55 protein-coding genes, 2 tRNA genes and 1 riboswitch are annotated in these 55147 nt (G+C 62.1%); of the genes, 30 read left to right on the top strand and 27 right to left on the bottom strand.

Translation table 11 applies throughout. The features are described from left to right. Positions 1-113: 113 nt before the first annotated feature. The 7 genes from HJB83_RS29220 to HJB83_RS29190 all read left to right on the top strand — a co-directional run bounded on the left by HJB83_RS29220 (position 114) and on the right by HJB83_RS29190 (position 9134). Positions 114-479 carry a VOC family protein gene (locus tag HJB83_RS29220; protein ID WP_207582842.1) on the top strand — a complete coding sequence of 122 codons (366 nt, stop codon included), beginning with the start codon at positions 114-116 and terminating at the stop codon, positions 477-479. A gap of 330 nt (positions 480-809) precedes the next feature. Next, the gene (locus tag HJB83_RS29215) at positions 810-4619 is read left to right on the top strand and encodes a peptidoglycan-binding protein (protein ID WP_221133089.1); all 3810 of its coding nucleotides are present in this window, start codon (positions 810-812) and stop codon (positions 4617-4619) included. A gap of 335 nt (positions 4620-4954) precedes the next feature. Then, positions 4955-5878, top strand: a complete 924-nt coding sequence (locus HJB83_RS29210) for a sulfite exporter TauE/SafE family protein (protein WP_221116127.1) — start codon at positions 4955-4957, stop codon at positions 5876-5878. Continuing rightward, positions 5878-6678: a TIGR02186 family protein gene (locus HJB83_RS29205; RefSeq protein WP_221133090.1), complete on the top strand. Its 801-nt coding sequence runs from the start codon at positions 5878-5880 to the stop codon at positions 6676-6678. Before HJB83_RS29210 ends, HJB83_RS29205 begins: the two co-directional genes overlap by 1 nt. Positions 6679-6872: 194 nt before the next feature. Further along, on the top strand, positions 6873-7430 hold the full coding sequence (locus HJB83_RS29200; protein ID WP_221133091.1) for a dihydrofolate reductase family protein: 558 nt from the start codon (positions 6873-6875) through the stop codon (positions 7428-7430). A gap of 107 nt (positions 7431-7537) precedes the next feature. Next, positions 7538-8524, top strand: a complete 987-nt coding sequence (locus tag HJB83_RS29195) for an alpha/beta fold hydrolase (protein WP_221133092.1) — start codon at positions 7538-7540, stop codon at positions 8522-8524. Between the two features lie 28 nt (positions 8525-8552). Further along, positions 8553-9134: a transglycosylase SLT domain-containing protein gene (locus HJB83_RS29190; protein ID WP_164006436.1), complete on the top strand. Its 582-nt coding sequence runs from the start codon at positions 8553-8555 to the stop codon at positions 9132-9134. Positions 9135-9178: 44 nt separating this feature from the next. On the opposite strand, the gene pdeM is transcribed toward HJB83_RS29190, so the two are convergent. The 3 genes from pdeM to HJB83_RS29175 are packed head-to-tail and all read right to left on the bottom strand — an operon-like array spanning position 9179 to position 13135. After that, on the bottom strand, positions 9179-9907 hold the full coding sequence (gene pdeM / locus HJB83_RS29185; protein ID WP_221133093.1) for a ligase-associated DNA damage response endonuclease PdeM: 729 nt from the start codon (positions 9905-9907) through the stop codon (positions 9179-9181). Between the two features lie 22 nt (positions 9908-9929). Continuing rightward, positions 9930-12455: a ligase-associated DNA damage response DEXH box helicase gene (locus tag HJB83_RS29180; RefSeq protein WP_221133094.1), complete on the bottom strand. Its 2526-nt coding sequence runs from the start codon at positions 12453-12455 to the stop codon at positions 9930-9932. Between the two features lie 47 nt (positions 12456-12502). Next, on the bottom strand, positions 12503-13135 hold the full coding sequence (locus HJB83_RS29175; RefSeq protein WP_207582833.1) for a YitT family protein: 633 nt from the start codon (positions 13133-13135) through the stop codon (positions 12503-12505). 120 nt (positions 13136-13255) lie between these two features. Between HJB83_RS29175 and HJB83_RS29170 the strand changes: the two genes are divergently transcribed. After that, on the top strand, positions 13256-13756 hold the full coding sequence (locus HJB83_RS29170) for an Rrf2 family transcriptional regulator (RefSeq protein WP_207582832.1): 501 nt from the start codon (positions 13256-13258) through the stop codon (positions 13754-13756). A 21-nt stretch (positions 13757-13777) separates the two neighbouring features. After that, positions 13778-14239, top strand: coding sequence for a carboxymuconolactone decarboxylase family protein (locus tag HJB83_RS29165; RefSeq protein ID WP_207582831.1), 462 nt, complete (start codon positions 13778-13780; stop codon positions 14237-14239). Between the two features lie 67 nt (positions 14240-14306). Here the strand turns inward: HJB83_RS29165 and HJB83_RS29160 are convergent, their stop codons facing one another. Beyond that, complete coding sequence (locus HJB83_RS29160; RefSeq protein WP_207584407.1) at positions 14307-14474, bottom strand: hypothetical protein; 168 nt, start codon at positions 14472-14474, stop codon at positions 14307-14309. Positions 14475-14572: 98 nt separating this feature from the next. After that, on the bottom strand, positions 14573-15211 hold the full coding sequence (locus tag HJB83_RS29155; RefSeq protein WP_207582830.1) for a YitT family protein: 639 nt from the start codon (positions 15209-15211) through the stop codon (positions 14573-14575). Between HJB83_RS29155 and HJB83_RS29150 the strand changes: the two genes are divergently transcribed. Then, positions 15210-15359 carry a hypothetical protein gene (locus tag HJB83_RS29150; protein WP_221133095.1) on the top strand — a complete coding sequence of 50 codons (150 nt, stop codon included), beginning with the start codon at positions 15210-15212 and terminating at the stop codon, positions 15357-15359. The two genes, HJB83_RS29155 and HJB83_RS29150, sit on opposite strands and share 2 nt — an antisense overlap. A gap of 61 nt (positions 15360-15420) precedes the next feature. Here HJB83_RS29150 and HJB83_RS29145 read toward each other — a convergent pair whose 3' ends face one another. After that, positions 15421-16353 carry a class I SAM-dependent methyltransferase gene (locus tag HJB83_RS29145; protein WP_207582828.1) on the bottom strand — a complete coding sequence of 311 codons (933 nt, stop codon included), beginning with the start codon at positions 16351-16353 and terminating at the stop codon, positions 15421-15423. A 299-nt stretch (positions 16354-16652) separates the two neighbouring features. On the opposite strand from HJB83_RS29145, the gene HJB83_RS29140 reads away from it, so the two are divergent. From HJB83_RS29140 to HJB83_RS29130, 3 genes are read left to right on the top strand one after another with little or no spacing between them, the layout of a single operon-like run. Then, positions 16653-16919, top strand: coding sequence for a DUF6460 domain-containing protein (locus HJB83_RS29140; protein ID WP_221116130.1), 267 nt, complete (start codon positions 16653-16655; stop codon positions 16917-16919). Between the two features lies 1 nt (position 16920). After that, positions 16921-17418: a CAP domain-containing protein gene (locus HJB83_RS29135; RefSeq protein WP_207582827.1), complete on the top strand. Its 498-nt coding sequence runs from the start codon at positions 16921-16923 to the stop codon at positions 17416-17418. Positions 17419-17446: 28 nt separating this feature from the next. Then, positions 17447-18793, top strand: a complete 1347-nt coding sequence (locus HJB83_RS29130; RefSeq protein WP_207582826.1) for an MATE family efflux transporter — start codon at positions 17447-17449, stop codon at positions 18791-18793. Here HJB83_RS29130 and HJB83_RS29125 read toward each other — a convergent pair. After that, on the bottom strand, positions 18769-19857 hold the full coding sequence (locus tag HJB83_RS29125) for a quinone-dependent dihydroorotate dehydrogenase (RefSeq protein WP_207582825.1): 1089 nt from the start codon (positions 19855-19857) through the stop codon (positions 18769-18771). The genes HJB83_RS29130 and HJB83_RS29125 overlap by 25 nt on opposite strands. Then, entirely contained in the window at positions 19854-20207 is a 354-nt protein-coding gene (locus HJB83_RS29120) for a DUF952 domain-containing protein (RefSeq protein ID WP_207582824.1), read from the bottom strand. Before HJB83_RS29120 ends, HJB83_RS29125 begins: the two co-directional genes overlap by 4 nt. Positions 20208-20325: 118 nt before the next feature. On the opposite strand from HJB83_RS29120, the gene HJB83_RS29115 reads away from it, so the two are divergent. From HJB83_RS29115 to HJB83_RS29095, 5 genes are all read left to right on the top strand, one after another. Beyond that, positions 20326-20724, top strand: a complete 399-nt coding sequence (locus HJB83_RS29115; RefSeq protein WP_207582823.1) for a hypothetical protein — start codon at positions 20326-20328, stop codon at positions 20722-20724. 91 nt (positions 20725-20815) lie between these two features. After that, positions 20816-21463, top strand: a complete 648-nt coding sequence (locus HJB83_RS29110) for a response regulator transcription factor (protein WP_207582822.1) — start codon at positions 20816-20818, stop codon at positions 21461-21463. A 115-nt stretch (positions 21464-21578) separates the two neighbouring features. Next, a complete protein-coding gene (locus HJB83_RS29105) occupies positions 21579-22268 on the top strand; it encodes a helix-turn-helix transcriptional regulator (RefSeq protein WP_207582821.1) in 690 nt (229 codons plus the stop codon). Between the two features lie 11 nt (positions 22269-22279). Next, complete coding sequence (locus tag HJB83_RS29100) at positions 22280-22987, top strand: thermonuclease family protein (protein ID WP_207582820.1); 708 nt, start codon at positions 22280-22282, stop codon at positions 22985-22987. Positions 22988-23068: 81 nt separating this feature from the next. Further along, positions 23069-23482: a tellurite resistance TerB family protein gene (locus HJB83_RS29095; RefSeq protein WP_207582819.1), complete on the top strand. Its 414-nt coding sequence runs from the start codon at positions 23069-23071 to the stop codon at positions 23480-23482. Positions 23483-23508: 26 nt separating this feature from the next. Here HJB83_RS29095 and HJB83_RS29090 read toward each other — a convergent pair whose 3' ends face one another. Then, positions 23509-24384, bottom strand: a complete 876-nt coding sequence (locus tag HJB83_RS29090; protein WP_221133096.1) for a transporter substrate-binding domain-containing protein — start codon at positions 24382-24384, stop codon at positions 23509-23511. 539 nt (positions 24385-24923) lie between these two features. Here HJB83_RS29090 and HJB83_RS29085 point away from each other — a divergent pair. Then, complete coding sequence (locus tag HJB83_RS29085; protein ID WP_221133097.1) at positions 24924-26918, top strand: methyl-accepting chemotaxis protein; 1995 nt, start codon at positions 24924-24926, stop codon at positions 26916-26918. A 392-nt stretch (positions 26919-27310) separates the two neighbouring features. Here the strand turns inward: HJB83_RS29085 and HJB83_RS29080 are convergent, their stop codons facing one another. Further along, on the bottom strand, positions 27311-27694 hold the full coding sequence (locus tag HJB83_RS29080; RefSeq protein WP_221133098.1) for a VOC family protein: 384 nt from the start codon (positions 27692-27694) through the stop codon (positions 27311-27313). Between HJB83_RS29080 and HJB83_RS29075 the strand changes: the two genes are divergently transcribed. Both HJB83_RS29075 and HJB83_RS29070 read left to right on the top strand, forming a co-directional pair. Beyond that, the gene (locus tag HJB83_RS29075; RefSeq protein ID WP_221116136.1) at positions 27693-27995 is read left to right on the top strand and encodes a hypothetical protein; all 303 of its coding nucleotides are present in this window, start codon (positions 27693-27695) and stop codon (positions 27993-27995) included. The two genes, HJB83_RS29080 and HJB83_RS29075, sit on opposite strands and share 2 nt — an antisense overlap. 58 nt (positions 27996-28053) lie before the next feature. Continuing rightward, positions 28054-28332, top strand: coding sequence for a hypothetical protein (locus tag HJB83_RS29070; protein WP_221116137.1), 279 nt, complete (start codon positions 28054-28056; stop codon positions 28330-28332). Positions 28333-28360: 28 nt separating this feature from the next. Here the strand turns inward: HJB83_RS29070 and HJB83_RS29065 are convergent. Next, a tRNA-Gly gene (locus HJB83_RS29065) sits at positions 28361-28434 on the bottom strand. A gap of 58 nt (positions 28435-28492) precedes the next feature. After that, a complete protein-coding gene (locus HJB83_RS29060) occupies positions 28493-29587 on the bottom strand; it encodes a 2'-deoxycytidine 5'-triphosphate deaminase (protein ID WP_207582785.1) in 1095 nt (364 codons plus the stop codon). 73 nt (positions 29588-29660) lie between these two features. Continuing rightward, a riboswitch (SAM riboswitch) is annotated at positions 29661-29739 on the top strand. A 43-nt stretch (positions 29740-29782) separates the two neighbouring features. Between HJB83_RS29060 and HJB83_RS29055 the strand changes: the two genes are divergently transcribed. Together HJB83_RS29055 and apaG are read left to right on the top strand one after the other, a co-directional pair. Next, positions 29783-30967 carry an O-succinylhomoserine sulfhydrylase gene (locus tag HJB83_RS29055; protein ID WP_221116138.1) on the top strand — a complete coding sequence of 395 codons (1185 nt, stop codon included), beginning with the start codon at positions 29783-29785 and terminating at the stop codon, positions 30965-30967. A 265-nt stretch (positions 30968-31232) separates the two neighbouring features. Next, complete coding sequence (apaG, locus tag HJB83_RS29050) at positions 31233-31625, top strand: Co2+/Mg2+ efflux protein ApaG (protein ID WP_007633565.1); 393 nt, start codon at positions 31233-31235, stop codon at positions 31623-31625. 146 nt (positions 31626-31771) lie between these two features. Here apaG and HJB83_RS29045 read toward each other — a convergent pair whose 3' ends face one another. The 3 genes from HJB83_RS29045 to HJB83_RS29035 all read right to left on the bottom strand — a co-directional run bounded on the left by HJB83_RS29045 (position 31772) and on the right by HJB83_RS29035 (position 35004). Further along, positions 31772-32764, bottom strand: coding sequence for an Hsp33 family molecular chaperone (locus HJB83_RS29045; RefSeq protein ID WP_207582783.1), 993 nt, complete (start codon positions 32762-32764; stop codon positions 31772-31774). 88 nt (positions 32765-32852) lie between these two features. Then, positions 32853-33767 carry an ornithine carbamoyltransferase gene (argF, locus tag HJB83_RS29040; RefSeq protein WP_007633567.1) on the bottom strand — a complete coding sequence of 305 codons (915 nt, stop codon included), beginning with the start codon at positions 33765-33767 and terminating at the stop codon, positions 32853-32855. A 37-nt stretch (positions 33768-33804) separates the two neighbouring features. Then, the gene (locus HJB83_RS29035; RefSeq protein WP_207582781.1) at positions 33805-35004 is read right to left on the bottom strand and encodes an aspartate aminotransferase family protein; all 1200 of its coding nucleotides are present in this window, start codon (positions 35002-35004) and stop codon (positions 33805-33807) included. Positions 35005-35427: 423 nt separating this feature from the next. On the opposite strand from HJB83_RS29035, the gene HJB83_RS29030 reads away from it, so the two are divergent. Then, positions 35428-35961, top strand: a complete 534-nt coding sequence (locus HJB83_RS29030) for a GcrA family cell cycle regulator (RefSeq protein WP_207582780.1) — start codon at positions 35428-35430, stop codon at positions 35959-35961. 177 nt (positions 35962-36138) lie between these two features. Here the strand turns inward: HJB83_RS29030 and phoB are convergent, their stop codons facing one another. From phoB to phoR, 7 genes are all read right to left on the bottom strand, one after another. Continuing rightward, a complete protein-coding gene (phoB, locus tag HJB83_RS29025; RefSeq protein WP_007633570.1) occupies positions 36139-36822 on the bottom strand; it encodes a phosphate regulon transcriptional regulator PhoB in 684 nt (227 codons plus the stop codon). A gap of 132 nt (positions 36823-36954) precedes the next feature. Then, positions 36955-37668, bottom strand: coding sequence for a phosphate signaling complex protein PhoU (phoU, locus tag HJB83_RS29020; RefSeq protein WP_164006409.1), 714 nt, complete (start codon positions 37666-37668; stop codon positions 36955-36957). A gap of 44 nt (positions 37669-37712) precedes the next feature. Next, positions 37713-38528 (bottom strand): phosphate ABC transporter ATP-binding protein PstB, encoded by an 816-nt coding sequence (pstB, locus tag HJB83_RS29015; protein WP_007633576.1) that lies wholly within the window; start codon positions 38526-38528, stop codon positions 37713-37715. Positions 38529-38543: 15 nt separating this feature from the next. After that, entirely contained in the window at positions 38544-39863 is a 1320-nt protein-coding gene (gene pstA / locus HJB83_RS29010; RefSeq protein WP_207582779.1) for a phosphate ABC transporter permease PstA, read from the bottom strand. Continuing rightward, positions 39860-41341 carry a phosphate ABC transporter permease subunit PstC gene (gene pstC, locus HJB83_RS29005; protein WP_207582778.1) on the bottom strand — a complete coding sequence of 494 codons (1482 nt, stop codon included), beginning with the start codon at positions 41339-41341 and terminating at the stop codon, positions 39860-39862. The genes pstA and pstC overlap by 4 nt, the downstream gene beginning before the upstream one ends. 136 nt (positions 41342-41477) lie before the next feature. Further along, complete coding sequence (locus HJB83_RS29000) at positions 41478-42512, bottom strand: substrate-binding domain-containing protein (protein WP_207582777.1); 1035 nt, start codon at positions 42510-42512, stop codon at positions 41478-41480. A gap of 281 nt (positions 42513-42793) precedes the next feature. Then, on the bottom strand, positions 42794-43906 hold the full coding sequence (gene phoR, locus HJB83_RS28995; RefSeq protein WP_405049180.1) for a phosphate regulon sensor histidine kinase PhoR: 1113 nt from the start codon (positions 43904-43906) through the stop codon (positions 42794-42796). Positions 43907-44255: 349 nt separating this feature from the next. On the opposite strand from phoR, the gene ppk2 reads away from it, so the two are divergent. Beyond that, the gene (ppk2, locus tag HJB83_RS28990; RefSeq protein WP_207582776.1) at positions 44256-45137 is read left to right on the top strand and encodes a polyphosphate kinase 2; all 882 of its coding nucleotides are present in this window, start codon (positions 44256-44258) and stop codon (positions 45135-45137) included. A gap of 87 nt (positions 45138-45224) precedes the next feature. Here the strand turns inward: ppk2 and HJB83_RS28985 are convergent, their stop codons facing one another. Then, complete coding sequence (locus HJB83_RS28985) at positions 45225-46415, bottom strand: regulator (protein WP_221133099.1); 1191 nt, start codon at positions 46413-46415, stop codon at positions 45225-45227. 286 nt (positions 46416-46701) lie between these two features. Here HJB83_RS28985 and HJB83_RS28980 point away from each other — a divergent pair, with 286 nt between their 5' ends. Next, complete coding sequence (locus HJB83_RS28980; RefSeq protein ID WP_221133100.1) at positions 46702-47661, top strand: nitronate monooxygenase family protein; 960 nt, start codon at positions 46702-46704, stop codon at positions 47659-47661. Positions 47662-47782: 121 nt separating this feature from the next. Next, positions 47783-47858 (top strand) — tRNA-Thr (locus HJB83_RS28975). Positions 47859-48068: 210 nt separating this feature from the next. Here the strand turns inward: HJB83_RS28975 and HJB83_RS28970 are convergent. Both HJB83_RS28970 and HJB83_RS28965 read right to left on the bottom strand, forming a co-directional pair. Further along, complete coding sequence (locus HJB83_RS28970) at positions 48069-48629, bottom strand: hypothetical protein (protein WP_207582773.1); 561 nt, start codon at positions 48627-48629, stop codon at positions 48069-48071. Between the two features lie 162 nt (positions 48630-48791). Continuing rightward, complete coding sequence (locus tag HJB83_RS28965) at positions 48792-49208, bottom strand: hypothetical protein (protein ID WP_207582772.1); 417 nt, start codon at positions 49206-49208, stop codon at positions 48792-48794. A 498-nt stretch (positions 49209-49706) separates the two neighbouring features. Here HJB83_RS28965 and HJB83_RS28960 point away from each other — a divergent pair, with 498 nt between their 5' ends. Together HJB83_RS28960 and HJB83_RS28955 are read left to right on the top strand one after the other, a co-directional pair. Beyond that, positions 49707-50084, top strand: a complete 378-nt coding sequence (locus HJB83_RS28960) for a hypothetical protein (protein ID WP_221133101.1) — start codon at positions 49707-49709, stop codon at positions 50082-50084. A gap of 236 nt (positions 50085-50320) precedes the next feature. Further along, positions 50321-51811: an MDR family MFS transporter gene (locus HJB83_RS28955; protein WP_221133102.1), complete on the top strand. Its 1491-nt coding sequence runs from the start codon at positions 50321-50323 to the stop codon at positions 51809-51811. Between the two features lie 74 nt (positions 51812-51885). Here HJB83_RS28955 and HJB83_RS28950 read toward each other — a convergent pair whose 3' ends face one another. After that, on the bottom strand, positions 51886-52263 hold the full coding sequence (locus HJB83_RS28950) for a nuclear transport factor 2 family protein (RefSeq protein ID WP_221133103.1): 378 nt from the start codon (positions 52261-52263) through the stop codon (positions 51886-51888). Between the two features lie 122 nt (positions 52264-52385). On the opposite strand from HJB83_RS28950, the gene HJB83_RS28945 reads away from it, so the two are divergent. Beyond that, positions 52386-52847, top strand: a complete 462-nt coding sequence (locus tag HJB83_RS28945) for a MarR family winged helix-turn-helix transcriptional regulator (protein WP_221133104.1) — start codon at positions 52386-52388, stop codon at positions 52845-52847. A 20-nt stretch (positions 52848-52867) separates the two neighbouring features. Here the strand turns inward: HJB83_RS28945 and HJB83_RS28940 are convergent, their stop codons facing one another. Continuing rightward, positions 52868-54874: an ABC transporter ATP-binding protein/permease gene (locus tag HJB83_RS28940; RefSeq protein WP_221133105.1), complete on the bottom strand. Its 2007-nt coding sequence runs from the start codon at positions 54872-54874 to the stop codon at positions 52868-52870. Between the last annotated feature and the right edge of the window lie 273 nt (positions 54875-55147).

Raw genomic sequence — 55147 nt, 5'->3', positions numbered from 1 at the left:
ATGATTTTAGGCCGGATGGCCTAAAATCATCCTGGTCCAGATTCAATGGTTAGAGCATGATGCCGTCCGAAAACCGCTCACACTTTTCGGCATCATGCTCTCGGAGGACACCGATGCAGCGCCTGGACCATGTCACGATCGATACCCGCGATGCCTCTCGTATGATCGGCTTCCTCAACGCCGTGCTCGGCGTCGAGGAAGGCTATAGGCCACCCTTCGACTCGCCCGGCCACTGGCTCTATCTGGACGAACGCCCGGTCATCCATCTCAGCCTGACGTCACGCAGCACCGATTTTCCGCCCGGCATCTTCAATCATGTCGCCTTCAGCCTCTACGAATTCGGCGCGGCGCTGGAGCGCATCAAGGCGAGCGGCTATCGCTATGAATATTACGATATTCCCGACACCGATCTCGGCCAGATCTTCGTCTATGGCCCCGAAGGCGTGAAGATTGAGCTGCAATATAAGCGGCCGACCTAAGCGCCCCACCGCCATTCGATGTGACGAATTCAGGGGCAATTGCCGCCTAAAACGGCGTTTGGAACACAAACGTTAAAAAATTCTCATCGACATTAACGGCTTGTTTACCACGTTTCGTGAAAGGTGCGGATTGAGCAGTAGCAATCCGCATTCCTTTTCCCAGTGTCGCGTTTCCCAGGGATGCCGCTACATCGTCCAGCTTGAGGAAAGCCTAATTGACTAACCTCTTATGAATGATGTGCTCCGGTCGGCGTGAAGACGCTGGCCACAGACGGAAAAGCCAATGATCGAGCTCTGACGAGGGGTCGAGCAGTCGAAGCGAGCAAGAAGATGAACGGATCGCGATCAAATCCTTCCCGACAGTCCGACAGGACCTCGCTCGATGCGCTGAACCGCACGATCGAAGGGCTGGAGGCACGCATCGAAGGGCTGATAGGCAGCGGGCGCGAACAGCGGCCGCGCACGGCAACAGCCGAGCGCGAACCCTACCCGGCCTCCAATGCTCCGCGCCCCGCAAGGGCGCCGCTCGAGCCGCGGCCGGATCCGCTCGCCGAAATCCGCCAGCGCCAGCGCGCGCTTGAAGCGGGCCGCGAGCGACCCTACACACGCGAGCCGGCCCCGCAGTTGCGCGAACCAGCCCCACAGTTGCGCGAACCCGCGTCGCGCGTCGCCACACCACAACCGGCACCCGCCCTCCGTGCGGGCGACGACACGATGACCGAGATCGCCCAGGCGCTCGTCAATCTCAGGCATGATCTGAAGCGCGATATTTCCGAGGGCGTCACCCGCGAGATGAACGCGCTGCGCGCCGAGCTGCGCGAGATCAAGGCGAATGCCGGCGATGGCGGTTTCGCCGATGATATGCGCGCCGATATGGGCCGCCTTGCCCAGAGCATTACTCAGTTGACCGGCCGCTCGAGCGGTCCGGAGGCGACCGGCCTGCGCGAGGACTTCGAGGAGCTGCGCTCGCTGATGGACGGGCTGGCGCGCGAGGATTCGCTGCGCCATATGGAAAACCGCTGGGACGGCTTCGAGAGCCGGCTTGCGGCGCTCGATACCGAGGGGCTGCAGGAAGAGCTGGTTTCGCTCGCCTATAGGCTCGACGACATCAAGCGCCATATCGGCGGCATGGGCGAAAGCCCGGCGGTCCGGGCACTTGAGGACAAGCTCATCGCCATCGCCACGGCGATGGAGCAGTTCGGCAACATGATCCAGCCGCACGACCGGGTCATGTCGGAGCAGTTCGCCGCCATGGACACGCGGCTTGACGAGATCAGCCGGGCGATCGCGGCAAGCGGGCGCGCGGCTGCCACCAACGATCCGGCGCTGATGCAGCGGCTGGAAGGCCGGCTTTCGGCGCTGGCCGATCAGATCGATCTGATGAGCCATGATGCGGCCAACCGCGCAACGCCGGCCGACGAGCTGGCGATGCGGCTCGAAGCGCTGACATCTCGCGTCGAGGAGTTGACGAAGGCGGAAGCGACGTCACGGCTCGACGAACGGCTGGAGCATCTTTCCTATCTCCTGGAGCGCACGCAAACGACGGCGCAGCCCGACCTCACCGGCACGCTTTCCGACATTTCCCGCAAGATCGACGCGCTTGAGAACGGCGCGGTCAACGACGTGCTGGCGCAGCGGCTCGACGGTCTCGCCCGGCGCATCGACGAGATGGCCTACCAGCAACCGGCACCGGCCGCCGCGGTTGACGACGGCGCCTTCCGGCGTCTCGAAGGGCGGCTGAGCGACATCGCCGCCCGGCTGGAAGAGAGCACATCGGCAGCGCCGACCGATCCACATGCGCTGAAGAACCTCGAAGACCAGATCGCCAATCTTTCGGCACTGATGAACACGCCACGCGAAAGCGCCGCGATCCCAGCCGAATTCGACCGGCGGATGGGCGCGATCGAAGACTATATGGCGACGAGCGACGAATATATCATCGAGGCGGCGCGCCAGGCGGCAGAAGCCGTCGTCGACGCCTATTCGCGCCATGGCGGCCCGCAGGGCGCCGTGGCTGCTGCCGATATGTCGGCGCTGACGGCGCTGGCCGAGGATCTGCGTCACCTCGAGGAAATCAGCCGCGACAGCGAGGAGCGCACGCACAAGACTTTCAAGGCGCTGCACGAGACGCTGGTGCATATCGCCGACCGCCTCGACGGCATGGAAGAGCGCGGCGGGCGGGTGAGTGCCCAGATGCCGGTGGCCGAGGTCGATTTCGATGTCGATCCCTACGCGCTGATGGTGGCCGAGGCCGAGATGGACAGGACGCCGGCCGCTGTCCTCACAGCGAAGGCCTCTCCTGTTATCCGCACGGCCGAGGTTGCAGCCGAACCTGCCGCCCCGGTGCAAGCCAATGCCATGAGCGGAACGAGCGCGATCGCCATCGAAGCCGCGACCAGGACGACTGAGAACGTGACGCCAATACGGGCACAGGCACCGGCAAAGGCCAGCCTGCTTGCCAGCCTCGGCAAGCGGCTGCTGCCCGGCAGGAAAGCCGAGAGCCGGGCAACCGAACGCCCGATGATCGACCCCGCGCCATCGATCGATCCGACCGACGTGGTGCCGACGGATGCGGCAAACGAACTGCTCGAACCGGGCTCGGGCGCGCCCGACGTGAAGAAGATCCTTGAACGGGTCCGCGCCAGCCAGAGTGCCGCACGCGGCAAACCTGCCGCCGAAACCGATCGCGCCGATTATATAGCCGCCGCGCGTCGTGCAGCGCAGGCAGCCGCGATGGAAGTGGACGCCAATCCGAAACAGGCAGCCGTCAAGGCCGAGAAGAAGGGCGCAAGCGTCGACAAGGCCGGCAAGACTTCTGACAAGACGGGCAAGACCAGCGCCTTTTCGCGCTACCGGCGGCCGATCCTGCTGGCCGTCGGGGCCGTGCTGCTGGCGATCATGGCCTTTCCGCTTGCCCGGACGCTGACGAGCGGCGAGAGCGCCCCGCAGGCGGCAGCCGAAGTCTCGGCGCTGACCGGCGCGACGGAAAATCCGCAGCTAGCCTTGCCTGAAGCAACACCCGCCCAGCCGGACACCGGCACGGCAGAAACGGCCGCCCCAACAGCGCAGACGACGTCCCCCGCCGCCGAACAGGCTGAGCCGGAAGCAACCCCGCCGGTTGTCGGCGATCATCTGACCGATGCCGCGCCGCTCGACGGCGAAGGGGCCGCGACATTTGCCCCTGCCGCCCCATCCGGCGCAGCGCAGGAGACATCGGGCTTTGTTGCGAACATGTCGGCGGCCGCATCCGCACCGCAGGCCGCCATCACGATTCCCGATGCCATCCAGCCGAAATCGCTTGCCGATGCGGCGCGAACCGGCGATGTGTTGGCGCTGTTTGAGATCGGCGCGCGTTATTCGGACGGCCGCAACGGCATCACCGTCGATCAGAAGCAGGCGGCAGGCTGGTACCAGCTTTCGGCCGACAAGGGCTTTGCACCGGCGCAGTACCGGCTCGGCAGCATGTACGAGAAGGGCAATGGCGTCGAACGCGACATCGCGAAGGCGAAGAGCTTCTACGAGCAGGCGGCAAACCAGGGCAATGCCAGCGCCATGCATAATCTCGCCGTGCTCTACGCTTCCGGCGCGCTCGGCCAGCAGGACTATGCCACGGCCGCCTCATGGTTCACCAAGGCCGCCAACCTCGGCATCACCGACAGCCAGTTCAACCTGGCGATCCTTTGCGCGAGGGGCAACGGGGTTCCGGCGGATATCGAAGAATCCTACAAATGGTTTTCGATCGCCGCCAAGGCCGGCGACAAGGACGCGGCGCAGAAACGCGACGAAGTGGCCAAAGCCATGAAGCCGGACCAGCTCGAGCGGGCCCGCACTAAGGCCGATCTCTGGAAGCCGGAGCCGGTCGACCACCGCACCAACGCTATCGACATTCCCGACGAATGGGCCGGCACTGGCCTCAAGACGGCGACGGTCGACATGAAGAAGGCGATCCGCAATATCCAGGCGATCCTCAACAATAGCGGTTTCGACGCCGGCTCACCGGATGGCGAAATGGGCGCAAAGACAGTGACCGCGATCAAAAACTTCCAGAAGTCGGTCGGCCAGGAGCCGGACGGCAAAGTGACCGACGCAACCGTCAAGGCGCTGCTCGAACGCAACAAGCAGGGCAGCAAGGCCATCTAGAACCTTTCCGCTCTTTTCGGGTGCGGAAATGGCCGATGTCTCGTTTGCGCCAGCCCGGGCGCAAACCGCACGGCCCTTTTGCTGTAATTGCCCTACAAAAGGCTTGGCGGCCTCAGACATTTTTCGTTTTTTCCGCCGCCTGTCACGCAATCTGAAAAAAGCCGGATTATGCGGGACAGATCGATCGTCGCACCTGCCGAATCGTCCGCTTTCGATCTCCGTCGCCACAGGGGCCGATCGAAAGCCTCTGGCAACGATTTCACAGTATGGTGCGCATTCGAACGGGGTCGTGACAGAAACCGCCCGGCAGGGGCGGTCATCATTCGGGGTCGGCTGTGACAATCTATCTGCCCATCGCAGAATTGTCGGTGAACATCTTCATCATTCTCGGCATGGGGGCGGCCGTCGGATTTCTGTCTGGAATGTTCGGCGTCGGTGGCGGCTTTCTGATCACGCCGCTGCTGATCTTCTACAATATCCCCCCGATCGTCGCGGTCGCAACCGGCGCCAACCAGGTGGTGGCGTCGTCGATCTCGGGTGCGATCACGCATTTCCGGCGCGGCACGCTCGACGTCAAGCTCGGCACGGTGCTTTTGGTCGGCGGCCTCTCGGGGGCGACGGTCGGCATCTGGATCTTCTCGCTGCTGCGCGCCATCGGCCAGCTCGATCTGATCATTTCGCTGATGTATGTCATCTTCCTCGGCACGGTCGGCGGGCTGATGCTGCTCGAAAGCATCAATGCCATGCGGCGGGCGGCGCGCAACGAGCCGCCGGCACCACGCAAGCCCGGCCACCAGCACTGGGTGCACAGACTGCCGCTGAAGGTGCGTTTCAAGAAATCGAAGGTCTTTCTCAGCGTCATTCCGATCGTTGCGCTCGGCTTTGCGATCGGCATCCTCACCTCGATCATGGGTGTCGGCGGCGGCTTCATCATGGTGCCGGCAATGATCTATCTGTTGCGCATCCCGACCAATGTCGTTGTCGGCACCTCGTTGTTCCAGATCATTTTCGTGACCGCCTATACGACGATCGTGCAGGCGGCGACGAACTTTTCCGTCGATATCGTGCTCGCCTTCATCCTGATGGTCGCAGGTGTCATCGGCGCGCAATACGGCGTGCGCGTCGGCCAGAAGCTGCGCGGCGAGCAGCTGCGCGCCCTGCTCGGCCTGCTGGTACTCGCCGTCGGCGTGCGTCTGGCGATCGCGCTGGTGGTGACGCCGGCCGACATCTATTCGGTGGTGATGGGAGCGGGCAACTGATGCGCCTGCTTGCCGCCGCCATCGCGCTTCTTTGTCTGCTGCCGGCGGCTGCCGGAGCGCAATGGCTGCCTGGGCAGGCAACCGAAGCGGTGCGTGAAGGGCTGGAAATCGGCACGTCGACCAGCGAAATCGCCATCACCTCGGATTTCCACGGCGCCGACCTGACGATCTTCGGGGCGCTCTCGAACACCGACCAGCTGCTGCTCGCCATCGGCCAATATGACGTGGTCGTGGTGCTGGAAGGCCCGCGCCAGGATGCGACGGTGCGCAAGAAGGAGCGCGTCTTCGGCATCTGGGTCAATACACGCTCGATGACCTTCGAGGCGGTGCCGCACTCCTACTCGATGTCGAGTTCGCGGATGATCGACGACCTGACGACGCCGCTCGAGCTGACCGATCAGGGGATCGGCATCGATCACATTCCGCTGACGCCGGTCGGCTTTGTCGGCGATGGCAGCAATCTCGGCGAATTCCGCGATGCCTTCCGGCGGCTGCAGCAGGGCGGCGGGTTCTACGACCGCAACCCGAGCGGCGTGCGCTTCGTTTCCTCTAACCTCTTCAAGGCGAGCCTGCGCCTGCCGGCAAACATTCCGAACGGCGTCCACACGGTGCGCGCCTATCTCTTCAAGAGCGGCAATCTTATCACCCAGGAATCGCTGCCGCTGCGCGTCATCAAAACCGGCATCGAGCAGACGATCACCGACGCCGCGCATGGTCAGCCGATCCTCTATGGCTTCGCGTCCGTGGCTCTTGCCGTCATCACCGGCTGGGGCGCCAGCCTGATCTTCCGCAGGGACTGATCTGCGATAAGACGCGGCATTCACGCGAATTTCTTCCTTGCAACGGCGGGCGGTCAAGCGGCCGCGTCGCGCCGATGCGGTCATTCTCACCGCTGAAAACCGCTTGCATTTTGCTATCAGTTGCATTAGGTTTCAACCAGTTGTGATATGCAATCTGTTTTGATCGTGGCTGGCAAACCCGGAAGGAGGATGGAATGAGAAAGCTTGTCGTCTGGAACCTGATGACCCTCGACGGTTATTTCGAAGGCACGAAGCCGTGGGATATCGACTTCCACAATCTCGCCTGGGGACCCGAGCTGCAGCGCTTGGCCGAGCAATTCGGTGAAGAAGGCGATCTGCTGGTCTTTGGCCGCAAGACCTATGAGGGCATGGCCTCCTACTGGCCGACCGCCGAAAGCGAAGACAAGATCAAGGCCTATATGAACGGCATCGCCAAGATCGCCGTGTCGCGGACGATGACCGAGCCCGGCTGGAACAATGCCCGCGTCGTCAGCGATCCGATCCCCGAATTGACGAGGCTGAAACAAGAGGACGGCAAGACGATCTTCATCTTCGGCAGTGCCGAGCTTGCCGACAGCCTGCTGAAAGCCGGCCTCATCGATGAAGTCAGGATTTGCGTCGTGCCCGTCATTCTCGGCGGCGGCAACCCGCTTTTCAAGCCTGCAGGGGAGCAGGTCGCGCTAAAGCTCATCCAATCCTCAACGACGGAAAGTGGCGCAGTGATCTTGCGCTACCAGCCCGTCAAAGCGTAGCGGGTTAGACTATCTGATGACGACGGCGGTCCAATCTATGGCCGCATTCGGCTTTTCCTCCTCAAATCCCGCCTCTATCATCGTCGCCGAACAGAGGGCGACGGAGCATGGCAAAAGGCGCAGACCCACCGTTTGCGGAAGAACAAGATAAACGGCCGGCGGGGGGTGCACCGGTGGAGATCCGATGCAGCGACGGCGTGATGCTCGGCGGCCATCTCTGGACCTCGGGCGAAGCGAAGGCTCGCGCCAGCGTCATTATCAATCCGGCGACTGGCGTGCTTGGGCGTTATTATCATCGTTACGGCCACTTTCTCGCCGCTCACGGTTTCGACGTCCTGACCTATGACTACCGTGGCATCGGGCTTTCGCGGCCGGTGCGGCTCCGCGGCTGCGATTATCGCTGGCGGGAGTGGGGCGAACAGGATTTCGACGCGGCGCTGTGCTTCATGGACGGACGGGCAGACCAGCCGCTCTATGTCGTCGGCCACAGCATCGGCGGTTTTCTGCCGGGCCTCTCGGAACATGCCGGCCGGATCGACCGCATGCTGACGATGGGCGCCCAATATGCCTATTGGCGCGATTATGCGCCGGCGCGCCGGATGCGGCTGCTGATCAAATGGCACATCGTCATGCCTATGCTGACGGCGCTCTTCGGCTATTTTCCCGGCAAACGGCTCGGCTGGCTCGAGGATCTGCCGGCGGGCGTCGCCCATGAATGGAGCTTTCGCCGGGCGCGCATGGAGATGAGCCACCCGGCCGCGGAGCGGGACGAGGTGCTCAAACGTTTTGCCGCGGTGACCGCACCTATTCTTGCCGTCGCCATGTCGGACGACGAACTCGGGACCGTGCCGGCGATCCGTCGCACGCTTGCCTATTACCGCAACGCCAAGATCGACGAAGTGCTGCTGCAGCCCGCCGATCTCGGCTTCGAGGCGATCGGCCATTTCGGCCTGTTCCATGCACGCCATTCCGAGGGCTTCTGGCGCGATAGCGTCCTCTGGCTGCGCGACGGCATCCATCCCTGGCCCGCGCAGGCAGCTATCCAGGGAAGTTCGTATTCGACTAAAAACCGGTCCTTAACATTTACGAGTTAGTAATCTCTCGGAAACGAGAGGTTTTGTCATGCGTACTCGTATCGTTCTGACCGCCGTGGGTCTCGCACTGCTTGCCGGCTGCGCGACGGCACCGAAGCAGACGAGGAACATCTGTGCCGTCTTCGATGAGCGCGACGGGCTCTTCTCCAGCTGGCAGCGTGCAGCCGAGCGGACGGAGAAGAAATACGGCGTGCCGGTGCCGATCCTGATGGCGACGATGTATACCGAATCCGGCTTCCAGCCCTATGCGCGGCCGCCGCGCACCAAGCTGTTCGGCTTCATTCCCTGGACCCGGCCCTCAACCGCCTATGGTTATTCGCAGGCGCTCGACGGAACATGGGATCACTATCAGTCGCAGACCGGGAACTGGACAGCGCGGCGGGCAAACTTCGCCGACGCCATCGATTTCATCGGCTGGTATCACGCCCAGAACAGCGCGGAGACCGGCATTCCGCTGAACGACGCTTATAATCTCTATCTCGCCTATTATTCCGGCCCGACAGGATACAAACGCGGCGACTGGCGCTCGAACGGACAATTGCAGCAGACGGCGCAGAAATTTGCGCGGATGGCCGGGACGTATCAGCAGCAATTGCAGGAGTGTGATTGATTTCAGGGTGTGCCGTGTAAGTCCCGTATCCGAGACAGCAATCGCTACCCCCGCAAATTCCCGTATCTGACCGAATAGATCCGATCCCGGCCCAGCAGATGCGCCATCAGCGAAGATGTGTCGAACAGGCCCTTCATCGCCTGATGGGCGAGATCCAGGCCGCCGCTCATGACGCCGAAGGCCGGCATCAGGAGGCGGGCGCCATCGGTGGCGAAACACGGACGGCGGACGGATTTTTCGCGGCGGCGCACGGTCGCGGAGGGGTGCAGGTGGCCGGCGATTTCGCCGCTCTGCAAACCGCTCCGCGGCTCGTGGCGAAAGGTCAGTCCTGCATAATGCATCTCGTCGACCGAGGCGCCGGGCAGATCGACGACGCCGTCGGGATCGTGATTGCCATTGACCCAGATCCATTCGCGGCCGCGGGCCATGGCGACGATCAGCGCCCGGAAATTCTCCGGCAGATGCGCAGAACCGATGCGGTCGTGGAAATTGTCGCCGAGCGAGACGACGAGCTTCGGATCATAACGAGAAATGACGGCGGCAAGCACGGTCAGCGTCGCCAACGTATCATAAGGCGGCAGCATCATGCCGCGGCGGGCGAAGGCCGCGCCTTTTTCCAGATGCAGGTCGGAGACGACGAGCAGGCCGGCATCCGGCAGATAAAGCGCGCCGAGCGGGTCGCAGACGGCGGCAATGCCATGGACCGATGTCTCGATCCCCGGCATCGCGGTCTGTCCCGATATGTCGCGCGCAAGCGCCAGGCGGTTGATCACGGTCAATATTCCCAAACAAGTCTCAAGCGAGCGCCTCGGCGATCAGATCGTCGGCCGCTTCGGCGAGCAGCGCATCATGCGCCTCGCCTGGCACCGCTTCACGGCCGATTTCCAGCATCACCGGCACGGCGAGCGGGGAAATATGGTCGAGAGCGCGGTGGGTGATGTGGCCCCTGATTCGCCTCAGCATATCGCCAAGACGGCCAATATCCAAAAGTCCCGTCGCCGCATCCTGCCGCGTCGCCTGCAGCAGGATGTGATCCGGCTCGTGGCTGCGCAGCACGTCGTAGATCAGATCGGCCGAGACGGTGATCTGGCGGCCGCTCTTTTCCTTGCCAGGATGACGGCGCTCGATCAAGCCTGCAATCACGGCGCAATTGCGGAAGGTGCGCTTCAACAGGAAGGATTCGTCGAGCCAGGCTTCGAGATCGTCGCCAAGCATATCCTCGTCGAAGAGGTCGGAGAGGCTGAGCCTGCCATTGCCGATCATCAGCCCCATATCCTCGAGCCCCCAGACGGCCAGCGAATAATCGGTGGCGACGAAGCCGAGCGGCTTGGCGCCGGCCCGCTCCAGCCGGCGGGTGAGCAGCATGCCGAGCGTCTGGTGGGCGAGACGGCCTTCAAAGGGATAGGCGACCATATAGCCGCGGCTGCCGCGCGGGAAGGTTTCGATCAGGAACTCGTCGCGCTTCGGCAGCATCGACTTGTCTTTCTGCAGCGACAGCCAGTCGCGCACTTGATCCGGCAGTTGGCGCCAGCGGTGGGGGTCGGCGATCATCGCGCGCACCTGCTCGGCGAGATAGGTCGACAGCGGGAACTTGCCGCCATTGTAGGAGGGGATCTTCGGATCGAGCGAAAAGGCCTGCGATGCCAGGCATTCGTTTTCGCGGATGCCCTCGAAGCGCAGCACCTTGCCGGAGAAGACGAAAGTATCGCCCGGCGACAATTGCTCGAGGAAATATTCCTCGACCTTTCCAAGCGTGGCGCCGCCGCGGCCGATCCTGCCGCCCTCGCCGCGCTTGACCATGCGGATGTTCAGCATCGGGCTTTCGACGATGGTGCCGAGATTGAGGCGGTATTGCTGGGCGACGGCGGGATTGGAGACGCGCCAGCGGCCCTCCTTGGTCTTGCGGATGCGGGCATAACGCTCGTAGGTGCGGAGCGCATAACCGCCGGTCGCGACGAAATCGACGATGCGCTCGAAGGTTTCCCAGGTCAGATCGGCATAGGGCGAAGCGCTGATGATTTCATCGTAGAGTTCCAGCATGTCGAAAGGTTCGGCGCAGGCCATGCCGAGCACGTGCTGGGCGAGCACGTCGAGCGCGCCGCGGCCGACCGGCGGGGTGTCCTGGGCACCGATATAATTGGCGTCGAGGGCCGCCTGACACTCCATCACCTCGAAGCGGTTGGCCGGCACGAGGATCGCCTTCGACGGCTCGTCCATGCGGTGATTGGCGCGGCCGATGCGCTGGGCAAGCCGCGAGGCGCCCTTCGGCGCGCCGACATGGATGACGAGATCAACGTCGCCCCAGTCGATGCCGAGATCGAGGGTGGAGGTGGCAACGACGGCGCGCAGCCGGTTTTCGGCCATCGCCGCCTCGACCTTGCGGCGCTGGGCGACATCGAGCGAGCCGTGATGGAGGGCGATCGGCAGATTGTCGTCATTGATCGTCCAGAGCGCCTGGAACAGCATTTCCGCCTGGCTGCGGGTGTTGACGAACAGCAGTGTCGTTTTGTGTTCGACAAGCTTGTTGTAGACGTCGGGAATGGCATAGCGAGCGGAATGGCCGGCCCAGGGAATGCGCTCTTCGGTCGACAGGATCGAGATATCCGGTTTGGCGCCACCCTCGACGACGACGAGACCGGCATGATGCTCACTGCCCTCCTGCCCGCTGCCCTCCTGTTGGGCGACCAGCCATTTCTGCAGATCCATCGGCTCGGCGACGGTCGCCGACAGGCCGATGGTCTGGAGGCCGGGGGCAAGGCGGCGCAGGCGGGCAAGGCCGAGCGACAGCATATGGCCGCGTTTGGAGGTGACGAGCGAATGCAACTCGTCGAGCACGACATATTTCAGGTCCTTGAAGAAGCGCTCGGCCTCGCGATTGGCGAGAAGCAGCGCGACCTGTTCCGGTGTCGTCAGAAGAATATCCGGCGGGTTGAGCTTCTGACGCTGGCGCTTGGCGTTCGGCGTGTCGCCGGTGCGGTTTTCGACGGTAACCGGCAGGCCCATCTCCTCGACCGGTTTCATCAGGTTGCGCTCGATATCGATGGCAAGCGCCTTCAGCGGCGAGACATAGAGCGTATGGATGCCGGTGAAGACGGAGCCTGGCGGAATCCGGCCGCGGCGGGTGAGATCGGTAAGCGACGGCAGAAAACCGGCGAGCGTCTTGCCGGCGCCGGTGGGCGCAATCAGCAGCGTGCTTTCACCGGCCTCGGCGCGGGCGAGCAATTCCAGCTGATGGGCGCGCGGCCGCCAGCCCTTTTCCGCAAACCAGCGGGTAAAGGCGGCAGGCAACAAAGCGCGGGCTTCGGCATCGATCTGGTCCACGCCCTGAAACTAGTGAAATCCTAAGGAAAAAGAAGAGCGGCAGCTTTTCACATGGCGATATAGCGGTCTTTGCGATGGTTGATGGCAATCGTGAGGTTGAGCACGACCGCGCCGAGCACGGAGCAGGCAATGATGAAGGGGCTGGCGACGAAGAAGGAGAGCGCCAGGATGATGCCGTCGAAGCCGAGCTGGACGAAACCGGCGCGCCAGCCGAAACGATCCTGAATATAGAGGGCGAGAATGCCGATGCCGCCGAGGCTGGCGCGGTGGCGAAAGAGCGCCAGCATGCCGGCGCCGATGACAAGACCGCCAAAGAGCGCCCCGGCGAAAGGATTGACATGGGCGATGCCGATGAATTCCGGGACGAATTCGGACAGGACCGATGTCAGGGCGATGGCGGCGAAGGTCTTGATGGTGAAGGCAAGACCCAAGCGGCGAAAGGCGAGATAATAGAAGGGCAGGTTCACCGCGAAGAAACAAAGGCCGAAGCTGATCCCGGTCGCATAATGCGCGAGGAAGGCAAGACCCGCCGTGCCGCCGGCGAGCAGCCCCGCGCCGGAGAGAAGCGAGACGCCAAGCACGGCGAGCATGCTACCGGCGACGATGCCCTGGGCGTCGTCGAACGGCGAGTGGCGATCGGCGCTGGTATTCAGAAGGCCTGCGAAGGCGTTGGATGCCATGATGTTCCCCTGTCGGCTTTCTCCGTTTCTATCCGGCGCCGGGAGAAAGGCAAACAGCGCCCTGTTGACAACCGGTATAATCATGGATATTTTTTATCCACGAATTGGAGAGATGCTTCGATGAAGATGAGCGATGGAGTCGAGCAGGCCATTCACAGCGTCGCGATGCTTGCCGGCCTCTCCGAAGGCGGCGTGCTTTCGGCCGCAGCACTGGCGGAGTTCCACGGCGTCTCGACGAGCTATCTGCTGAAACATCTGCAGGCGCTGTCAGGCGCCGGCATCCTCGATACCGTGCCGGGGCCGAAAGGCGGATACCGGCTGGCGAAGGCGGCCGAGGAGATCTCGCTGCTCGACATCCTGCTTGCGGTCGAGGGACAGGCGCCGGCTTTCCGCTGCGCCGAAATCCGCCAGCGCGGGCCGAACCCGGTCGCCGATCGCTTCTTCGCCAAGCCCTGCAACATCAGCGCGGCGATGCTCCGGGCCGAACGGGTCTATCGGACCGAACTCGCCAAGACCAGCATTGCCGACCTCGGCATCGAACTGACGGCCCTCGACGACGGATCGATCGCAGCCCGAGGCTGCGCCTTCCTTGAAATCCATGAACGCAAGACGGCTCGCTGAGCCATAACCAAGGAGAAGATCATGCAACCGCGTTTCAACTTCGCAAAAGCCGCCCCCGATGCCTACAAGGCGATCGTCGCGCTCGAGCAGTACGTCCAGTCCTCCGGGCTCGAGCGCCGCTTCATCCACCTGATCAAGCTGCGCGCTTCGCAGATCAACGGCTGCGCCTATTGCGTCGACATGCATGTGAAGGAAGCCCGCCATGATGGGCTCAGCGAGCAATGGATCAACCTGATGTGTGTCTGGCGGGAATCACCAGTTTATGACACCCGCGAACGGGCGCTGCTCGGCTGGGTCGACGCCGTGACCAACATTGCCAAAACCGGTGCACCGGATGCCGATTACGAGACGCTGAAGGCGCATTTTTCCGAGGAGGAAATGACGAAGATCACCGTGGCGATCGGCGCGATCAATATCTGGAACCGACTTGCCGTCGGCTTCCGCTCGCAGCATCCGATCGATGCCGCAGTCAAGGCAGCGTGATCAATTTCTGCTTAAGGGAACCATCCCGGCGACCGACCCGAAAATCTCGGGTCGGTTGAATATAAGGTCACTCGTAATTCGGAGTGGCCCGCACGGCAACGGCATCAGGCGATGGGCCTGAGAGGTCGATGCTATTGAAGAGGTCGCGGACAACTTTCGCGATTTCCTCTGCGGAAGCGCCCTTGGCGTATTCTTCCTGCATGCGGCGTCTTACAAGCTTTTCCAAATCTGACATAACTCACCTCATCAAATCCGGCGCGGGAAGAAGTGTCGCGTCATGGCTGAGCAGAGGCAAGTTACGTTTTGTTTAGAATGGCTTACCGATTTGTAATGTTAGAGTGCGATGTAGCGGTCGGCACGGTGGTTGATGGCGACGAAAAGGTTGAGGACGACGGCGCCGAGCACGGAATAGAAGACGACCGGCGGCGTGGTGACGAGGAAGGCGGCGGCGAGCACGCAGAGGTCGATGGCGAGCTGGACGAGGCCGGCGCGGATGCCGAAACGCTCCTGAACGTAGATACCGAGAATGCCGACGCCGCCGAGGCTGGCGCGGTGGCGATAGAGCGCCAGTACGCCGAAGCCGAGCAGCAGGCCGCCGAGAAGGGCCGCCCAGGCCGGATGGATGCTGGAAATGGAGAAGAAGCGCGACTGCACGTCGGCAAGCACCGAAGTCAGGCCGATGGCGATGAAGGTCTTGATCGTGAAACCCATGCCGAGACGCTTCCACGACAGCCAGAAGAACGGCAGGTTGAGCAGGAAGAAAGCAAGGCCGAAATTGACGCCGAAGGCATAATGCAAAAGGAAGGCCACGCCGGCCGTGCTGCCGGTAAGAAGCCCGGCGCTGGCGAGCACGTAGAGGCCGAGGGCGGCGACGAGGCTGCCGGAGAATATGCCCTGCACGTCTTCGATCGGGGCATGGCGCGTGGCGCTGGCATTCCAGAAGCCGCCAAGGGCATTGATGAGCTGTGTCATGTCGCCAGTCTCCACGGCAGCCGAGTTCAAGAACACGCCGGAGAACACCGGGCGCGGCGAAATTTTGCGTAATGAAATGAGCTTGAGCGCCTTGGCGTTTATCGCTGGGCTCGCTGCCGATGCGGTGCAGTATCGGGTTTTTCAGTGAGCCGATCAAGCGAAATAGGTAAGCAATGCTGACCTATAAAAACATCGCAAGAAATGTTCGCTCACGCCGGCTTGCGCGTAAGAAACAGAATGCCGGCAACTGGTTTGCCGCCATCTTTGCGAATGACCGTCTTGGTGATTTTGAGGATTTCGAGGCCGTGACGGGCGAGCAGCTTCCGCACATAGGCTTCCGAATGGGCGTAACGCAGCGATGGCGCGAGATGAAAGCCGTCGCCCTCCCCCGCATCCTCGACGGAAAAGGCGATGTCGGCGCCGGCGGCGGCGAGGTCTTCGACGATGGCAAACACGCTTTCGAGATTGCCGAGATACATCAGCACATCGGCTGCCGTCACCAGGTCGGCGCGATGTCGCGCCGCATCGGTAAACAGGCCGGAGAGATCGGGCGCGAGCGACAGATCGGCCTGGGCGAGACTGTCATAGACGTGTTTCTCGGCGGCCTTGGCCAGCATGTTCTGCGAGAGGTCGAAGCCTTCGAGACGGGTGACACGGCCATGGATTTCCGAGCCGAGCAGACCGGTGCCGCAGCCAAGATCGACGGCCAATTGGTAATGCCTGCCGGTGGAGTTAACGAGGGCTGCGAGCTTCTGCGGGACGCTGTAATCGAGTTTTTCGACCAGTGCCGATTCGAAACGGTCGGCATAGTCGTCGAACAGGCGCTCGACATAGCGGCTCGGCGGCCGGTCGGGTGTGGCGCTATCGCCGAGCAGGGCGAGCTTGAGTGCGGCGCCGAAAATGTCTTCGGGATCGAGGGCGAGCGTGCTGCGATAGGCCCCGATCGCGGCTTCCCCCTTGCCCGCCTTTTCGCGATAGGTGGCGAGGCGATACCAGCCGGCGGCCCAGCCGGGCACGAGTTCGAGCGCCTGCTCCATCAGCTCGGCCGCCGCCTCGGGCTCACCGCCTTCGTCGAGCATGCGGGCGTAATCGGCACGGCGGTCGGCGATGACATCGCCTGAGGAAAGCTGGTGGGGCTGCATAATTAGACCTGTTGACTTTTACGCATGTCGTTATCGCAAAACCGCTCCACACTTTTGCGCGACATGCGTTACAGCGCCGCGCGTCTTTTAAGACGCGCAAAGGACGCTGTAACACTTTCAATCCGCGCATCGTGCTTTCCGAAAATCGATTCCGATTTTCGGGCCGATGCGCCAGCCCGCATTTGGCTGCGGCCACAAAAAAACTCAAGTCCTATTTCACAGGCGAAGCGGCCAATCCCGGAAAGGGCTTGCGGGCGGTACGCCGCAACCTTATTCCAAGGGCAAACAGGAGATGGCGCATGTCCGATCAGGTGAACAAGTTCCTCGGCGATTCCTTCGCCCGCACATTGATAAAGCTTATCGTCGTGTCGCTGATCGTCGGTTTCGTCATGACAGTCTTCGGCCTGACGCCGTGGAACATCATCTATGGGTTCCGGGATTTCATCCTGGAAATCTGGCATCGGGGTTTCTCGGCGCTCGGGCGCGTCGGCGACTACCTCATCGTCGGGGCGACGATCGTCATCCCGCTCTTCGTCATCCTTCGCCTTTTCAGCTATCGCCGGTAACATGACATCGATCGACCTTTCCAGGCGCAGCCTGCTCATCCTTTCCGGACTCACGTTTGCCGCCGGCATCGCCGGCTGCACCACGACCCCGCACCTTGCCGGCACGCCGTCCAACGGCGAGGACGAAACGGCGAGCGTGCTGCCGCTCGTCAACCAGTTGAGGGCGAAGAACGGTCTGCCGCCGCTTAGCCCCGATCCGGCGGCGAGCACGGCTGCTCTCTTCCAGGCCAAACGCATGGCGAGTGCCGGCAAGATGGCGCATCTGATGGGGCTAACCGACAGTTTCGGGGCGCGGGTCAAGGCGAGCGGCGTCCAGCTGCCGGCGGCTGAAAATATCGCCGCCGGCCAGCAGAGCGTCGATGCCGTGGTGACGGCCTGGATCAACTCGCCGCATCATCTGGAAAACATGCTCGGGCGCTATGACGGCCTCGGCGTCGCCGTCGCCCATAATGTATCTTCCAGGAACCTGCCCTATTGGGCCATGGTGTTGTCCAGCTGAGGCGATTCGGCCTCGAGATAAGGCCATCATGGATACGCGCAGCAACGACAACAGGTTCGCTTTCGATGTGACGCACCGGCTGGTGCTGTCGATCGCCATTCCGATGACGCTCGGCTTCATGACGACGCCGATGCTCGGGCTGACGAATACCGCCGTCGTCGGCCGTATGGGTGACCCGGAAGCACTTGCGGGGCTGGCGATCGGCGCGATGCTGTTCGATCTGATCATGGGCAGCTTCAACTTTCTGCGCGCCTCGACGACCGGTCTGACGGCGCAGGCCTATGGCCGGCGGGATGGGCACGAGCAGCAGGCGATCTTCTCCCGGGCGATGATTTCGGCGCTCGGCTGCGGATTGGCGCTGCTTTTTCTTTCGCCGCTGCTGATCGCGGCCGGGTTGAGGCTGATGGGCGCGCACGGAGCGATCGCCGAGGCGACCAGCAGCTATTTTTCGATCCGCATCCTCGCCGCACCGGCAGCACTGGCGAATTACGCCATCCTTGGCTTCGTGCTCGGGCGCGGACAGGGCAAGATCGGGCTGCTGCTGCAGGCGATCATCAACGGCATCAACATCCTGCTGTCCATCTATCTCGGCCTGACGCTCGATTGGGGCGTGGCGGGGGTCGCCTGGGGTACGATGGCCGGCGAGACGGCCGGCGCGTTCGCCGGGCTTTTCATCGTGCTCAGCGGCTTTGCCAAGGCGGAGCGGCCAGCATGGTCCGAGGTTTTTTCCCGGCGCCGGCTGGCTGAGCTTTTCGCGCTCAACCGCGACATCCTGATCCGCACCTTCGTGCTGATCGGCGCCTTCACCATCATGACGCGGATCGGCACCGGTTTCGGCGCGGTGACGCTTGCCGCCAATGCCGTTTTGATGAATTTCGTTCTGCTCTCCAGTTATTATCTCGACGGGCTCGCCAATGCCGCCGAGCAGATCACCGGCCGGGCGATCGGCGCGCGCTACCGGCCGGCGTTCGACCGCGGGCTGAAGCTGACGACCTTGTGGTCCTTCGGGTTGGCGGCGATCGTTTCGGCTTTCTTCTTCCTCGCCGGTCCCTGGCTGATCTCGGTGCTGACGACCTCACCGGAGGTGCGACAGGCGGCTGAGACCTATCTGCCCTGGGCGGCGGTGACCGGGCTGACGGGCGCGCTCGCCTTCCTGATGGACGGGGTCTTCATCGGCGCCACATGGTCGGCCGAGATGCGCAACCGGATGCTGATGTCCTTTGCTGGCTATCTCCTGATGCTCGCCGTCTTCGTCCCGCTCTTTGGCAATCACGGCCTCTGGCTGGCAATGAACGCCTTCCTGCTCTTCCGCGGCTTTTTCCTGGCAATACTGGTCAAGCCGCGGGCCGATCAGGCATTTCGGGCCGCCCAGTAATCCAGCCTGGTGTCGCGCAAGTCGCGGATCGAGTTGGCCTTTTCGCGATCCAGGAGTTTGGTGAGGCCGCGGACGATATCGCCGGCCAGACCAGGCCCTTCGTAGACCATGCAGGAATAGAGCTGGACGAGATCGGCGCCCGCCCTGATCTTTTCCAGCGCGGTTTCGGCCGAGGAGACACCACCGACGCCGATGATCGGCAAAGCCTGGCCGACGCGCTTGCGCATCCTGGCGAGCACGGCCGTCGATTTTTCGAACAGCGGCACGCCGGAGAGGCCGCCTGTCTCTTTCGCCTGGCGCTGATCCTTGAGACCGTCGCGCGACAGCGTGGTGTTGGAGACGATCAGACCATCCAGCGCATGCGCGAGCGCTTCCGCCGCGATATCGTCCATGCCTTCCTCGGTCAGATCAGGAGCGATCTTCAGAAAGACCGGGACCTTGCGGCCGGATGTCACTGCTGCCTCGTCGCGCGCCGCAAGCACGGCAGACAGCAGTGCGGCGAGGCTTTCACGGCCCTGCAAGTCGCGCAGGCCCGGCGTGTTCGGCGAAGAGATGTTGGCGGTGAAATAACGCGCGACGGAATGGAAGCGGCGAATGCCGGCGACGTAATCGGCGATGCGGTCGTCGCTGTCCTTGTTGGCGCCGATATTGACGCCGACCATGCCCTTGCCGCTCAGCGCGGCAAGGCGTCCGAAAGCTGCCTCATGGCCTTCATTGTTGAAGCCGAGGCGGTTGATGACGGCTTCATCCTCGACCAGGCGGAAGATGCGCGGCCGCGGATTGCCGGATTGCGGCTTCGGCGTCACCGTGCCGATTTCGGTAAAGCCGAAACCAAGCTTCAAGAGCGCCTCCGGCACCTCGGCATTCTTGTCGTAGCCGGCGGCCATGCCGAGCGGATTGTCGAAGACGAGGCCGGCAACCGTCTGGCGCAGGCGTGGATCGGGGGTGAGCTGGCAAGCGGGCACCAGGCCGGATTTCAGCGCGGCGATCGACATGCCGTGCGCCGTTTCCGGATCGAACAGGAAGAGACCCTTGCGGGCGACACGCTTGAAAGGATCGATCATGGCTGCAGCTCCGGGAAGACATGGGCGCCGGTCTCGTCGAGCGGCAGCGGTACTTCTGAGAGCACGGCGGCCAGCGGCAGGTCGGCAAAGAGATGCGGGAAGAGATCGCCGCCGCGCGAGGGTTCGAACACCAGCTTGTCGCCAAAACCCCCTCCATCGACGGCAATCAGCAGCAGCCCGGAGTGGCCGGCAAAATGCAGCGCCGCGGTCTGCTTCACCTGATCGGCGGTCGAGAAATGGATGAAGCCATCCTTCAGATCGATGCCGGCGCCATGAAAAATGCCGGTTTGTCTGGCTTGCTGCCAGAGCGTTTCCGTCACGATCTTGTAAAGGGTCGGTGTCACGCTCATCATGGCCTCGCGATTGCTGGTCCTCGATCACCAGCGCTTTGCCGGAAAGAGGCGGCGATGTCCACGCCCCAGCACTCAAAAACGGGACCGGCAGAAACAAATTCCGGAGGATGAGACGATGAAGATTTTGGTTCTCACGCTTAGCGTTCTTCTCCTGCCGCTTGGCGCCGCGGCGGCCGAACCCGATGCAAGCCGGTTCCAGCTGGAAAAGAGCGGCGACCATTTCGTGCGGCTCGACCGGCAGACCGGGGCAATGTCGATCTGCCAGGACAAGGACGGCGCCCTCGTCTGCCGGATGGCGGCCGACGAACGGGCGGCCTATGAGGACGAACTCGACCGGCTTTCCGAGCGGGTGACGAAGCTGGAGCAAGGCGGCTCCATCCAGCGCGCGCTGCCGAGCGATGCCGAAGTCGACCGCTCGATCAGCATCATGGAGAAGATGATGAAGAGTTTCATGGGGATGGTGAAGGAGTTCCAGGCTGATGAAAACGCCAATCCCCTTCCGCAGAAGACCTGATCTGATATAATCCCATGAGAAAGCCGGCATGAACGCGGAGGGATGGCGTTCGCGCGCCGGCAATGATCGGGCTCTTGGGAGGGAGTTTTCGATGCACGAACAGACCATCATCATTGCGGACGATCATCCGCTTTTCCGGGATGCGCTGCGTCAGGCGGTGATCGGCATGGAAGGCCGGCAGGCGATCGTCGAGGCCGGCGATTTCGCCGCTGCGCGCACGGCCGCAGGCGCCCATGCGGACGCCGACCTAATGCTGCTCGACCTCGCCATGCCCGGGGTCAGCGGCTTTTCCGGCCTGATGGCGCTGCGCTCCGAATTCGCCAGCCTGCCGATCATCATCGTCTCGGCAAGCGACGATGCGACGACGATCCGCCGGGCGCTGGAACTTGGCGCTTCCGGCTTCATCTCCAAATCCTCCGGCATCGAGGGCATTCGCCGCAGCATCCAGACGGTGCTTGCCGGCGATATCGCCACGCCGGAAAACTATCGCGACGGCCAGGAGCAGGATCCCGATGTCGCCGACCTGATCCACCGCCTGCATACGCTGACGCCGCAGCAGAGCCGGGTGCTGACCATGCTGGCCGAAGGGCTGCTGAACAAGCAGATCGCCTATGAACTCGGCGTCTCCGAGGCGACGATCAAGGCGCATGTCTCGGCGATCCTGCTGAAACTCGATGTCGACAGCCGCACCCAAGCGGTCATCCAGCTCGGCAAGATCAATATGGCGATGGTCGCCTAAGCACTTTCAATAACAGGATTTTATTCCTCATTTACCTTTACTCAGGCGGCACGGTCGGTTAATATTCGGCCTGGTTTAAGCGCGGCAGGCACGAGCCGCACGGAATCGGGCGCATATGCTGTCACACGACCAGATCTGGGGAGCGATCGACAGGCTTGCCGAACGGCATGACCTGACGCCATCCGGTCTTGCGCGCCGCGCCGGGCTCGACCCCACCTCCTTCAACAAGTCGAAACGGCTTTCCGCCGATGGGCGGCTGCGCTGGCCCTCGACGGAATCGATCGCCAAGGTGCTCGGTGCGACCGGGGCGAGCATGGAACAGTTCCTTGTCTTCCTGCGGCCGGATGCCGGTCTTTCCAAGCAGTTGGCCGGAGAGCTTGCCGGAGAGCCTGACGACGCCTTTCCGCCGCAGGGAAGCTCGATTCCGCTGCTCGGCTTCGCCCAGGCCGGCGCCGGCGGCTTTTTCGACGATGGCGGTTTTCCGGCCGGCCATGGCTGGGATGTGGTGGAATTTCCGGCGGCCCCGACACAGAAATCCGGCGTCTATGCGCTGGAGGTGCAGGGCGAAAGCATGATGCCGCTCTACCGCGACGGCGACGTGCTGATCGTCGCGCCGGGTGCGCAGGTGCGCCGCAACGACCGCGTCGTGGTGCGCACATGCGCGGGCGAGGTGATGGCCAAGGTGCTGCTGCGCCAGAGCCCGCGATCGATCGAGCTGATGTCGCTCAATCCCGAACATGCCAACCGAACACTCGAGCTTTCCGACGTCGATTGGATCGCCCGCATCATCTGGGCCAGTCAATAGGAAGATATTCCATGCGCCTTGCCGCCTTGTTCACAGGTCTTACGGGAATGGCGGTGGTGGCCGGCCTGCTGATGGCGGGCGAAACAAGGCTGCGCGGCGGCACGGCCGGGGAAGAGAGCGTGTCGGCAGAGGAGACGGCGACTTCGGTGGATCCCGCCGCGCAAGCCGGCGAACCGGCTGCGATGTCGGACGACCGGGCCGAAGTGATCGCCCGTTCGGCGCAACCGCCGGCTCCTCCCTCCCCTCGGCCAGCCGACGGCACGGCGCCCAAACCCGCCGATATCGCACCACCAGCTGAGACCGCCGCCGGGCAAGCCGCAAATCCTTCCGCGAAAAAGCCGATGGAGCTGACGCGGCCGGCGGTCGAAAATGCCGGCATGCTGTCCTTCGGCGAGCGCAGGCTTCAGCTCGCCGGCGTCGTGCCGACGCCGGCCGACAGGATATGCGGGCCGGCGGGCCGGCAATGGCCCTGCGGCATGATGGCGAAGACGGCGCTGCGCCAACTTTTGCGCAATCGCAGCATCGCCTGCGATATCGATCCGGCCGAATGGAAGGAAATGGCGACGACCGCATGCCGGCTCGGCACGCAGGATCTCGGCGCATGGCTTGCCGAAAACGGCTGGGCTGAAGTCGCGGCGGGTTCGCCGCTTGCATCGGCCGCCGAGAAAGCCAGGCAGGCTGGAAAAGGGCTTTACGGCGACGATCCGCGCCGGAGATAACTGGCGGTCATGACGGGGACCGATCCCTTGTAATGGCGGCTGCCAATTCCTAATCTCCGCTGATCGAAAAAGGAATCAGAGATGAACAAGCCGCTTTCCGCCCATGATGCGCTGATCTACGTGATGGTGATGGCCTCTGCCGTCGACAGCACGATGAACGACAGGGAGCTGGAAAGGATCGGCCAACTGATCGGATTTCTGCCGGTTTTCCGGGATTTCGATGACGACAAGCTGATTTCGGTGGCGCGCGACTGCGCCTCGCTGCTTTCCGGACCTGAGGGCCTCGACGTCGTTCTCGAAACCGTGCGCGACACCCTGCCCGTCAAGCTCTACGACACCGCCTATGCGCTGGCCGTCGAGGTGGCTTCCGCCGATCTTTCGGTCAAGGCGGAAGAACTGCGGTTGCTCAGCCTGCTGCGCGACCGGCTCGGCCTCGACAAGCTGACCTGCGCGGCGATCGAGCGCAGTGCGATAGCCCGTTTCCGCAAGAGCTGATCCTTAAGTCTTTGTTTTTATGCATGTCAGTAGAGCCCGTAGGGAAAATAGCGCAGATAGATTTCCTGCAGACGGCCGTTGCGCGACAGCGTGGCGAGCGCGTGGTCGATGGCTGACGTCAGCACGCTGTCCTTCTGCCGCAGCATGATCGTCATGCCCTCGCCGAGGAAATGCTCGGAGAGATAGGGGCCGTCGAACAGTGCGCAGCATTTGGCCGAGGCCGGCGAGGAGACCCAGAAGGAAAGCTGCAGCGCATCGGCGAAGGCGGCATCGACCTTGCGCTCCCTAAGCGCAGCAAGCAGGGCGTCCTTGGTGTCGAAGGTCCGCGCCTTGATCGCGGGAAAGAAGGCGGCCAGCATCGCCTCGTGCACCGTGCCCTTGACCACACCGACCGGGTGAGCCGAAAGCGCGGCCGCCGTTTTGCCGTCGAGCGGTACGGCGAGATTGCGCACGAAGCGCGCCGGCAGCATCAGATAGGGCCGGGAGAAGACGAATTGCCGGCGCAATTCAGGCGTCACGGCAAGACCGGCGATGACGGCATCGCCCTGCGAGGCGGCGAGCGCATCCTTCAGATCGGCGAAAGGGATCGCCTGGATCTGGCACTTGTCTGAAATCTCCAGCTCGCTGCAGATCTCGCGGGCGAGATCGACGTTGAAACCGGAAAGCTTGCCGTTCTGATCGGTAAAATTGAACGGCGGGAAATCGACCGAGGTCAGGAAACGCAAGCGGACCAGCGAGGAGAGATCGGGCCTCGCCAGACGTTCGCGGGCATCGAAAAGCAGCGGCAGCGAGGGTGCAGCCTGCTGAGCGGATGCGGCAAAACCCGAAAACAGCACGCGCAGAAACAGCCCGAATACGAGAAAACCCTTCACAGCCAGGGATGCCAACTTGGATTGCATCATCGTGATCTTGGTCTCGGGTTAAGCGCGAAGCGTGCGGTGTCGGCGAGATGTAGCAGAGTCATGCGGGACGGGGAATATGCATGCGACGGATCGTGCCGCATCCGCCCCTCATCCGCCTGCCGGCACCGACCGGGGTCGAGCCACGGGTCTCGGCCCGTCCTTCGGACCCCCGTTTGCGGGGCGAAGGGGATATGCCGCGACCTCGCCGACGCCTCGCGTGGGATGTCCCCTCGCCCCGTTTACGGGGAGAGGGTTAGGGTGAGGGGCAGCCATCAGCGCAGATCGGGCAGCCATGGCAACGCATTGAAGACGATAATTCGGGCGCTAAAAATCGTGGGTATGCCGCCCCGCCGTTAGCGCGGAATTAAAGAATATCGCCTCTATTTGTGGCGACGACACGGACCCGCCGGCCGATTGCATGATGCATGCGTCAACCCCGCCATAATTCCTGAGCCGCGGCACTTACGCGGCGCTCCGTTTGCAACAATTGATTTCAAAGCACCGGGCGTGCGACGCCCGGTCAACCGGGTGACATTTCCATGTTGAAGCATCTGAAAATCCGCACGAAAATCATATCGGTCGTGGCGCTCTTGGGGCTGATCACGATGGCCGGACTGATCTATGTCATTGCCGAGTTCCGCCGTGCGGATGCCGCCTACAGCGCCTTCATCGATCATGAAGCGCTGGCCTCGATGCAGAGCGCGCGCGCCAGCGCCTCGGTGGTGGCCTCGGTGCTGCAGGTAACCCTGCTGGCCGAGATGAAGCCCGATACGCCGGCATTCGCCACAGCGCTCGCCACACCGAGCAAGCTGCCGCAGGCCCGTGACCGGATGAAAGATGCGCTGGCGCTGGTTCCCAGCCGCAAAGCGGCGATCGATGACATCCAGGCCGGCATCGATGAGATCGAAACGCTGGCGAACAAGATCATCGAACAGAGCAAAGCCAAGGACAGCGCCGGGGCGCTGGCGAATGTTGCCCTGATCAATGCCAAGCTCAATGCGCTGACCCCGAAGATGATCGCCAACAATGATGCGATGATGGCGATGCTCAAGGACGGCGGCGACGCGCTTTCGGCCTCGGTCAACGGGCGGATCGTCTTCTGTCTCGTTCTGATCGGCATTGCCGTGCTGCTCGCCGTCGGCTTCAGCGTCGTCGTCGCCCAGATGGGCATTGCCGGCCCGATGACGCAGTTGCGCCTGCGCATGACTCGGCTTGCCGAAGGCGATACCACAAGCGAGGTCAGCGGGCTCGACCGCGGCGACGAAGTCGGCCAGATGGCAAAGGCCGTGTCGATCTTCCGCGACAATGCGATCGAGCGCGGGCGGATCGAGGCGCGGGCCGAAGCCGACCGCAACCTCAGTGACGGCGAGCGGCGTGAACGCGACGCGCAGAAAACCCGTGAAGCATCCGAACTCGAAGGCGCAGTTACCGCGCTCGGCGACGGCCTGCGCCGTCTTGCCGCCGGCGATCTCGCCTCGCATATCGACCAGCCCTTCGTCGCGCATCTCGATGCGCTGCGCGAGGATTTCAACAACTCGGTCGAGAAGCTCAACGAAACTCTGCATACGGTCGGCGCCAACGCCCGGGCGATCGGCGCCGGCGCCAACGAGATCCGGTCTTCCGCAGACGAGCTTTCCAGGCGGACGGAACAACAGTCGGCCTCCGTCGAAGAGACGGCGGCGGCGCTGGAGGAGATCACCACGACGGTGCGCGACGCCGCCAAGCGTGCCGAGGAGGCGAGCCAACTCGTCGCCCGCACCCGCCTCGGCGCCGAAAAATCCGGCGACATCGTCCGCAAGGCGGTCTCCGCCATGCAGCAGATCGAAAAATCCTCGGGTGAAATCTCCAACATCATCGGCGTCATCGACGACATCGCCTTCCAGACCAACCTTCTGGCCTTGAACGCCGGCGTCGAAGCTGCGCGTGCCGGCGACGCCGGCAAGGGTTTTGCGGTCGTTGCCCAGGAAGTGCGCGAACTCGCCCAACGCTCCGCCAAGGCGGCAAAGGAAATCAAGGGCTTGATCACCAACTCCGGCACGCATGTGCAGACCGGCGTTTCGCTGGTCGGCGAAACCGGCAAGGCGCTCGATTCGATCGTCCAGGAGGTGCAGGAAATCAACCAGCACGTCCACGCCATCGCCGAAGCCTCGCGCGAACAGTCGATCGGGCTGCAGGAGATCAACACCGCCGTCAACACCATGGATCAGGGCACGCAGCAGAATGCGGCGATGGTCGAGCAGTCGACGGCCGCCAGCCACAGCCTCGCCACGGAAGCGACAGCGCTGAACAACCTGCTCGGCCAGTTCAGGCTGACAGGCACCGGCGGCTTTGCCGCCAGTGCGCCTATTGCCGCCGCAGCGCCACGCGCCGCCCCGCGCCCGGCCGTCCGGGCAGCCCCGATCCGCGTCGCACGGGAAGGCACAGCCCGCCCGGCCGCCTCGCCGGCCCGCGCCCTCGGCCAAAAAATCGCCAACGCCTTTAACGCCGGCAACAGCACACCGAAAAGCCAGGATGGCGACTGGACGGAGTTCTGAGCAGCAAATTGTCGGCACGAGGCGCGGCGGTCCGGCCGCGCCTCACCCTAGCTGCTTGGTTCGAGCCACTTTCTTGACCCTCCTCAGCCCCCGTTCTGAACGTACCCTGCGAGACGTCAGCGAGAAACAGAGAGGCTGCCGCAAAATCTCTTCTCCCCTCGGGGAGAAGGCGCCGGCAGGCGGATGAGGGGGTCACACACGGAAACCCCTCCCCTCATAATCTATCCCACCATCGAAGCCTGCATGGACGTCGCAGGAAAGACCGGCTTCGCCGGCCCCCTCATCCGCCCTACGGGCACCAGCCTGGGCGAGCCACGGGTCTCGCCCGTCCTTCGGACCCCCGCTGGGGAGAAGAGGGAATTGCGAAGCCGCGGCATGTCCCTTCGCCGCGTCTATCGGGCCGGCCGCGAGCCGACCTCGACGAGGATATTCCCCGGCGCCGTGCAATAAAACAGCCAGCCACCGCGCATGGCGGCCGGCGGGCCGGAGAGCGCCGCGCCGGCGGCAAAAAGCCCGGCATGCACCCTATCGACATCCGCCCTTTCGGGCAGGATGAAGCCGATATGATAGGTCTGGCGCTGCAGTTCAACCTGGTCGGCGGTGCCGAATTTGGCAATGGCGTGACTGAGGACGATTTCGAGACCGGCATCGTCCGCAAGGATCGCCAAGCCGTTCTGGCCGCGCATATCCTTAAGCGTCAGGCCGAAATGGCGGATGAAAAAATCCGCCGTCGCAGTGATATCGGGTACGTGAAAATCGAGATGGTTCAGGCGCATGACAGTCTCCGTTCAAAAAATCCCGGGACTGCCTTTTGCCGTCTCCGCACGCCGCCGGGATCCCGCATCTGGTGCGGATCACGTCGCGGGTTCTCGTGCCATGGGCCACGGAGCAGAGCTTCGTCAGAGCGCTCTTGACGCTCCAGCGGAAGGGATCGGGCTTACCTCAACCGATCCTGCCTTTTTCGACACTGCCGATCTAGCAGACGGCGCCGGTTTCGGCAATGGAAGCGCTGACACGATCACGCCATTCCAAGCGGTGCTTCTCGAAGGATTGAAACCGGCCATGCCGTTTGCGTGATGCGCCGGCGCCAATAGAGAGTAAGATCGCGTCGTCGCCGGCATCGGAAGGGATCGACATGAAACCCGCACTCATCGGCCTCATCGGCACCCTCATTCTCACCGGTTGCAGCACCGCTAGCTATAGCGGCCCCGGCATGGAGCCGATCCCGGGCAGCATCACCTATAACGGTCAGCCGCGCACCAAGCTCACCAAATCACCCATCGGCTCGGCCTTTCCGCATGATTTCATCGACCAGTACGGCCAGCAGGTGGAGGAAACCTACATCATCCAGCCCGACCGGAGCCTGATCATCGCGCACCGCCGATATAAGCCTATCCGGTTCTTTGGGGATTAGGTGTTGGTCGGCTTCGCGTGCGGGAAGCTGGAGCGGGTGAAGGGAATCGAACCCTCGTATTCAGCTTGGGAAGCTGCTGCTCTACCATTGAGCTACACCCGCGATAGCTGAGATTTCCAACAGATGGGGGCCGCTGTCAAGTCGCGGCAGCCGGGAAGTCTCAGATGCGGAAGTGCTTCGAGAGTTTGAGGCCTTGGGCCTGGTAGTTGGAGCCGAGGCCGGAGCCGTAGAGGCTGGTCGGCTTTTCCTGCATGTGTTCGTAGACCAGGCGGCCAACGATCTGGCCGTCTTCGAGGATGAAGGGCACTTCGTGGCTGCGCACTTCGAGCACGGCGCGGCTGCCGCGGCCGCCGGCCGGCGCATGGCCGAAGCCCGGATCGAAGAAGCCGGCATAATGGACGCGGAATTCGCCGACCAAGGGGTCGAACGGGGTCATTTCGGCGGCATAATCCGGCGGCACATGCACGGCCTCGCGCGAGACGAGGATATAGAACTCGTCGGGATCGAGGATCAGTTCGTTGCGGCCGCGGCTATAGAGCGGTTCCCAGAAATCGTAGATGTCGTGCTGGGCTTTCTTGTCGACATCGACGACGGCGGTGTGGTGTTTGCCGCGATAGCCGATCAGGCCGTCTTCGTCTCCGGCGAGGTCGATCGACAGAGCGATGCCGCTGCCGGACACATTCGGCTGCTTGCTGGCGACCAGCGTCTCGCTTTCATGCAGCTTCAACAGCTCCGGCTCGCTGAGCAAAGCATGGCCGACGCGGAAGCGGATCTGCGACAGGCGCGAGCCGCGGCGTACGACGATCGGGAAGGTGCGCGGGCTGATTTCCAGATAGAGCGGTCCGGAATAACCGGCCGGGATCTTGTCGAACTCCTGGGCATAGTCGGTGATGACGCGGGTGAAGATATCGAGCCGGCCGGTCGAGCTCTTCGGATTGGCCGAGGCCGACATGTCGGCCGGCAGCGCTAAGCTCTCCATCAGCGGCACGATGTAGACGCAGCCGGTTTCGAGCACCGCGCCTTCGGAAAGGTCGACCACATGCAGGCTCAGCCGGTCGAGCTTGTCGGCCACCAGATGCGAGGGGCCGGGCATGAAGCTGGCGCGCACGCGAATAGCCTTGGCGCCCAGGCGCAAATCGAGGCTTGCCGGCTGGATCTGGTCGCGGTCCAGCTCCCGTTCGGAGATCAGACGACCCGTTTCAAACAGCGCTGATATCGCGCCGTCCGCCAGAATTCCCGTTTCACGAGCCATCATGCCTCATCCATCATTTGCCGCCGACAAAACCAAACTCGGGGAATTGACGCAAGCAGCTAACAGCAGTATTGCAGAATTATCCCGTGGTGATTTGGCCGGTCGGCTTGCAGCCACGTTAAACAAGTGGCTAAAAAGACCGGGTTGAAAACCGGTCTGCTTTTGCGACCGGTTTTTTTGTTATGTGAAGGTGATGGCATGAGCAAGACCTGGCGCCCGGCAACCCAACTCGTCCACGGCGGAACCTTGCGTTCGCAATATGGCGAGACGTCCGAAGCAATCTATCTCACGCAGGGTTTCGTCTATGACACGTCGGAGGCGGCCGAAGCCCGCTTCAAGGGCGAGACGGAAGGCTACATCTACGCCCGCTACGGCAGCCCGACCAACGACATGTTCGAAAAGCGGATGTGCATGCTCGAAGGCGCGGAAGACGCCCGCGCCACCGCCTCCGGCATGGCGGCCGTCACCGCGGCGGTGCTCTGCCAGGTCAAATCAGGCGACCATATCGTCGCGGCGCGCGCGCTGTTCGGTTCCTGCCGCTGGGTTGTCGAGACATTGGCGCCGAAATACGGCATCGAGTGCACGCTGGTCGACGGCCGGGATCTTGCAAATTGGGAAAAGGCAATCCGGCCGAACACCAAGGTGTTCTTCCTGGAAAGCCCGACCAACCCGACGCTCGAAGTGGTCGATATCTCAGGTGTTGCCAAGCTCGCCAACCAGATCGGCGCCAAGGTTATCGTCGACAACGTCTTCGCCACGCCGCTTTTCCAGAAGCCGTTGGAGCTCGGCGCCCATATCGTCGTCTATTCCGCCACCAAACATATTGACGGCCAGGGCCGCTGCCTCGGCGGCGTGGTGCTGGCCGACAAGGACTGGATCGACGAGAATCTGCACGACTACTTCCGCCACACCGGCCCGGCCATGTCGCCGTTCAACGCCTGGACGCTGCTGAAGGGCATCGAGACGCTGCCGCTGCGCGTGAAGCAGCAGACTGAGAATGCGGCGAAGATCGCCGATTTTCTGGCCGAGCAAAGCAAGGTCGCCAAGGTGATCTATCCCGGCCGCAAGGACCATCCGCAGGCCGATATCATCGCCAAGCAGATGACCGGCGGCTCGACCCTCGTCGCCTTCGAGCTGAAGGGCGGCAAGGAAGCCGCCTTCGCGCTGCAGAACGCGCTCGATATCATCAAGATTTCCAACAATCTCGGCGACAGCAAGAGCCTGATCACCCATCCGGCAACCACCACCCACAAGAACCTGTCGGAGGAGGCGCGCGCCGAACTCGGCATTTCCCCGGGTACGGTCCGCCTTTCGGCCGGCATCGAGGATACCGACGACCTGATCGAGGATTTCGCCAAGGCGCTTGCCAAGGTCTCGGCCTGATCCAGGGATATTGGCGGCCGGACCTCGCTTGGGGTTCGGCTCGCCAGACCTCACCGGCGTTCGGCTCGCCGGACCTCAGCAGGTTGAGGCCGGGGGAACAAGCTCGGTCGCGCCGGCGTTCGGAAGTGGAATTGACACCGACAATTAGGCTTAACGATCGAAACACTTCGATCACGACCGTTTTAGTGACGATCAACGTTCCGTTTCTTGACGGGCAGGGCCTCTTATAAGATACGGGTAACATATCTTGACTAAGGTGCAAGGCATGTATCGCGCCCTCACAAAAGATATCGAAGTCGTCGTCGAACCATTCTATCTGGAGGAGCAATCCGATCCGGACGACGATCGCTATGTCTGGGGCTATCGGATTGTCATCAGCAACAATTCCGGCATCGCCGTTCGCCTGGTCAATCGCTATTGGAATATCACCGACCAGAATGGACAGGTGGACGAGGTCACCGGTCCGGGCGTCGTCGGCGAACAGCCGCGGCTCAGCCCCGGCGACACCTACGAATATTCCTCCGGCTGCCCACTCGACACCCCCTCCGGGCTGATGTTCGGCCATTACCAGATGGAAACGGACGAAGGCGACACCTTCGATGTCGACATTCCCGCCTTCTCGCTGGATTCACCGGGGTTGTTGCGCGTGCTCAACTGACAGGCCGGCCCGAAATCATTTTGCCCGCTTGATAGATTGCCGACACCGGCCCCTCATCCGCCTGCCGGCATCGACCGGGGTCGAGACCGGTGGCTCGACCCCGGCAAGGGTTAGGGTGAGGGGCAGATATCAGGGGCCAACCGAGCCTATTCGGCCGGCTGAAGTTCGACCGGCTCGAAGCGATAGGTGGTCGAGCAGAATTCGCAGGTGACAGCGATCTCGCCATCTTCCTGGCTGGCCTCGATCTCCTCGGCAGAGAAGCCCTTCAGCACGCCCTTGATCTTGTCACGCGAACAGCTGCAGCGATCGAAGACGGCGCGCGGTTCGTAGACGCGCACGCCGCGCTCGTGGAACAGGCGGAACAGCAGCCGCTCGGTGCCAACCAGCGGATCGGTGAGTTCATCCGCATCGATGGTCTCGACCAGCGAACGCGCTTCGGCCCAGGAATCGTCCTCGCTATGCGGGCGGCTGCCGGTGTCGCCGTCGCCGCCGTGGAGATCCGGTTGACGCATGCGCTCCGGCGCTTCCGGCAGGAACTGGGCGACAAGGCCACCTGCCCGCCAGCGATGGCGTGGCTGGCCTTCATCGTCGCGATCGAAGAGTTCGGCCGCGGCCAGACGCACGCGCGTCGGGATCTGCTCCGACTGGCGGAAGTAGACGCCGGCAATGTCCTCGAGCGTGGTGCCGTCGAGCGCGACAATACCTTGGTAGGGCTGGCCGAACTTGCCCTGGTCGATGGTGAAGGCAAGCACGCCGTGGCCGAGCAATTGCTCCGGCTCGGTTTCGCCAGCTTCAATGGCCTTGTCGAGCAGCGCCTGGTCGAAACGGGCATAGGCACGGACATTTTCCGGCGTCGAAAAATCGGCAACGAGAAGATCGACCGGGCCGTCGCCCTTGGTCTGCACGGTGAACTTGCCGTCAAACTTCAGCGAGGTGCCGAGCAGCACCGTCAGCACGACGACTTCGGCGAGCAGCCGGGCGACAGGGGCCGGATAATGATGGCGCTCGAGGATCGCGTCGAGCATCGGGCCGAGCTGGACGGCGCGGCCGCGCACATCCAGCCCGTCCACCTGAAAGGGGACGACATGGTCATCGCCGGCGAAATCGAACTGGCCGAGGGCGGCTGCAGCTTCTGCCATGGATTCACTCCTAGTTTTCAAGCGAAAGGACAGGGTGCTCTTCGCTCGCGCGGCCACGCGTTTTTCGCACGCGGCGTCCGATTATGGTTCAGATCGCGCCCAGGCACCAAGCAAGAATCGACTTCTGCGCATGAAGACGGTTTTCCGCTTCATCGAAGACCACGGATTGCGGACCATCGATCACGTCGTCCGTCACTTCCTCACCGCGATGAGCGGGCAGGCAATGCATGAACAATGCATCATTGCCGGCCTTCGCCATCAAGGCCGCGTTGACCTGGTAAGGCTGAAAGACATTGTGACCCCGGGCCCGATGTTCCTGATTCATGGAGACCCAGGTATCGGTCACCACGCAATCGACGCCTTCGACCGCACGGTCGGCATCATGGCAGAGCATGATTTCGGCGCCCTCATTGCGGGCCCAGTTCAGATAGTGATCCTTAGGCTCCGAGCCAAGGGGCACCGCCATGTTCATGCGATAGCCGAAGCGGGCGGCGCCTTCGACCAGCGAATGCAGCACATTGTTGCCGTCGCCGGTCCAGGCGATGGTCTTTCCCTTGATCGGGCCGCGATGCTCTTCGAAGGTCATGATATCGGCCATGATCTGGCAGGGATGGGTGTCATCCGTCAGCGCGTTGATCACAGGCACGGTCGCATGTTCGGCAAGCTCCACCAGGCGCGAATGCTCGGTAGTGCGGATCATGATCGCATCGACATAACGCGACAGAACCTTGGCGGTGTCGCCGATCGTCTCGGCGCGGCCGAGCTGCATCTCGGTGCCGGACAGGAACAGCGTTTCGCCGCCGAGCTGGCGCATGCCGACATCGAAGGAGACGCGGGTGCGCGTCGACGGCTTCTCGAAGATCATCGCCAGCATCTTGCCGGCGAGCGGCTTGTCGCCCGTGCCGGCCTTGAAGGCCTGCTTGCGGGCGAGCGCATCGTTCATGATGGTTCTGAGATCGGCTGAGGTGACCGCGGAAAGATCGAGGAAATGTTTGGGAGCCATGTTCTTACCTGTGCTGCGCCCGAAGGCGGCAATCTCTTCAAGCCGTTTTCTTGACCTTCGCGGCGCGAATGCTCTCGGCGGCGCGCTCGATGCGGTCAAGGCCCTCTCGGGCTTCCTCGGCGGTGACGACGAGGGGCGGAAGAAGGCGGATGACGTTATCGCCGGCGGGTATGCCGAGCAGATGGGCGGCGCGGATCGCCTGCAGCAATTCGGCCGAGGGAATAGCAGCCTTGATGCCGAGCAACAGCCCCTCGCCTCTGATATCCTCGATCACATCGGGATAGCGATCCTTCAGCGAGGCGAGGCCCTGGCGGAAGACGAGTGCTACGTCGCGCACCTGCTGGAGGAAGCCATCGGCGAGGATGATGTCGAGCACGGCGCTGCCGACGGCCATGGCGAGCGGATTGCCGCCATAGGTCGAGCCATGCGTGCCGGCCTTCATGCCGGAGGCGGCCTCTGAAGTAGCAAGGCAGGCGCCGAGCGGGAAACCACCGCCGATGCCCTTGGCAACCGCCATGATGTCGGGCGTGACGCCCGACCATTCATGGGCAAAGAACCTGCCGGTGCGGCCAACGCCGGTCTGGACCTCGTCGAGGATCAACAGCAGGCCGTTTTCGTCGCAAATCTGGCGAAGCGCCTTCATGAATTCGGGGGTGGCAGGACGCACGCCGCCCTCGCCCTGCACCGGCTCGATGAGGATTGCCGCCGTCGCATCGGTGATCGCGGCGCGGACCGCTTCGATGTCGCCGAACGCCACCTGATCGAAACCCGGCGCCTTGGGGCCGAAGCCTTCGAGATATTTCTCCTGGCCACCGGCGGCGATTGTCGCGAGCGTCCGCCCATGGAAGGCGCCCTCGAAGGTGATGATATGGAAGCGCTCGGGATGGCCGTTGGAAAACTGATAACGGCGCGCCGTCTTGATCGCGCATTCGAGCGCTTCAGCACCCGAATTGGTGAAGAACACCTTGTCGGCGAAGGTGGCGTCGGTCAGCCGTTTGGCCAAACGCTCCTGGCCGGGGATCTCATAGATGTTGGAGAGGTGCCAGACCTTGTCGGCCTGCTCCTTCAGCGCGCCGACCACATGCGGATTGCCGTGGCCGACCGAGGTGACGGCAACACCGGCGCCGAAATCGAGATAACGTTCGCCGCTTTCGGTGATCAGCCACACGCCCTCGCCTCGCTCGAACCGCAGCGGGGCACGAGAGTAGGTGTCATAAAGCGGCGCGGCTTCAGCCATGGCGCGGTCTCCCGATCAGAGTTATCAAGCAACGGACTCCGGCTAAGAAAACCAGGCCCGAAAAATTAAAAATGCCGCCTTGCGGCGGCCAGCGGTACTATTTCCTTTTCGCGCTGCAATGTCAACAAAACTGCGCCCTTAGCGCATGCAGCAAGGTTGTACAGCGGTGTTTTCGACCTTCAACAGGCTTTATTGCAGAAATGACACGCTGGGGCAGCAAGTTGGGGAAAACTCCGAATTCGATTCATCCGGATTCATGCGACTCTTGTCACGGAGTCACGCTCACACTAGGTTAAAGTTCAATTACTAGACTGCATGCGGCGGAACTAGTCACCAAAATTGATCAAGCGTTTCTTGTTTCGGAGCTTCCGAGGCAACGGTGAGGGATTCTGCCATCACCAACGCAGAAGGTGGAGACAGGGCATGAACTGGACAGACGAGCGGGTCGAGAAACTCAAGAAGCTTTGGGCCGAAGGACTGAGCGCCAGCCAGATCGCGGCGCAACTTGGCGGTGTCAGCAGAAACGCTGTAATCGGCAAGGTGCACCGCCTGAGCCTTCCGGGCCGCGCCAAGGCCGGCGGCACGGCCGCCACGGCCCGAACGCCGAAACGCAATACATCGGCGCCGCGCGCGCCGAACTTCGCCTCTCGGATCACCACCCGCACCGTTACCCGCCAGCAGGGCGCAACGATGCTGAAGGAAGAGATCGAGATCGAAACGGTCGAGGAAATGGAATACGTGCCGAAAGGCAACGTGGTCGTGCCGATCTCCCGCCGCCTCGGCCTGACGGAACTGACCGAACGCACTTGCAAGTGGCCGGTCGGCGATCCGCTGAAGGATGACTTCCACTTCTGCGGCTGCGAGTCCCCCGACAATTCACCCTATTGCGGCTATCACCAGAAACTCGCCTACCAGCCCGTCAACGAACGCCGCCGGGCGGCAGCGCGGGCGAGCTGAACGGGTGACATTGTCGACATGCAAAAACGGGCTGGAAGGCCCGTTTTTTTATGTGAGTACGTTGGGTGTGGCTGCCCCTCATCCGCCTGCCGGCACCGACCGGGGTCGAGACGAGTGGCTCGACCCCGGTCGGGTTAGGGTGAGGGGCAGAGCTTGCTCGACTTTATCGGAAACCCCTCAGGCTTCCATCGAATAGCCGGCGCCGCGGACGGTGCGGATGACGTCTTGCATGTTGGAGAAGTTCAGCGCCTTGCGCAGGCGGCCGACATGGACGTCGACGGTGCGTTCGTCGACATAGATATCGTGGCCCCAGACGCCGTCGAGAAGCTGCGAGCGGGAGAAGACCCGGCTCGGCGACGACATCAGGAATTCCAGCAGGCGGAATTCGGTGGGGCCGAGGCGGACTTCGCGGCTTTTGCGATGGACGCGATGGGTTTCGCGGTCGAGTTCGATATCGCCGCATTTCAGCACCGTCGACAGCACCTCGGGACGGGCGCGGCGTAGCATCGCCTTGACGCGGGCAACGAGCTCCGGGGTCGAGAACGGCTTGACGACGTAATCGTCGGCCCCGGTCGACAGTCCGCGGACGCGCTCGCTCTCTTCGCCGCGCGCCGTCAGCATGATGATCGGCAGACGTTCGGTTTCCGGCCGCATGCGCAGGCGCCGGCAGAGTTCGATGCCGGAGACGCCGGGCAGCATCCAATCGAGGATGAGCAGGTCGGGCGTGCGCTCCTGAAGCCTGATTTCGGCTTCGTCGCCACGAAGGATAGTATCGACCTCGAAGCCTTCCGCTTCGAGATTGTAGCGAAGAAGCACGCTCAAGGCTTCCTCGTCTTCAACAACTGCAACTCTCGGGATCATGCCTGTCGGTCTCCTCGCGCATGTTCCTTAAACCGGGGTGATTTAAGCAATGCATCCTGCGCAAATTCAGAAAGGTGGCTGCGACCTCTTTGCGCGCCCGGATGGGCGCGCACGCAACGGCTAGTATGGGCTTTATTCCGTGACCGCGCCGACGGTGTTGGCGCTGTCGTCTTTCGGACGGTCACCTTCCGGCTGTGCGCCGGTCGCCATGTAGTAGATCGTCTCGGCGATGTTGGTGGCGTGGTCGCCGATGCGCTCGATGTTCTTGGCGCAGAAGAGCAGATGCGTGCAGCTGGTGATGTTGCGCGGATCTTCCATCATGTAGGTCAGCAGCTCGCGGAACAGCGAGGTGTACATCGCGTCGATCTCGTTGTCGCGTTCACGGATCGCATTGGCCTTGTCGGCGGAGCGCGTCGTGTAGACGTCGAGCACTTCCTTGAGCTGGACGAGCGCCAGCTCGGACAGATGCTCGAGACCGCGGGCGAGCTTGCGCGGAACGCCGGTGCTCTGCACGGCGATGACGCGCTTGGCGGTGTTCTTGCCGAGGTCGCCGACGCGTTCGAGATCGGCGGCGATGCGGATCGAACCCATGATTTCGCGCAGGTCCGAGGCCATCGGTTGACGGCGGGCGATGGTAACGATCGCCTTGTCGCCGATTTCTCGCTCGGCGTGATCGAGGATCACATCGTCGGAGATGACCTTCTGCGCCAGCGCGGTATCGCCGTTGACGAGCGCCCGGACGGCCTCGCTGACCATCTGCTCGGCCAGGCCGCCCATTTCGGAAATCCGCCTGGACAGGAACTTCAGATCATCATCATAGGCAGAAAAAATATGTGTCGATGCCATGGGGCTTTATCCTCGAATAACGGGAAGGCTTGGTGTCGCCAAAATCAACCGAAGCGACCCATGATGTAGTCCTGGGTGCGCGGATCGTCGGGATTGGTGAACATCTTGTCGGTGTCGTTCTCCTCGACGAGATTGCCGAGGTGGAACATGGCGGTGCGCTGCGAGACGCGCGCGGCCTGCTGCATGGAGTGGGTGACGATGACGATCGTGTAGTTCTCGCGCAGTTCGTGGATCAGTTCCTCGACCTTGGCGGTGGCGATCGGGTCGAGCGCCGAGCAGGGCTCGTCCATCAGGATGACTTCAGGGCTGACGGCGACGGCGCGGGCAATGCAGAGGCGCTGCTGCTGACCGCCGGACAGGCCGGTGCCGGATTCATGCACGCGGTCCTTGACCTCGTTCCAGAGGCCGGCACGCTGCAGGCTGGTCTCGACGATCTGGTCGAGATCGGCCTTCGACTTGGCAAGGCCATGGATGCGCGGGCCGTAGGAGACGTTTTCATAGATCGTCTTCGGGAACGGGTTCGGCTTCTGGAAGACCATGCCGACGCGGGCGCGAAGTTCGACGACGTCGATATCGGGATCATAGATATCGTCGGTATCAAGCGTGATCTTGCCGGTGACCCGGCAGCCGTCGATCGTGTCGTTCATGCGGTTTAGGCTCCGCAGGAAGGTCGACTTGCCGCAGCCGGACGGGCCGATCAGCGCGGTTACGGTGTTTTCGCGGATGTTCAGGTTCACATCGAAAAGCGCGCGCTTCTCGCCATAGTAAACCGAGACATCCTTGCCGATCATCTTATAAGGGACGTTGCTCATCTTCTGATCCAGCGCTTTTTCAACTGCAGCTTCCGTCAACATGTTCATGATGTGTAACTCCGTTTACCAGCGGCGCTCGAAGCGACGACGCAAGAGGATGGCGCCCATGTTCATGACGATCAGGAACAGGAGCAGGACGATGATGGCACCCGAAGTCCGCTCGACGAAGGCACGTTCGGCCTCGTTGGCCCACATATAGACCTGCACGGGCAGAGCCGTCGAGGGATCGAGCGGCGTCGTCGGCGCGTTGGCGACGAAGGCGACCATGCCGATCAGCAGCAGCGGCGCGGTTTCGCCGAGCGCATGCGCCAGGCCGATGATCGTGCCGGTGAGGATGCCGGGCATGGCGAGCGGCAGAACATGGTGGAACACCATCTGCATCTTCGAGGCGCCGAGGCCGAGGGCTGCAGCGCGGATCGACGGCGGCACGGCGCGCAGTGCGGCGCGCGTCGCAATGATGATCGTCGGCAGGGTCATCAACGTCAGCACCAGGCCGCCAACCAGCGAAGCCGAACGCGGCAGGCCGACGAAGTTGATGAAGACGGAAAGGCCGAGCAGACCGTAGACGATCGAGGGCACGGCGGCGAGGTTGTTGATGTTGACCTCGATCAGATCGGTCAGCTTGTTCTTCGGCGCAAACTCCTCGAGATAGATCGAGGCGGCAACGCCGATCGGCAGAGCGAGCACCAGCACGATCAGCATCAGATAGAGCGAGCCGATGAGGGCGACGCCAAGGCCTGCGGCCTCCGGACGGCTGGAATTGCCGTTGACGAAGAGGCCGGTGTTGAACTGCTTGTGGAGAGCGCCGCTCGCCTTCAGCTCGTTCATCCAGCCAACCTGCTTGTCGTTGACCTTGCGGTTCTTCTCATCGACCGACAGGTCGATCTGGCCCTTGTTGGCGCTGTCGACATTGGCGTCGGCGAGCACGGTGACATTGACCGTCTTGCCGATGATCGACGGGTCGGCGACGACCATGTCGCGCAGTTGGACCGGCGCACCCTTGGAGAGCATGGCGGATGCATCGCGCACGTCGGGACGGCTTGCGGCATTGACGTTCAGCTGCTTGACGATCGCGTCGCGCAGGAGAACCGGGTAGTTGGCGGCGATCAGCACCGAAGCATCGGTCGCACGCTTATTGCTGGGGTCGATCGTCTTCTCGGAAAATTCGATCGGCAGGGTGATCGCCGTCTGCTGAAAGGCGGTGTAGCCTTTGCCGATCACCGTCCACAGCAGGATGAACAGGAAGATGAGGCCGAAGGAGATGGCGGCGATGCCATAGGCCTGGAACCGGCGTTCGGCGGCGTAGCGGCGCTTGATGCCGATATCGCGGCGCGTGGGCGCCTTGGAAACGGTTATCCCGGCGGGAGAAACAATATCCGTCATTCGTACTGCTCCCGGTATTTGCGCACGATGTAGAGCGCGTAGATATTGAGGCAAAGCGTGATGCAGAACAGCGTGATGCCAAGGGCGAAGGCAACCAGCGTCTGCGGCGAGGTGAACTCGAGGTCGCCGGTGAGCTGATTGACGATCTTGACGGTCACCGTCGTCATCGGCTCGAAGGGGTTGATCTGGATGCGGGCGGCGACACCGGCGGCCAGCACGACGATCATAGTTTCACCGATGGCGCGCGAGGCGGTCATCAGCAAGGCGCCGACGATGCCGGGAAGGGCTGCGGGCAAGACCACTTTCTTGATGGTTTCGGAGCGTGTGGCGCCAAGACCGAGCGAACCGTCACGCAGCGTCCGCGGCACGGCGGTGATGATATCGTCCGACAGCGAGGAGACGTAGGGGATCAGCATGATGCCCATGACGATGCCGGCGGTCAGAACGCTCTGCGCCTGAATGAAGTTGGTGTAGTTGCCGGAGAGCAGGCCGCTGATCTGAGCCGAGAAATCGCGCAGGAACGGGCCGACGGTGACGAGCGCAAAGAAGCCGTAAACGATCGTCGGAATGCCGGCGAGCACTTCGAGCAGCGGCTTAGCGATCCCGCGCAGCTTCGGCGAGGCGTATTCGGCCATGTAGATCGCGGCAAACAGGCCGACCGGTACGGCAACCAGCATGGCGACCATGCCGATATAGAGCGTGCCGAGCAGCAGCGGGATAAGGCCGAACTGACCGAAGGACGAGCTGCCGGCTCCGGCAAAACGCGGGTCCCAGACGGTGCCGAAGAAGAAATCGGCGGCGGGAACGGCGGCAAAGAAGCGGGCGGCTTCCGACAGCATCGAGAATACGATGCCGATCGTCGTTAGGATAGCAATCGAAGAGGCGAGTAGCAGGCCCCAGAGCATGAAACGCTCAACCCGATTGCGGGCGCGGAAGCGCGGGGCGATGGCGCGCAGCGCATAGAAGGCGCCGGCAATGGCGAGGATGAAGACGACCGCCGTCATGGCGAGGCGGCTCGTCATGCTCTTGGCGTTGAGCGTCTTGGCTGCGTCGAGCATGTAAGGCAGCGGCTGGCCGGCAAGCGGCACACCCTTTTCGCTGAGCTTGGCCTGCAGGGCGGCCGGATCGCCGGCGACCGCTGCGGTTTCATCCGAGGTCAGCATCGTCAGGCCACGGGCGACCGTCGCCACCATGGAATAGCCAAGATCCTGCTCGACGGCGGCTTGAGCCTTGACATCGGCGGGGAAGTGGCTGCGAACCGAGGACTGGATGATGCCGGGGCTGACCGAGAGCCAGACGCAGAGCGCGAGGAGAGCAGGGAGAACCGCCCAGATCGCCGCATAGGCGCCGTAATAGACCGGCCGTGAATGCAATGCGGAGGACCGGCCCCCGGCAAGTGCCGTGGCCCGACTGCGCGCGACCAGATAGGCGGCGGCACCGATCACCACAAGGCACAGAAGTATGACGGATGTGCTCATTCGTTACGTCCCCAGGCCATAGCCCCAAAAAGCCCAATCATGCGGAATGAATTCAACCCTGCAGCGGAAATGTCGGCGCGCCAGGGTTTAAGGCAATGCCGGCGCGGGCCTTTAGAGCACCGCGCCGGCAAAGTCATTACATAGCCTTGCCGGCTTCGACTTCCTTGCGGATCGCGTCGCGCTCGGCATCCGGAGCGGCAACCAGGCCGTATTCGACGAGCGGGCTATCGGGGCCGATCATCTGGTCGGATACGAAGAAGTTGACGTATTCCTTCAGGCCTGGAACGGCGCCGAGATGTGCCTTCTTGACGTAGAAGAACAGCGGGCGAGAAACCGGATAGGTGCCGTTGGCGATCGTTTCGGTGGACGGAACGATGCCGCTCATGCTGGCAACCTTGAGCTTGTCAGCGTTGTTTTCATAGAAGGAAAGGCCGAATACGCCGACGCCGGTCTTGTTGGCGGCGATGCGTGCCAGGGTTTCCGGATAGTCGCCGTCGATGTCGACAGCAGCGCCGTCCTTGCGGACTGCGACGCAGGCCTTGCCCTGGGCAGCCTTGTCGGCGATTTCCTTGGCGATGACGTCGACAGCGCCAGCGGCCTTGCAGCCGGCGGCGAGAACGTTCTGTTCGAAGACTTCGCGGGTGCCGTGCTTTTCGCCCGGGATATAGGCAGCGATATCAACAGCCGGAAGCTTCGGGTTGACTTCCGACCACTTCTTGTAAGGGTTGGCGACGAGCTTGCCGTCGACGACGACCTGGGCTGCGAGGGCCTTGTAGATGTCTGCGGGAACGTAGGCAACATCCGGGTTGGAAGCGTCGGTTGCGAAGACGATGCCGTCATAACCGATCTTGACTTCCTGAATGTCGGTGACGCCTGCAGCCTTGCAGGCTTCGGCTTCGTTCTTGTTGATCGGACGCGAAGCGTTTGCAATGTCGATGGTGTCTTCGCCAACGCCCTTGCAGAATTCCTTCAGACCAGCGCCCGTGCCGCCGGATTCAACGACCGGCGTCTTGAAGTTGGTGAAGGTTTCGCCGAAGGACTCGGCAACGATCTTTGCGTAAGGCAGGACGGTGGACGAACCAGCAACCTGAATCTGGTCGCGGGCGACGGCAGCGCCAGCGAAAGCAGCGGTTGCAGCGAGCGCGGCAACGGTGAGCTTGAAGGTGTTCATTAGAAATCTCCCGGCATTTGGGCTTGTGTGAGTGCGGCCTTTCGAGAGGCCCTCGCAGTGCCTTTTTTCATCGGCGGGACTCTCTTAGCGCTGTAAGCACCGTCCTTTTATGTCAAATCGGTGAAACATTTGTGACAGTTTATCTCGTTGATTCTAAAAGCATATTTTCAGCGCTGCCGAGTGCTTGTGTCGGTCACGCTATGAACTTCGAGCCCGCCTCAACCTTATGTTGCAAAAAACCGCTGGAACATCGTTACTTAGGGGACAGGCAGCGTATCGCCTTAAAACCGCACGGTGAAATCGGTGCCCTTGCCGACTTCCGATTTGACGATCAGTCGCGCCCGGTGGCGGGTGAGGATGTGCTTGACGATGGCAAGGCCGAGGCCGGTGCCCTTTTTCGAGCGGCTGTCCTCGATGCTGACGCGATAGAAACGCTCGGTCAGGCGCGGCACATGCTCGGCCGGAATGCCCGGCCCCTTGTCGACGATGCTGACCTCGACCGGCTGGCCGGCGCCGTTCTTCAGCCAGACATCGACGATCTCGCCTTCCTGGCCATATTTGCAGGCGTTTTCCATCAGGTTCTCGAAGACCTGGACGAGTTCGTCGCGGTCTCCCAGCACCTCGACCTTGCCGTCGGGCAGATGCAGGTTGATGTCGACGCCGACATCCCTGGCAAGCGGGCCGAGTGAATCCCTGACATGGCCGAGCAGCGGCACTAGGTCGACCTTCTCATCCGGGGCGATATGCGATTTCAGCTCCAGCCGCGAGAGCGACAGCAGGTCGTCGACCAGCCGGCTCATGCGTGTCGTCTGATCGAACATGATGGCGAGGAACCGCGCCTGCGCCTTCAGATCGTTCTTTGCCGGCCCCTGGATGGTCTCGATGAAGCCGCGGAGCGACGCTAGCGGCGTGCGCAGCTCGTGGCTCGCATTGGCGACGAAATCCGACCGCATGCGATCGATGCGACGAACCTCTGAAATATCGCGGAAGGAGAGGATGAAATAGCGCTCATGCGGGCCGCCATCTGCCGAAAATTCAATGGGGGCGCTGCGGACGATATAGACACGCTCGGAGGGCAGCCGCTCGGCATGTTCGATCTGGTTCGGGGCGTTGGTGGCGATGGTTTCGCGCACCATGTCGAGCACGCCGGGCGAACGTAGGCGGGCCGATATATGGGCGCCGAGCGCCACCTCGCCGAAAGCCTTTTCGGCAGCCCGGTTCTGAAAGAGCACCGAGGCATCGTCCGACAGCACCATGACCGGAATATCGAGGCCGGCGAGCGTGGCGGACACTTCCGGCAGGCGGCTTGGCAACATTTCCGGCTTGATCTCAACCGGCTCGATCGGTTCTGCCTTGATATCAGGCGCCTCGTTGAAAAGCGCGGTGACGATCATCACAAGCAGCAGGATGAGCACCACCCACTTGTTCATGCCGGCGGCAAGCGTGACGAGCGCACTGAGGATCGCCGCCAGCAGCACCGGCCGTTCGCGCCGGATGCGCGCCGACAGGCTTTTTCTCCATGGAATTTCGTCTTGCAAGTGCCCTCGCGGCGTCGATTCGTTTTTCTTGATATTGAACTCTGCCTGATAGCGCCAATTCATGACAGTAGTTTTCGGGCTGCCGCTCCGATGTGAAAGGCGGTCGGCGAAACCCACAAAAAACACCGGCCGAACGCGAAAGATTTGATTTTCAACGGTAACTATGCTCGCCTGCGGGAAAGAAGCGATCGCTAAGGAGGAGCATATGGCCGAGACCGTCGAAAGCAGGGCTGTGGAGCTGGATATCCGCGGCAAGAAGCGCACCTTCGATGTCGACAATCCCGTCCTGCCAGACTGGGTGGAGGAACACGCACTGGCTTCCGGCGGCTTTCCCTACAAGAAGAAGCTCAAGGAAGAGGATTATCTGGAGCAGCTGGAAAAGCTGCAGGTGGAACTCGTCAAGGTACAGTTCTGGCTGCAGGCATCAGGCAAGCGGGTGATGGCGCTGTTCGAAGGGCGCGACGCTGCCGGCAAGGGCGGCGCGATCTCGGCCTCCTCAGCGCATATGAACCCTCGTCTTGCACGCGTCGTGGCGCTGACCAAGCCGACCGAGCGCGAACAGGGACAATGGTATTTCCAGCGTTATGTCGCCCAGTTTCCAACCGCTGGCGAATTCGTGCTGTTCGACCGCTCCTGGTACAACCGCGCCGGCGTCGAGCCGGTCATGGGCTTCTGCACGCCGCAGCAATATGAGGATTTTCTCAAACAGGCGCCGCAGCTCGAAAAGATCATCGCCCATGAAGGCATCTTCTTCTTCAAATTCTATCTCGATATCGGCCGCGAAATGCAGCTGAAGCGTTTTCACGACCGCAGGCACGATCCGTTGAAAGTCTGGAAGCTGTCGTCGATGGACATCGCGGCGCTGACGAAATGGGGCGATTATAGCGAAAAGCGCGACCGGATGCTGAAGGAAACCCATACGGATTTCGCGCCCTGGACGGTGATCCGCGCCAACGACAAGCGGCGGGCGCGCCTCGAACTCATCCGCCACATGCTGAACCGGATGGATTATGACGGCAAGGACAAGACGGTGCTCGGCATGGTCGATGAGGAGATCATCGGCTCAGGGCCTGGCTTCCTGAAATAAGGTTTCCTGAAACAGGCGGCGGGCGGAAAGCCATCGGCGCCATCGGCTTCGCCGAGGCTGGCGCCACCGGCTTTGCCGGGGCTGAGATCACTGCCCCGGCAGGATGCGGATCGCGAAGAGGTTGATGCCGCGCGCCTTGCCGTCGAGATCGCTGTTGATCGTCAGCGTGCCCGGCGCATTCGGCGCCAGCGAGCGATCGAATTTCACCTGCAGCAGCGCATCCGACTTTTCGCGGGTGACGTTGAAGCGATGGCGGGGGCAATTGCCGAGCGACTGGAAATTGCATTCGACGGTGACCTGCGTTGGCTCGTCGGTGGTCGATTGCAGCGTCAGCGCGATCGTCGAGGATTTGCCGGCAAGCTGCTGCAGCACCGTGGCGGGAACGCTGATCGAGATATTGCCGTCGGCTGCGCCGCTCTCAGAAATCAGGCGGATGGCGGGGCCGTCATTCTCGGTGATCTTTTCGGTGCGCGCCCGCGGACCGCTCTGGATCTTGTCGGCCTCTTCGGGTTTGAACAGCGGGATCCAATCGGCCGAAAAGCTGTTCTGCGGATCGATGGTCACCGGCTCGTCGGTGTGAGGAGCGGCATTGTCGTCATTGCCGGTGAAATCCTCGGGCTGGGTGCTGGCCGGCGGATTGGCGACGCTGGTGTCGCGCTCGGCCGCCGTCAGCAGCAGGCCCGACGTATGCGCCCACCAGGCGCCGATGCCGATGAAGGCAAGCAGGACGCACCAGACCAGCAGCCTGGAAAAGAATTTGCGCGGCTTGCGGCGGCCTGCCGCCCGTTCCGGGCGGAAATCCATATTGGTGGCGCGCTGGCCGCGGCTAAGCCGCTCCTCGCCGACGGGCGCGGCAGCCAGGTGATCGGCACTGCCCGCATGCACGTCGTCGAGACTGAAATCGTCGCTGCGGCCGTGGGCCACTTCGGGGGCGCGGGTCTCGCCTGCGGCCACGGGGCTGTCGATGAGGTTGTCGATATCGGCTACATCACCCTTGTGAATGGGCGGCGCCGGCATTTCCACAACAGGCGGCACGGGCACTTCAGGCGGCCTCTGGCGTGGGTGAAGGCGGTCGCGCTCCTCGCCTTCGATGGCGTGGATGGTGCTTTCCAGGCGATGGCGGTGATGGGCAACGACCTCGGAATCGGTGATATCCTGCTTGCGCAGGCCGGCTTCAAGCGCCTGGCGGGCCGACTGATAGATCCTCGCTCGAACCTCCGGATTGTCGCGATCGGAATTCTCGAGCGCTGTTCTGATGGCCGTTTCTAATCCGCTCACATTCAGTCCTTCACCTTGAACCCGGCATCGGACTGCAATCCCCGCCGTTCTCCATCAAAATTCGGTAGCGGCAAGCGCGGCAAACCGCAAGCCTTGCAGGCCCGCCTGCGGGTCATCGGCCGGATTATTGCCGGGTTTCACCGCTTACGGGGCTTATTTTATTAGCTTTCCCGGACGTATATATTCGGGCTGAAATCGACGAAGGCATGGCAGCCGCTCTTTTATCGCGTTTTCTTCTCTGTTAAGAGATTGACGTTTTCGTAAACGTCAATGGAAGCGATGAACCATGGCCCTGCCCCCGATCCTCAAAGACAAATTGAGACTGCCGGTCATCGGCTCGCCGCTGTTCATCATCTCGCATCCGGCGCTGACGCTGGCGCAATGCAAGGCGGGTGTCATCGGGGCGTTTCCGGCGCTGAACGCCCGGCCGGAAAGCCAGCTCGACGAATGGCTGGCCGAGATCACCGAAGAGCTTGCCCGCCACGACGCCGCCGATCCGGAAAGGCCGGCTGCCCCCTTTGCCGTCAATCAGATCGTCCATATGTCGAACAAGCGGCTGGAGCACGATCTGTCGCTCTGCGTCAAATACAAGGTGCCGATCGTCATCTCCTCGCTCGGTGCGGTGCCTGAGGTCAATGCGGCTGTGCATTCCTATGGCGGCATCGTACTGCATGACATTATCAACAACCGCCACGCCCATTCGGCAATCCGCAAGGGGGCCGACGGGCTGATCGCGGTGGCGGCCGGGGCCGGCGGCCATGCCGGCACGCTGTCGCCCTTTGCGCTGATCCAGGAAATCCGCGAATGGTTCGACGGGCCGCTGCTGCTGGCCGGTGCGATTTCCACCGGCGGCGCCATTCTCGCAGCAGAAGCGATGGGCGCCGACATGGCCTATATCGGCTCGCCCTTCATCGCCACGCAAGAGGCACGCGCCACCGAAGCCTACAAGCAGGCGATCGTCGAAAGTGCCGCGGCCGACATCGTCTATTCCAACTATTTCACCGGCGTGCACGGCAACTATCTCAAGCCCTCGATCGTCGCCGCCGGCATGGACCCCGACAACCTGCCCGCAGCCGATGTCTCGAAGATGGATTTCGAACAGGCGGTCGGCGGCGCCAAGGCCTGGAAGGACATATGGGGCAGCGGCCAGGGCATCAGCGCCATCAAGGCCGTCGAGCCGGTGGCCAACCTCGTCGACCGGCTGGAGGCCGAATACAAGGCCGCTCGCGCCCGGCTTAGCCTCTGAACCGGCTCTCCCCGCCGCTGCCCTCTTTTTTGCCAAAGGCATGACAGGGCGCTTGAAATCTTCGGACAATGGCTGTATCAGCGCCATGCAAATCGTAGGCCGCATGCTTCGGCCGTGAGATGCCGCTTTAGCTCAGGTGGTAGAGCACATCATTCGTAATGATGGGGTCGCAGGTTCGAGTCCTGCAAGCGGCACCATTTTTCTCTCAGATTTCAACATGTTATTGAGATAATGCGCCGAAGTACGGTGAGGCCTTTTCTGCGGGCAGCATCTGGACAGCACGCATGTAAATGGCATTCGCGGCCGAATAAGACGAGTGTGAGCCTCCACCACGGAACTCAAGTCTCCTCCAGTCGGAAGTTTCGCAACCGCTGCCATAAAAGGTGTTCAGCTAGAGGGACAATAGCTCAGAACCCTTCCTCCATGGAACAGGAATAGGTGCTATGATCACCGTAGTCGGTGATCCATCCTCGGTCATCAATGGGCTCGTTCTGTCCAGATCCGGAAAGTACTTTGAGGTCCCTTCCCGTGCGCTGCAGGATGTTGTCATGCAGCGTCTTTGCTTTTTCCGGGAACGAAAAGTAGTAGTAGAAGGGCGACATGCAGCCGCCGCCAGCATCGAGAGCGTAGATCGGCATGCTGAACTGGGTGTATCTGCTTCCGAAGAATTCACCACTTGTAGCGACATTTATTAGCGGCATGTCATTCGAAGTGCATGTCGCCGTTATCTTTCTTTCCATCGTCTTGAGGCTTGCTTTGGCCTCGTCTGGAATGGCGACGGTGATATTGATCGCCTGATCATCGGCGTAATATGATATTGCCCCTTCTGTGAAGGCGCATTTGAGCGGATCTGGAAAGACTTTCTCTGCCCATTTATCTGCCGCAATCCTCGAAGTCGGAAGAAGAACGGCGGTCGAACATAAAACCGCAACCGACAAGCCCTGCAAACTGAAGAGAAATGAAAACATTTGAAATAGCCCCAAACCCGCTCGCAAGTTGCATGGTATCGGGAGATTTTCAACTATCGTTTCTGCGAAAAACTTCAGCAAGGCTTCCGGTGAAGCTCTTACGCAAATGCAAATGACCGAGGAGGATATGGCCCATCCGGCGGCGCAGGCATAACCCCGTCATCATTTGATAGCCCACTTGAAAAACCGCCTCAAAACGTCATGGAGAATCAGAAAGGAACACATGCTGATCCAGCCGCCCCAAAGGCAAATCAGATAAAACGCGCCAAATCTGAAATGACCAAATAGCTCGGTCCCGCCTCGGCACTTCGCGTTGGTACATGTGGTGATTTGACCCATGCCATATGCAGCTAGCGCAACTAGAGCCAGACCTGAAAGCGCAATGCCTAACGCCTTGGCGGTTGAAATCTGCGGGTCAGGTTTGCGTTTAATCTGGCGCGAGTAGATGAAATAGATTGCTAAACAGGCGCACGGAAGAGCCGTCGCCAGTGAGGCTGACAGCATCGAAACGGCCGTCTGATCTACCAGGATCGAGAAAACGTTCGCCCAAATATAAGCAAAAATAGGGACGCAAAGCATTGAGGTCTCCCAGCTTTTTGGGCCAGGTTTATAGAACTCCTGGAAGACAATGACGAAATGGCACGCCAGCGCGAAGAGCGCTGGAAGTAGTGGGAACTCCCATCGTAAAATAAGCAATCTCAACAATCTGAAAGCTACCTAGCGCTCTGCCGAAAATGAGGCGATGGTGCGTTAAAGAAATGTCCCCTGTCCAGGAGCCACCTTGAATTTCCGGTTTAACTAGACGGCAGTGGCTAGGACCTCGACGACGGGCCGCATCAGCAGAGCAAGACAAACAGCAATTAATCGATAGAGCGGCAAAGAAGGGCACCTTGAATATGGGCGGGCCACGTTAGCAGTCGCCGAAAAGAAAACAATCGGCGCGCGAATTTATCCGAATTTTCCCACCTTGCACCGATGCCCCCGCTTATACCGTCAACAACCTGAAAATCGCGACATTGCAGGAACAATGCCGCCGCCGAGCTGGTTCCCCCTGAGGCAACAAGCATGGAGAACATTATGTCCTGCAAATTCATCGCGATATCGCTGCTTTCGATCGGTCTTGCCGGCACGGCGCTGGCGCAGACGACGGGTGGAGCAGATTCCAGTGGGCGGCTGTCGGTGGCGCCGATCATTGGCGGATCGGGGAGTTCGGGTGCGGGTTCGGCCGGTGCCGGTTCTGGCAGCACTGGTTCGGCGGGCAGCGGTTCTGTCGGGACCGATCCCGGCACCACCGGCAGCACGAGCGGCGGCACCACCGACAATGGCGGCGTCGAGTTGAATAGCGGCCGCAGCACGATCAATCCCGGCGGCGTCAATCCGGACCTCAAGCCGACGCCGGATTGCACCGCCGGTTCCGCGAATACCGGCTCGGGCGGCGAGGCCTGCCCGCAATGAGGGTGGAGCGGATATCAGCCTGACCTCCTGACAGAATGAAGGCCCGGGGACGCCGGGTCTTCGCTTCGGCCGTCGCTGCTCCGAAATCGCGCGAAAATAACAGCCGCGAGAACGGCTTTACGACTCGCGCTTGCGGACGTAAAACTACCCATCACTCCGCAAGCGGCGCATCGCCCCACATCCCAGCCAGCCTGCCGACATTCCCGGCATCTGCGGAGCACCCGAAGAGGATCGTCATGTCGAATGCAGCGCAACGCTCGAACCGCGTGCTTATCGTCGCCACCATCATGGTCGCGACCTTCATGGTGGCGATCGAGGCAACGATCGTGGCAACCGCGATGCCGCGCATCGTTGGGCAGCTCGGCGGTTTTTCCTATTACAGCTGGGTGTTTTCGGCCTTCCTGCTGGCGCAATCGACGACAACGGTGATCTACGGCAAGCTCTCCGACATCTTTGGGCGCAAGCCGGTGCTGATCGGCGGCATCCTGATCTTCCTCGTCGGCTCGGCTCTCTGCGGCTTTGCCTGGTCGATGATGTCGCTGGTGCTGTTCCGGCTGCTGCAGGGGCTGGGTGCGGGCGCAATCCAGCCGGTGACGATGACCATCATCGGCGATCTCTTCAAGCTCGAGGAGCGCGGCCGCGTTCAGGGTGCAATGGCAACCGTCTGGGCGACATCGGCCGTCGTCGGGCCGCTTGCCGGCGGCATCATCGTCGACAATATCTCCTGGGCCTGGATCTTCTGGATCAACCTGCCGATCGGCATTATCTCGATCATCGCCTTCATGGTCTTCCTCAAGGAGGACGTGGCGCACAAGCAGGCCAAGATCGACTATCTCGGATCGGTGCTGTTTTCGATCTCGATCGTGGCGCTGCTGGTGATGCTGACGGAAACCGATGCGAGCGCCTGGATCCTGCTGTCGCTTTTCGCCGTCTTCATCGTCTCGGGCATTCTATTCCTCGCCCAGGAGAAGCGGGCGCCGGAGCCGATTATTTCGATCCCGCTCTGGAGCCGCCGGCTGATCGCCACCAGCAATGCGGCAACGCTGCTTGCCGGCATGGCGCTGATCGGGCTTTCGACAATCCTGCCGCTCTATGTGCAGGGCGTGCTCGGCCGCTCGCCTCTTGTCGCGGGCTTCACGCTCACCATGCTCGTCGTCGGCTGGCCGCTGGCCGTCATGCTCTCCAGCCGCTTCTACAGGGCCTTCGGCATCCGCCGGACGCTGCGGGTCGGCAGCCTGCTGTTTCCGTTCGGCGCCTGTTTCCTGTTGTTCCTGACACCTGAGAGCTCGCCGGCGCTTGCCGGCGCCGGCTCCTTTTTCATGGGCTTCGGCATGGGTCTGATCAGCCTCACCAGCATCGTGCTGGTGCAGGACAGCGTCGAATGGTCGATGCGCGGCAGCGCCACCGCCTCGATCATCTTTGCCCGCAGCCTCGGCAATACGCTCGGCGCCACCGTGCTCGGCGCCATCCTCAACGCCGGCATCAATCATTATGCGGGCGGCGAGGCGGCGGCCGGCCTGCGCGAGGCGCTGAACCAGCCGACCGGGCTTTCTGCGCTCGCCGCCGACCCGGCGATCCGCTCGGTCTTCAACGCAGCCCTGCACTGGAGCTTCTGGGGCGTGGTCGTCGTCGCGGTGCTGACCTTCTTCACAACGTGGCTGATCCCGGTCGGGTCTAGTCGGAGCCAAAAGGGCGCGGCAGTTGCAAGCGAGGCGGCCTCGCATTAGGCGGTTCGGCTGGGCCGCCGAGGGATCAATGGTCGCCCCGGCATAGTCAGTACAAGCTTACAGAGCATGTGGGCTTACAAGGCATCCTGGATATCGAAGCGAATAATCCCATCGCCTGCGATGCGGAAGATATGCGTCACGGTCTTGTCCTTCAGGCCGTGGGTCTGCCCCTCAAGCGGCCGGCTATCGAGGTCGAAGACCGACTGGATCACCTCGACAGCGACGGCGCCATCTTCGGTTTCTTCGAATGCGACCGGCTCGACGTGCGGGCTGATGACAGCCCACTGCCTTGTCCAATAGTCGCGCACGGCCTCACGACCATGGATATGGCCGCCATCCATGCCGTTGGCCCACGCGACATTATCGGACAGGACGGCAAGGACCGCGTCGATGTCTCTCGCGTTGAAGCGGGCATAGATGCGTTTGATCATCTCAACATCATTTTCCGGCATATCGGTTCCCTCGATGGAAATTGAAACATTCGCTGTCGAAACGGCATTGTCGGATGCAGTGCTTGAATATATATACGTACATATACATCTCGTGGTCAAGCGCGTGAAAAAGGGTAAGCGGAATGGACGAAGACGTGCTGTCGACGCCGGGGCATCTCATCAGTCTCGCGGCGCGGGGGTTTGCTCGGCTGAGCGAGTCACGCCTCAAACCGCTCGGTTTCGGTGTTGGCCAGTTGCCGGTGCTGGTGGCGCTGCAAGATGGCAAGGCAAGCACGCAGCGCGATCTCGCCCGCTTTGCGAGGACAGAGCAACCGCCGATGGCGCAGATGCTTACCCGCATGGAGCGGGATGGCTTGATTGCGCGGACACGCGACCCGGCTGACCGGCGCAGCAGCCGCATCGTGCTGACGAAGGCCGCACGGGAAGGGATGCCGGAAGCGATTGCCGCCTTGTTCCAAGGGAATAACGAGGCATTGGCAGGGTTTACGGATGCGGAAGCGGCACTGTTTGTCGATCTGCTCAAGCGGCTGATCGAAAATCTGGATCAGATTGCCGGCGCGGAGGTTTCGGTGGGCGACCGATGAATTCTGTGCCCAAGCGAACGTCAATTTCCATTCCGCGGCTGCGCTGCCTTGTTCGAGGCCGTGCCGGCCTTCGGTTGGGAGCGGCGGTTCGCCAAAACGCGTGACAGCAAGTTTCGTTTTTTCGTGCGCTTGATCAGATCGATATCGCTGACGAGCTTTGCGCCACCCTCGCGCCGCTCCAAGGTGATCTTGCGGCTATGGAAGGCTTCGAGTTCAACGCGATGTGCGACGCTGACGATGGTCACCTCAGGCAATTCATGGATCACCATCCGCATCATCTTGTCCTGGCTCTTCTCGTCGAGTGCCGAGGTTGCTTCATCCAGCACGATGATATCGGGGGTGTGCAGCAGGAGACGTGCAAAGGCGAGCCGCTGCTTTTCGCCGCCCGACAAGGTCTGGTCCCAGGGCGCGTCTTCCTCGATCCTGTCGTTCAGATAATCCAGTCCCACCTTGGCGAGGGCCTCCTTGATCTTATCCAGCGTCCAGCTATCGGCGGCGCCGGGATAGGCGACGGCGCGGCGAAGCGTGCCCGACGGGATGTAGGGCCGTTGCGGCAACATGAACAAGCGTCGGTCGGCGTGGAAATTGACGCTGCCGTCACCCCACGGCCAAAGACCGGCGATCGCCCGCACCAGCGTGCTCTTGCCCGACCCGGATTCGCCGGATACGAGCACCCGCTCGCCGGGTTCGATCGCCACCTGGGTTTCCGTGACCACGGCGGTGCCGTCGTCAAGCGACACGGAGAGATCGTTCAGGTTGAGCATCGCCTCGCCCTCCGTTTCGCCGTGCTTGATGCGCCCGAGCGCGTCGCTCTGCTCGGCCCGCTCCAGCCCGTCGAGCGACATCATCAGCGAAGCGATGCGCCGTGCACAGGCGTTCCAATCGGCAAGACGGGGATAGTTGTCGACCAGCCATCCGAACGCGCCCTGGACGATGGCGAAAGCCGAGGCTGCCTGCATGACCTGTCCGAGCGTCATGCTGCCTTCGAGAAACTTCGGAGCGCACAGCAAGACCGGCACGACGGGAGCAATCAGCATCGATCCATGCGACACAAGCGTTGTGCGCATGTGCTGGCGGGCAAGCAGCGCCCATTGCCCGAGCACATTGGTGAAGGTCTTGTTGAGGTCGTTGCGCTCCTCCTCTTCGCCGCCGAGCAATGCGATGCTCTCGCCGTTTTCGCGCACATGCGTCAGCGTGTAGCGAAATTCGGCTTCGGTTTGATTCTTAGCCTCGGAGACCTGGACGAAATGCCGGCCGATGACCGCCATCGAACTGGAGGTAATCGCGGCATAGAGAACCGCAGTGACGACGAGAAAGCCGGGAATGGTGACGGTGAAACCTGCGATCGGCAGCGTCAATGCCCCGCCGATCGTCCAGAGCACGACGATGAAGGTCGAAGCCGCCAAGAATGCGGAAATGACCCCGGCGATGAAATCGACAGGGGCTTCGGTGGCAATCCGCAAATCCTCCGAAATGCGCGCTTCGGGATTCTTGTGGTCACCGCCGATCAGGTTCAACTGATAATAACGGCCGTTTGCCAGCCAGCGCCCGATGACGGCGGTCGTCAGCCAGGAACGCCAGCGGCGCTGGATCATCATGCGTAGCGCGACTTGTGTGGTGACAACGGCGACGGTGCCGAGCACCAGCGGCAGGAAGACGGCGCTGAGGAAATAGACGGTGCCGGCATCGTGTCGCTCTATGGCGTCAAAGATCCCGCGGTTCCACAGATTGATTCCATACTGGAAACCGACATTGATGCCGATCAGCGCCAGCAGCCCGAGTGTGCACGGCCAGGCGAGCCTGTCACCGCCGCGGCTCCAGTAGTGGCGGGCGCTGATCCAGAAACGCTTGAGCAAATACTTCTTGCGTGCCTGCTCGGCCTCCTCGGGCGTCAGTTCCGGACTGGGTTCGATGACATCTGGCGGCGGCACGACCTCGACAGTCGATGCCTTCTCGTCGAGCGACGCCTCGGAACCCTGCGGTTCGGTGCCGTCGACCGATATCGGATTAAGTTTAGCGCCGGTCATAAGCACGACAACGGCTTACAGATCGAAAGGTTTCATGATGCCGACGTTTGGCGTTGTGCCGTTTGGGCCCCTTGTATCTGCACGTTAGAGATTTTGTGCGATGGAAGCGATTGAGCCTCTGGCCGGGTGGCCACCCGGCCAGAGGGGTGACGAAGTCGCCCGTTCCCCCTCTGGTTACAACCGTGGATGAGCCTGGGATCTTCGTCATCGTCACGTACGACCGAATAGTCGCTTGGTTCCAATCGCACGCACAAGGCAGGTTACCGTGAACAG

This window comes from Rhizobium sp. NZLR11 (assembly GCF_019685115.1).
In the GTDB taxonomy this organism is placed as follows: domain Bacteria; phylum Pseudomonadota; class Alphaproteobacteria; order Rhizobiales; family Rhizobiaceae; genus Rhizobium.
This window is presented reverse-complemented; position numbering and strand designations above follow the sequence as displayed.

What these genes read in the sequence shown, in the direction of transcription:
- HJB83_RS29220 (WP_207582842.1), top strand. Translation starts at nt 114, where the DNA reads ATGCAGCGCCTGGACCATGTCACGATCGATACCCGCGATGCCTCTCGT.
- HJB83_RS29215 (WP_221133089.1), top strand. Translation starts at nt 810, where the DNA reads ATGAACGGATCGCGATCAAATCCTTCCCGACAGTCCGACAGGACCTCG.
- HJB83_RS29205 (WP_221133090.1), top strand. Translation starts at nt 5,878, where the DNA reads ATGCGCCTGCTTGCCGCCGCCATCGCGCTTCTTTGTCTGCTGCCGGCG.
- HJB83_RS29200 (WP_221133091.1), top strand. Translation starts at nt 6,873, where the DNA reads ATGAGAAAGCTTGTCGTCTGGAACCTGATGACCCTCGACGGTTATTTC.
- HJB83_RS29195 (WP_221133092.1), top strand. Translation starts at nt 7,538, where the DNA reads ATGGCAAAAGGCGCAGACCCACCGTTTGCGGAAGAACAAGATAAACGG.
- HJB83_RS29190 (WP_164006436.1), top strand. Translation starts at nt 8,553, where the DNA reads ATGCGTACTCGTATCGTTCTGACCGCCGTGGGTCTCGCACTGCTTGCC.
- HJB83_RS29175 (WP_207582833.1), bottom strand. Translation starts at nt 13,135, where the DNA reads ATGGCATCCAACGCCTTCGCAGGCCTTCTGAATACCAGCGCCGATCGC.
- HJB83_RS29170 (WP_207582832.1), top strand. Translation starts at nt 13,256, where the DNA reads ATGAAGATGAGCGATGGAGTCGAGCAGGCCATTCACAGCGTCGCGATG.
- HJB83_RS29165 (WP_207582831.1), top strand. Translation starts at nt 13,778, where the DNA reads ATGCAACCGCGTTTCAACTTCGCAAAAGCCGCCCCCGATGCCTACAAG.
- HJB83_RS29160 (WP_207584407.1), bottom strand. Translation starts at nt 14,474, where the DNA reads ATGTCAGATTTGGAAAAGCTTGTAAGACGCCGCATGCAGGAAGAATAC.
- HJB83_RS29150 (WP_221133095.1), top strand. Translation starts at nt 15,210, where the DNA reads ATGTCGCCAGTCTCCACGGCAGCCGAGTTCAAGAACACGCCGGAGAAC.
- HJB83_RS29155 (WP_207582830.1), bottom strand. Translation starts at nt 15,211, where the DNA reads ATGACACAGCTCATCAATGCCCTTGGCGGCTTCTGGAATGCCAGCGCC.
- HJB83_RS29145 (WP_207582828.1), bottom strand. Translation starts at nt 16,353, where the DNA reads ATGCAGCCCCACCAGCTTTCCTCAGGCGATGTCATCGCCGACCGCCGT.
- HJB83_RS29140 (WP_221116130.1), top strand. Translation starts at nt 16,653, where the DNA reads ATGTCCGATCAGGTGAACAAGTTCCTCGGCGATTCCTTCGCCCGCACA.
- HJB83_RS29135 (WP_207582827.1), top strand. Translation starts at nt 16,921, where the DNA reads ATGACATCGATCGACCTTTCCAGGCGCAGCCTGCTCATCCTTTCCGGA.
- HJB83_RS29130 (WP_207582826.1), top strand. Translation starts at nt 17,447, where the DNA reads ATGGATACGCGCAGCAACGACAACAGGTTCGCTTTCGATGTGACGCAC.
- HJB83_RS29125 (WP_207582825.1), bottom strand. Translation starts at nt 19,857, where the DNA reads ATGATCGATCCTTTCAAGCGTGTCGCCCGCAAGGGTCTCTTCCTGTTC.
- HJB83_RS29120 (WP_207582824.1), bottom strand. Translation starts at nt 20,207, where the DNA reads ATGAGCGTGACACCGACCCTTTACAAGATCGTGACGGAAACGCTCTGG.
- HJB83_RS29115 (WP_207582823.1), top strand. Translation starts at nt 20,326, where the DNA reads ATGAAGATTTTGGTTCTCACGCTTAGCGTTCTTCTCCTGCCGCTTGGC.
- HJB83_RS29110 (WP_207582822.1), top strand. Translation starts at nt 20,816, where the DNA reads ATGCACGAACAGACCATCATCATTGCGGACGATCATCCGCTTTTCCGG.
- HJB83_RS29105 (WP_207582821.1), top strand. Translation starts at nt 21,579, where the DNA reads ATGCTGTCACACGACCAGATCTGGGGAGCGATCGACAGGCTTGCCGAA.
- HJB83_RS29100 (WP_207582820.1), top strand. Translation starts at nt 22,280, where the DNA reads ATGCGCCTTGCCGCCTTGTTCACAGGTCTTACGGGAATGGCGGTGGTG.
- HJB83_RS29095 (WP_207582819.1), top strand. Translation starts at nt 23,069, where the DNA reads ATGAACAAGCCGCTTTCCGCCCATGATGCGCTGATCTACGTGATGGTG.
- HJB83_RS29090 (WP_221133096.1), bottom strand. Translation starts at nt 24,384, where the DNA reads ATGATGCAATCCAAGTTGGCATCCCTGGCTGTGAAGGGTTTTCTCGTA.
- HJB83_RS29085 (WP_221133097.1), top strand. Translation starts at nt 24,924, where the DNA reads ATGTTGAAGCATCTGAAAATCCGCACGAAAATCATATCGGTCGTGGCG.
- HJB83_RS29075 (WP_221116136.1), top strand. Translation starts at nt 27,693, where the DNA reads ATGACAGTCTCCGTTCAAAAAATCCCGGGACTGCCTTTTGCCGTCTCC.
- HJB83_RS29080 (WP_221133098.1), bottom strand. Translation starts at nt 27,694, where the DNA reads ATGCGCCTGAACCATCTCGATTTTCACGTACCCGATATCACTGCGACG.
- HJB83_RS29070 (WP_221116137.1), top strand. Translation starts at nt 28,054, where the DNA reads ATGAAACCCGCACTCATCGGCCTCATCGGCACCCTCATTCTCACCGGT.
- HJB83_RS29060 (WP_207582785.1), bottom strand. Translation starts at nt 29,587, where the DNA reads ATGATGGCTCGTGAAACGGGAATTCTGGCGGACGGCGCGATATCAGCG.
- HJB83_RS29055 (WP_221116138.1), top strand. Translation starts at nt 29,783, where the DNA reads ATGAGCAAGACCTGGCGCCCGGCAACCCAACTCGTCCACGGCGGAACC.
- apaG (WP_007633565.1), top strand. Translation starts at nt 31,233, where the DNA reads ATGTATCGCGCCCTCACAAAAGATATCGAAGTCGTCGTCGAACCATTC.
- HJB83_RS29045 (WP_207582783.1), bottom strand. Translation starts at nt 32,764, where the DNA reads ATGGCAGAAGCTGCAGCCGCCCTCGGCCAGTTCGATTTCGCCGGCGAT.
- argF (WP_007633567.1), bottom strand. Translation starts at nt 33,767, where the DNA reads ATGGCTCCCAAACATTTCCTCGATCTTTCCGCGGTCACCTCAGCCGAT.
- HJB83_RS29035 (WP_207582781.1), bottom strand. Translation starts at nt 35,004, where the DNA reads ATGGCTGAAGCCGCGCCGCTTTATGACACCTACTCTCGTGCCCCGCTG.
- HJB83_RS29030 (WP_207582780.1), top strand. Translation starts at nt 35,428, where the DNA reads ATGAACTGGACAGACGAGCGGGTCGAGAAACTCAAGAAGCTTTGGGCC.
- phoB (WP_007633570.1), bottom strand. Translation starts at nt 36,822, where the DNA reads ATGATCCCGAGAGTTGCAGTTGTTGAAGACGAGGAAGCCTTGAGCGTG.
- phoU (WP_164006409.1), bottom strand. Translation starts at nt 37,668, where the DNA reads ATGGCATCGACACATATTTTTTCTGCCTATGATGATGATCTGAAGTTC.
- pstB (WP_007633576.1), bottom strand. Translation starts at nt 38,528, where the DNA reads ATGAACATGTTGACGGAAGCTGCAGTTGAAAAAGCGCTGGATCAGAAG.
- pstA (WP_207582779.1), bottom strand. Translation starts at nt 39,863, where the DNA reads ATGACGGATATTGTTTCTCCCGCCGGGATAACCGTTTCCAAGGCGCCC.
- pstC (WP_207582778.1), bottom strand. Translation starts at nt 41,341, where the DNA reads ATGAGCACATCCGTCATACTTCTGTGCCTTGTGGTGATCGGTGCCGCC.
- HJB83_RS29000 (WP_207582777.1), bottom strand. Translation starts at nt 42,512, where the DNA reads ATGAACACCTTCAAGCTCACCGTTGCCGCGCTCGCTGCAACCGCTGCT.
- phoR (WP_405049180.1), bottom strand. Translation starts at nt 43,906, where the DNA reads ATGATCGTCACCGCGCTTTTCAACGAGGCGCCTGATATCAAGGCAGAA.
- ppk2 (WP_207582776.1), top strand. Translation starts at nt 44,256, where the DNA reads ATGGCCGAGACCGTCGAAAGCAGGGCTGTGGAGCTGGATATCCGCGGC.
- HJB83_RS28980 (WP_221133100.1), top strand. Translation starts at nt 46,702, where the DNA reads ATGGCCCTGCCCCCGATCCTCAAAGACAAATTGAGACTGCCGGTCATC.
- HJB83_RS28970 (WP_207582773.1), bottom strand. Translation starts at nt 48,629, where the DNA reads ATGTTTTCATTTCTCTTCAGTTTGCAGGGCTTGTCGGTTGCGGTTTTA.
- HJB83_RS28965 (WP_207582772.1), bottom strand. Translation starts at nt 49,208, where the DNA reads ATGCTTTGCGTCCCTATTTTTGCTTATATTTGGGCGAACGTTTTCTCG.
- HJB83_RS28960 (WP_221133101.1), top strand. Translation starts at nt 49,707, where the DNA reads ATGTCCTGCAAATTCATCGCGATATCGCTGCTTTCGATCGGTCTTGCC.
- HJB83_RS28955 (WP_221133102.1), top strand. Translation starts at nt 50,321, where the DNA reads ATGTCGAATGCAGCGCAACGCTCGAACCGCGTGCTTATCGTCGCCACC.
- HJB83_RS28950 (WP_221133103.1), bottom strand. Translation starts at nt 52,263, where the DNA reads ATGCCGGAAAATGATGTTGAGATGATCAAACGCATCTATGCCCGCTTC.
- HJB83_RS28945 (WP_221133104.1), top strand. Translation starts at nt 52,386, where the DNA reads ATGGACGAAGACGTGCTGTCGACGCCGGGGCATCTCATCAGTCTCGCG.
- HJB83_RS28940 (WP_221133105.1), bottom strand. Translation starts at nt 54,874, where the DNA reads ATGACCGGCGCTAAACTTAATCCGATATCGGTCGACGGCACCGAACCG.